Origin of the sequence: Microbacterium sp. (assembly GCF_003248605.1) — a bacterium.
In the GTDB taxonomy this organism is placed as follows: Bacteria; Actinomycetota; Actinomycetes; order Actinomycetales; family Microbacteriaceae; genus Microbacterium.
In genome coordinates, this window is the sequence record NZ_QFPF01000048.1 from 1 (window position 1) to 45393 (window position 45393).

At 71.5% G+C, this 45393-nt stretch carries 44 protein-coding genes and 1 pseudogene; 11 read left to right on the forward strand and 34 right to left on the reverse strand.

Annotated features, from left to right (window positions below):
* Positions 1 to 403 (reverse strand): MerR family transcriptional regulator (locus DI573_RS08065; protein ID WP_292812649.1); only part of this gene is annotated, 403 nt, incomplete at its 3' end.
* A complete protein-coding gene (locus DI573_RS08070) occupies positions 403 to 894 on the reverse strand; it encodes an FHA domain-containing protein (protein ID WP_292812651.1) in 492 nt (163 codons plus the stop codon). The genes DI573_RS08065 and DI573_RS08070, both read right to left, overlap by 1 nt.
* Before the next feature lie 172 nt (positions 895 to 1066).
* Here DI573_RS08070 and DI573_RS08075 point away from each other — a divergent pair, with 172 nt between their 5' ends.
* Positions 1067 to 1417 carry a hypothetical protein gene (locus DI573_RS08075; protein ID WP_292812653.1) on the forward strand — a complete coding sequence of 117 codons (351 nt, stop codon included), beginning with the start codon at positions 1067 to 1069 and terminating at the stop codon, positions 1415 to 1417.
* Between the two features lie 41 nt (positions 1418 to 1458).
* On the opposite strand, the gene DI573_RS08080 is transcribed toward DI573_RS08075, so the two are convergent.
* On the reverse strand, positions 1459 to 1875 hold the full coding sequence (locus DI573_RS08080; protein WP_292812655.1) for a hypothetical protein: 417 nt from the start codon (positions 1873 to 1875) through the stop codon (positions 1459 to 1461).
* A 103-nt stretch (positions 1876 to 1978) separates the two neighbouring features.
* Here DI573_RS08080 and DI573_RS08085 point away from each other — a divergent pair, with 103 nt between their 5' ends.
* Complete coding sequence (locus tag DI573_RS08085; protein WP_292812658.1) at positions 1979 to 2551, forward strand: copper resistance CopC family protein; 573 nt, start codon at positions 1979 to 1981, stop codon at positions 2549 to 2551.
* Positions 2552 to 2613: 62 nt separating this feature from the next.
* Entirely contained in the window at positions 2614 to 4011 is a 1398-nt protein-coding gene (gene lpdA, locus DI573_RS08090) for a dihydrolipoyl dehydrogenase (protein ID WP_292812660.1), read from the forward strand.
* A gap of 38 nt (positions 4012 to 4049) precedes the next feature.
* Here the strand turns inward: lpdA and DI573_RS08095 are convergent, their stop codons facing one another.
* Positions 4050 to 4670 carry a CYTH domain-containing protein gene (locus DI573_RS08095; protein WP_292812746.1) on the reverse strand — a complete coding sequence of 207 codons (621 nt, stop codon included), beginning with the start codon at positions 4668 to 4670 and terminating at the stop codon, positions 4050 to 4052.
* A 13-nt stretch (positions 4671 to 4683) separates the two neighbouring features.
* Positions 4684 to 4899: a response regulator gene (locus DI573_RS08100; protein WP_292812662.1), complete on the reverse strand. Its 216-nt coding sequence runs from the start codon at positions 4897 to 4899 to the stop codon at positions 4684 to 4686.
* A gap of 95 nt (positions 4900 to 4994) precedes the next feature.
* On the opposite strand from DI573_RS08100, the gene glgP reads away from it, so the two are divergent.
* Together glgP and DI573_RS08110 are read left to right on the forward strand one after the other, a co-directional pair.
* Positions 4995 to 7514 carry an alpha-glucan family phosphorylase gene (glgP, locus tag DI573_RS08105; protein ID WP_292812664.1) on the forward strand — a complete coding sequence of 840 codons (2520 nt, stop codon included), beginning with the start codon at positions 4995 to 4997 and terminating at the stop codon, positions 7512 to 7514.
* Between the two features lie 9 nt (positions 7515 to 7523).
* On the forward strand, positions 7524 to 8255 hold the full coding sequence (locus DI573_RS08110) for a glutamine amidotransferase (protein WP_292812667.1): 732 nt from the start codon (positions 7524 to 7526) through the stop codon (positions 8253 to 8255).
* Positions 8256 to 8271: 16 nt separating this feature from the next.
* On the opposite strand, the gene DI573_RS08115 is transcribed toward DI573_RS08110, so the two are convergent.
* Positions 8272 to 9009, reverse strand: coding sequence for an NAD(P)H-hydrate epimerase (locus DI573_RS08115; protein ID WP_292812669.1), 738 nt, complete (start codon positions 9007 to 9009; stop codon positions 8272 to 8274).
* Positions 9009 to 10052 carry a YhjD/YihY/BrkB family envelope integrity protein gene (locus tag DI573_RS08120; protein WP_292812672.1) on the reverse strand — a complete coding sequence of 348 codons (1044 nt, stop codon included), beginning with the start codon at positions 10050 to 10052 and terminating at the stop codon, positions 9009 to 9011. Before DI573_RS08120 ends, DI573_RS08115 begins: the two co-directional genes overlap by 1 nt.
* Positions 10053 to 10152: 100 nt before the next feature.
* On the opposite strand from DI573_RS08120, the gene DI573_RS08125 reads away from it, so the two are divergent.
* A complete protein-coding gene (locus DI573_RS08125) occupies positions 10153 to 11820 on the forward strand; it encodes an ATPase, T2SS/T4P/T4SS family (protein ID WP_292812674.1) in 1668 nt (555 codons plus the stop codon).
* Positions 11821 to 12035: 215 nt separating this feature from the next.
* Here DI573_RS08125 and DI573_RS08130 read toward each other — a convergent pair whose 3' ends face one another.
* From DI573_RS08130 to DI573_RS08235, 22 genes and pseudogenes are all read right to left on the reverse strand, one after another.
* Positions 12036 to 13268 (reverse strand): type II secretion system F family protein, encoded by a 1233-nt coding sequence (locus DI573_RS08130; RefSeq protein ID WP_292812676.1) that lies wholly within the window; start codon positions 13266 to 13268, stop codon positions 12036 to 12038.
* Positions 13268 to 14404, reverse strand: a complete 1137-nt coding sequence (locus DI573_RS08135; RefSeq protein ID WP_292812678.1) for a type IV pilus twitching motility protein PilT — start codon at positions 14402 to 14404, stop codon at positions 13268 to 13270. The genes DI573_RS08130 and DI573_RS08135 overlap by 1 nt, the downstream gene beginning before the upstream one ends.
* Before the next feature lie 10 nt (positions 14405 to 14414).
* Positions 14415 to 15104 carry a hypothetical protein gene (locus tag DI573_RS08140; RefSeq protein WP_292812680.1) on the reverse strand — a complete coding sequence of 230 codons (690 nt, stop codon included), beginning with the start codon at positions 15102 to 15104 and terminating at the stop codon, positions 14415 to 14417.
* Complete coding sequence (locus DI573_RS08145) at positions 15104 to 15820, reverse strand: hypothetical protein (RefSeq protein ID WP_292812682.1); 717 nt, start codon at positions 15818 to 15820, stop codon at positions 15104 to 15106. The genes DI573_RS08140 and DI573_RS08145 overlap by 1 nt, the downstream gene beginning before the upstream one ends.
* On the reverse strand, positions 15805 to 16899 hold the full coding sequence (gene pilM / locus DI573_RS08150; protein WP_292812684.1) for a pilus assembly protein PilM: 1095 nt from the start codon (positions 16897 to 16899) through the stop codon (positions 15805 to 15807). The genes DI573_RS08145 and pilM (DI573_RS08150) overlap by 16 nt, the downstream gene beginning before the upstream one ends.
* A gap of 25 nt (positions 16900 to 16924) precedes the next feature.
* Complete coding sequence (locus tag DI573_RS08155; protein WP_363331351.1) at positions 16925 to 17635, reverse strand: A24 family peptidase; 711 nt, start codon at positions 17633 to 17635, stop codon at positions 16925 to 16927.
* Positions 17636 to 17704: 69 nt separating this feature from the next.
* Positions 17705 to 19231: a hypothetical protein gene (locus tag DI573_RS08160; RefSeq protein ID WP_292812687.1), complete on the reverse strand. Its 1527-nt coding sequence runs from the start codon at positions 19229 to 19231 to the stop codon at positions 17705 to 17707.
* Positions 19231 to 19794 carry a hypothetical protein gene (locus DI573_RS08165; protein WP_292812689.1) on the reverse strand — a complete coding sequence of 188 codons (564 nt, stop codon included), beginning with the start codon at positions 19792 to 19794 and terminating at the stop codon, positions 19231 to 19233. Before DI573_RS08165 ends, DI573_RS08160 begins: the two co-directional genes overlap by 1 nt.
* Before the next feature lie 10 nt (positions 19795 to 19804).
* The gene (locus DI573_RS08170) at positions 19805 to 20317 is read right to left on the reverse strand and encodes a type II secretion system protein (RefSeq protein ID WP_292812691.1); all 513 of its coding nucleotides are present in this window, start codon (positions 20315 to 20317) and stop codon (positions 19805 to 19807) included.
* Positions 20318 to 20398: 81 nt separating this feature from the next.
* Positions 20399 to 20800 carry a prepilin-type N-terminal cleavage/methylation domain-containing protein gene (locus DI573_RS08175; protein WP_292812693.1) on the reverse strand — a complete coding sequence of 134 codons (402 nt, stop codon included), beginning with the start codon at positions 20798 to 20800 and terminating at the stop codon, positions 20399 to 20401.
* A gap of 671 nt (positions 20801 to 21471) precedes the next feature.
* Positions 21472 to 22710 carry a type II secretion system F family protein gene (locus DI573_RS08180; protein ID WP_292812696.1) on the reverse strand — a complete coding sequence of 413 codons (1239 nt, stop codon included), beginning with the start codon at positions 22708 to 22710 and terminating at the stop codon, positions 21472 to 21474.
* Positions 22707 to 23855 (reverse strand): type IV pilus twitching motility protein PilT, encoded by a 1149-nt coding sequence (locus DI573_RS08185; RefSeq protein ID WP_292812698.1) that lies wholly within the window; start codon positions 23853 to 23855, stop codon positions 22707 to 22709. The genes DI573_RS08180 and DI573_RS08185 overlap by 4 nt, the downstream gene beginning before the upstream one ends.
* 8 nt (positions 23856 to 23863) lie before the next feature.
* Positions 23864 to 24568 carry a hypothetical protein gene (locus tag DI573_RS08190; RefSeq protein WP_292812700.1) on the reverse strand — a complete coding sequence of 235 codons (705 nt, stop codon included), beginning with the start codon at positions 24566 to 24568 and terminating at the stop codon, positions 23864 to 23866.
* Positions 24568 to 25254, reverse strand: a complete 687-nt coding sequence (locus DI573_RS08195) for a hypothetical protein (RefSeq protein WP_292812703.1) — start codon at positions 25252 to 25254, stop codon at positions 24568 to 24570. The genes DI573_RS08190 and DI573_RS08195 overlap by 1 nt, the downstream gene beginning before the upstream one ends.
* Positions 25254 to 26204 carry a pilus assembly protein PilM gene (gene pilM / locus DI573_RS08200; RefSeq protein ID WP_292812705.1) on the reverse strand — a complete coding sequence of 317 codons (951 nt, stop codon included), beginning with the start codon at positions 26202 to 26204 and terminating at the stop codon, positions 25254 to 25256. The genes DI573_RS08195 and pilM (DI573_RS08200) overlap by 1 nt, the downstream gene beginning before the upstream one ends.
* Before the next feature lie 89 nt (positions 26205 to 26293).
* The gene (locus DI573_RS08205; RefSeq protein WP_292812749.1) at positions 26294 to 26785 is read right to left on the reverse strand and encodes an A24 family peptidase; all 492 of its coding nucleotides are present in this window, start codon (positions 26783 to 26785) and stop codon (positions 26294 to 26296) included.
* A gap of 60 nt (positions 26786 to 26845) precedes the next feature.
* Positions 26846 to 26989: pseudogene (locus DI573_RS08210) on the reverse strand (prepilin peptidase); the annotation flags it as partial.
* Positions 26990 to 27032: 43 nt separating this feature from the next.
* The gene (locus DI573_RS08215) at positions 27033 to 28577 is read right to left on the reverse strand and encodes a hypothetical protein (RefSeq protein ID WP_292812707.1); all 1545 of its coding nucleotides are present in this window, start codon (positions 28575 to 28577) and stop codon (positions 27033 to 27035) included.
* Positions 28568 to 29179, reverse strand: coding sequence for a hypothetical protein (locus DI573_RS08220; protein ID WP_292812710.1), 612 nt, complete (start codon positions 29177 to 29179; stop codon positions 28568 to 28570). Before DI573_RS08220 ends, DI573_RS08215 begins: the two co-directional genes overlap by 10 nt.
* A complete protein-coding gene (locus DI573_RS08225; protein ID WP_292812713.1) occupies positions 29176 to 29610 on the reverse strand; it encodes a prepilin-type N-terminal cleavage/methylation domain-containing protein in 435 nt (144 codons plus the stop codon). Before DI573_RS08225 ends, DI573_RS08220 begins: the two co-directional genes overlap by 4 nt.
* 151 nt (positions 29611 to 29761) lie before the next feature.
* Positions 29762 to 30148 carry a prepilin-type N-terminal cleavage/methylation domain-containing protein gene (locus DI573_RS08230; RefSeq protein WP_292812715.1) on the reverse strand — a complete coding sequence of 129 codons (387 nt, stop codon included), beginning with the start codon at positions 30146 to 30148 and terminating at the stop codon, positions 29762 to 29764.
* A 331-nt stretch (positions 30149 to 30479) separates the two neighbouring features.
* Complete coding sequence (locus tag DI573_RS08235; protein ID WP_292812717.1) at positions 30480 to 30779, reverse strand: DUF1905 domain-containing protein; 300 nt, start codon at positions 30777 to 30779, stop codon at positions 30480 to 30482.
* A 183-nt stretch (positions 30780 to 30962) separates the two neighbouring features.
* Here DI573_RS08235 and DI573_RS08240 point away from each other — a divergent pair, with 183 nt between their 5' ends.
* Positions 30963 to 31376: a DUF4383 domain-containing protein gene (locus tag DI573_RS08240; protein WP_292812720.1), complete on the forward strand. Its 414-nt coding sequence runs from the start codon at positions 30963 to 30965 to the stop codon at positions 31374 to 31376.
* Positions 31377 to 31384: 8 nt separating this feature from the next.
* Positions 31385 to 31987 carry a hypothetical protein gene (locus DI573_RS08245; RefSeq protein WP_292812722.1) on the forward strand — a complete coding sequence of 201 codons (603 nt, stop codon included), beginning with the start codon at positions 31385 to 31387 and terminating at the stop codon, positions 31985 to 31987.
* Positions 31988 to 32477: 490 nt separating this feature from the next.
* On the opposite strand, the gene DI573_RS08250 is transcribed toward DI573_RS08245, so the two are convergent.
* The 5 genes from DI573_RS08250 to DI573_RS08270 all read right to left on the reverse strand — a co-directional run bounded on the left by DI573_RS08250 (position 32478) and on the right by DI573_RS08270 (position 39385).
* A complete protein-coding gene (locus DI573_RS08250; RefSeq protein WP_292812725.1) occupies positions 32478 to 33470 on the reverse strand; it encodes an aldo/keto reductase in 993 nt (330 codons plus the stop codon).
* Positions 33471 to 33727: 257 nt separating this feature from the next.
* On the reverse strand, positions 33728 to 34477 hold the full coding sequence (locus tag DI573_RS08255; protein ID WP_292812727.1) for a hypothetical protein: 750 nt from the start codon (positions 34475 to 34477) through the stop codon (positions 33728 to 33730).
* A 203-nt stretch (positions 34478 to 34680) separates the two neighbouring features.
* On the reverse strand, positions 34681 to 35346 hold the full coding sequence (locus tag DI573_RS08260; protein WP_292812730.1) for a response regulator transcription factor: 666 nt from the start codon (positions 35344 to 35346) through the stop codon (positions 34681 to 34683).
* Between the two features lie 11 nt (positions 35347 to 35357).
* Positions 35358 to 37478, reverse strand: coding sequence for an ATP-binding protein (locus DI573_RS08265; RefSeq protein WP_292812732.1), 2121 nt, complete (start codon positions 37476 to 37478; stop codon positions 35358 to 35360).
* Positions 37475 to 39385 (reverse strand): histidine kinase, encoded by a 1911-nt coding sequence (locus DI573_RS08270; protein WP_292812735.1) that lies wholly within the window; start codon positions 39383 to 39385, stop codon positions 37475 to 37477. Before DI573_RS08270 ends, DI573_RS08265 begins: the two co-directional genes overlap by 4 nt.
* A gap of 160 nt (positions 39386 to 39545) precedes the next feature.
* Here DI573_RS08270 and DI573_RS08275 point away from each other — a divergent pair, with 160 nt between their 5' ends.
* Genes DI573_RS08275 through DI573_RS08285 form a run of 3 tightly spaced genes read left to right on the forward strand, consistent with a single transcriptional unit; the run spans position 39546 to position 45366 of the window.
* The gene (locus DI573_RS08275; protein WP_292812737.1) at positions 39546 to 40397 is read left to right on the forward strand and encodes a hypothetical protein; all 852 of its coding nucleotides are present in this window, start codon (positions 39546 to 39548) and stop codon (positions 40395 to 40397) included.
* Complete coding sequence (locus tag DI573_RS08280; protein WP_292812740.1) at positions 40397 to 41962, forward strand: DNA polymerase Y family protein; 1566 nt, start codon at positions 40397 to 40399, stop codon at positions 41960 to 41962. Before DI573_RS08275 ends, DI573_RS08280 begins: the two co-directional genes overlap by 1 nt.
* A complete protein-coding gene (locus DI573_RS08285) occupies positions 41962 to 45366 on the forward strand; it encodes an error-prone DNA polymerase (protein ID WP_292812743.1) in 3405 nt (1134 codons plus the stop codon). The genes DI573_RS08280 and DI573_RS08285 overlap by 1 nt, the downstream gene beginning before the upstream one ends.
* The last annotated feature ends 27 nt before the right edge of the window (positions 45367 to 45393 follow it).

A 45393-nucleotide genomic window follows, 5' to 3' on the forward strand; every position in this document is an offset into this window, starting at 1 on the left:
CGATGGCCTCGTTGAGCAGCTGGGGGGCCGCGCCCGCCGCGCTCAGCAGCTCGTCTCGGCGATACCGTCGCCCCTGCGGGTGAATGGTCGGCGGCGGCTGCTGCCCCGGTGCGAGCGGATTGCGGCCGGCGTCGATCTCTTCGAGATAGTCGCGGATGACGCCGAGCGGCAGATAGTGGTCGCGCTGCAGCTGCAGGGCCAGACGCAGACGGTCGACGTCGGCGGAGGAGAACTTGCGGTAGCCGGACTCGGTGCGGGTGGGGGTCACGATGCCCTGCACCTCGAGGAAGCGCAGCTTCGACGATGTCAGCGTCGGGAACTCGGGAGTGAGTCGGGAGAGCACCTGACCTATGCCGAGGAGACCCGCGGCGGGGGCACTCCCGCGGGCGGACGCCGCGGGCATCAGTCGTTCGCCGCCTGAGGCAGATCGACGGGCGAGATGAAGAACGTCAGACGGAACTTGCCGATGCGCACCTCGGCGCCGTTGACGAGCACGGCGCGGTCGACGCGCTCGCCGTTGACGTACGTGCCGTTCAGCGAGCGCTGATCGACGATCTCGAACTCGGCGGCGTGACGGGTGATCTCGGCGTGACGGCGCGACACCGTCACGTCGTCGAAGAAGATGTCGGCTTCGGGATGCCGCCCCACGGTCGACACGTCCGTGTCGAGCAGGTAGCGGGCACCGGCCGTGGGGCCCGACCGCACGAGCAGCAGCGCTGCGCGCGCGGGGAGCGCCTGGATGGCATCGAGTTCGGCCTGCGAGAGCTCGGCGCCGAACGGGACGAAGGAGAGGTCCGAGTCGTGCCCGAACGTCTGCGTCGTGTCGGTCGGCGAGTGGCCGGCGTCCGCCTCGCGGCGAAGGCCGTCGACGGGCCGGTATTGCGGGTCTGACACGCTGTCCTCCTTGGCCTTCCAGCGTAGCCGATGATCCTCCCGCCGACCGAGGCGGATCCCGGGCCGACCTCGGATGCCCGTCATGTTTCGTCGTGTGAAGCGCGGCATGCCGGGCGGGTCGGGTCGCCCGTAGCCTCTATCCATCGAAGCTCGTCGTCGAAAGGAAACCGCCGTGTCGTACCAGGACCGTCCCGCGTCGCCCCTCCAGGTGCGTGAGCGTGCGGTCTGCATGTGCGAGATCGGCGCGTGCTGCACGAGCTACGAGCCCGGCCACGCCGTGCATCTCATCCAGCGACGCCTCGTCGCGGCCACACCCGGTGAGTGGGTGGACGCGATCGTCGAGTCGGTCGACACGGCGGCCGGCGTCGTGCGGGTGCGCGATGTGTTCGATCAGGCGCCGCGCACGCTCTTCAGCGCCGCGGGAGCCGCGGGAGCCGTACGCGTCGGCGAGCCGGTGGCGGTGCACCCGCGCTACCACGTGCTGGCGCGGGGCGCGCAGCGCTTCAACGTGCGCGCCGACTGACGCGCAGCATCCACTCTTCTCGGCCGGACCCGGCCGACGGATCAGGCCATCGCAGCCATCGACTGCTTGAGCGCCATGCAGGCGTCCATGCACGCCCTGCAGGAGTCGGCGCACATCTTGCAGACGGCGCTGGCCTCGGCGTGGGTCATGCACTCGTCCATGCACACCTGGCACATGGCGATGCAGGCGTCGAGCATCGCCATCATCGAGGTGCGGTCCATGCCCGACATGCGCATCATCGACCGCATCATGGTGTTGCACATGTCGGCGCAGTTCATGCACATGGGTGCGCACGACATCATCTGGCCGTCCATCGTCTGCACCGAGCAGACCGTGCATGCCTGCTCGCAGGCCGAGCAGGCATCCATACAGGCCTGCATGAGGTCCATGTCGATGCCCGCCATCGTGTCCATCGACATCATGTCCTTGGACATCTGGTCCATCATCATCGCGTCCATCCCGCGCCACCCTTCGGTCGACCGTCGCGGGCAGGTACCGCCCGCCACGCGCCATGCTACGTCGATGGATGCCGGGGCGACAGCCCCCGGTTAGGGTCGATGAGTGCCCTTCTCCTTCACCCGCACCCGCTCCTCCCGTCGTGTCGGCATGGCCGCCGCCATCGCCGCGGTCGCGGCCGTCCTGATGCTCGCACCGTCGCCCGCGAGCGCCCACGACGACCTGCTCGGCAGCGACCCCGAGGACGGCGTCGTGCTCGAGACCGCGCCCGCGCAGGTCGAGCTGCGCTACTCCGCCGAACCCCTCGATGAGCCCGGCGGCACCATCGTGCGCGTCGTCGACCCCGAGGGCGCCGAGGTGCAGGAGGGCGAGCCCGAGGTCGTCGACAACGCCGTGATCCAGGCGATCGCGGCCGATGCGGCCGTCGTCGGGACCTACACCGTGACGTGGCGCGTCGTGTCGAGCGACGGTCACGCGATCTCGGGCGAGCTGCTGTTCTCGGTCGGCGAGGAGTCCGAACCGGCCGACGCACCGAGCGAGGGTCCGATCCCCGAGGACGGCGTGCCCACCGCGGTCGTCGCGCTCTGGATCGTAGGCGGCGTCGTCGCGATCGGCGTGATGGGGGCCGTCGTGGCCGTGCTCGTGGCGATCTCGCGACGCCGCGGCAGCGAGGACTGAGCACCCTCCCCCCGCCCCCGGCCCGCCCGGATGCACCCGCGCGCGGGACTAGGCTGGGAGTCATGCCTCACTACGATGTCGTCATCCTCGGAGCCGGCCCCGGCGGGTATGTCGCGGCCGTGCGCAGCGCCCAGCTCGGCCTGTCCACCGCCATCATCGAAGAGAAGTACTGGGGTGGTGTCTGCCTCAACGTCGGCTGCATCCCCTCCAAGGCGCTTCTGAAGAACGCCGAGCTCGCGCACATCTTCGCGCACAAGGCGAAGCTGTTCGGCATCCAGGGGGACGTCACCTTCGACTACCGCGCCGCGTGGGACCGCAGCCGCGACGTCGCCGACGGCCGCGTCAAGGGCATCCACTACCTGATGAAAAAGAACAAGGTCACCGAGTACGACGGCCGAGGCACCTTCACCGACAAGAACACGATCCAGGTCGCGAAGGCCGACGGCGGCAGCGAGACCGTCACGTTCGACAACGCGATCATCGCGACCGGCTCGACCGTGCGCCTGCTGCCCGGGGTGACCCTCAGCGAGAACGTCGTCACCTACGAGGAGCAGATCCTCGCGCCCGAGCTGCCCGGATCGATCGTCATCGTCGGCGCGGGTGCGATCGGCATGGAGTTCGCCTACGTCCTGTCGAACTACGGCGTGAAGGTCACGATCATCGAGTTCCTCGACCGGGCGCTTCCCAACGAAGACGCCGACGTGTCGAAAGAGATCCAGAAGCAGTACCGCAATTACAAGATCGACATCCTCACCTCGACCAAGGTCGAGAAGATCGACGACCAGGGCGACAAGGTCGTCGTCAGCTACACGGGCAAGGACGGCGCGGCCGGATCGATCGAGGCCGACAAGGTCATGATGTCGATCGGCTTCGCGCCGCGGGTCGAGGGCTTCGGTCTCGAGTCGACCGAGGTGCAGCTCACCGAGCGCGGTGCCATCGCGATCGATGACCACATGCGCACCAACGTGCCGCACATCTACGCCATCGGCGATGTGACCGCCAAGCTGCAGCTGGCCCACGTGGCCGAGGCACAGGGCGTGGTCGCCGCCGAGACCATCGGCAAGGCCGAGACCATGATGCTGGGCGACTACCGCATGATGCCGCGAGCGACGTTCTGCTCACCGCAGGTCGCGTCGTTCGGTCTGACCGAGCAGCAGGCCAAGGACGAGGGCCACGAGATCAAGGTCGCGACCTTCCCGTTCATGGCCAACGGCAAGGCGCACGGCCTGGGTGAGCCCGTCGGGTTCGTCAAGCTGATCGCGGACGCCGAGCACCTCGAGCTGCTGGGCGCGCACATGATCGGCCCCGACGTGTCGGAGCTGCTGCCCGAGCTGACGCTGGCCCAGAAGTGGGACCTCACGGCGCTCGAGCTCGCCCGCAACGTGCACACGCACCCGACGCTGTCCGAGGCCCTGCAGGAGGGCTTCCACGGACTCGCGGGTCACATGATCAACTTCTGACGCGGTCAGCCCCCGGGGGGGTGAGCAGGCGCGGCGGGTCAGCGGCCGAGGGCGCGCTGGAGCTTCGAGCCGGATGCTGCCTGCCGGCCGCCGACCGCCGTCACGGCATCGTCGACCGCGGTGAAGAACCGCTCGCGCCAGGCCGGATCCGCGGGTGCGGCGGGGCCGAGCTCGACCTCCCACTCGCGCCATGCGGTCGAGGTGCCGCCGCGCAGGTCGGACGCGGTCACGTGATCATCGACGAATTCGGCCACGAGCGCGCCGTCGGCATCGACGAGCGCGGTGGCGTGGCGCTCGTTCTGCACACGCGCGAGCGGGCTCAGGTCGTCGTCGGCGCACCACACCGCCACGGCCGCACGCACAGCCGGCGGCACGACGAGTGACCCGAGGTCGTCGGGCAGCGGGTCGGCGCCGAGCGGCCAGCCGTATTCGTGCCGCCCGTCGGGCCCGCTGGTCTTGACGTGCCAGCCCTCGTCGGGACCGCCGGACCGGCGCCGCAGCGCCACCGCGGCCGTCGCCAGGGCAAGCCCCCGCGTGTCGAGGTAGACGGCGTCGAGCAGCCGGACCTCGCGGTCGCCGACGGCGACGACGCCCGGCATCCCGCTCAGGTCGGGCACCCGGGTCGAGGCATCGACGTCGTATTTGCGCTCGACCTCGATCGAGCGGGTCGGCTCAGTCGTCGGTCGGCCCGATCTCTTGCGTGGACTCGACGAAGACGAACCGGGCCTGCGTGGGCCCGTCGTGCGCGCCGGTGTGCTCGGGCGCTCCCTCGCGCTGGTAGACGATCTGACCGTCGCTGTAGGCGACGATGAGCGAATCCTGCTGAGGGTCCTCGAGGGGCACCACCTGACCGTCCAGGGGCCCGCCGGAAAGACGTGCGATAGCCATGTTTCCTCCTGCCCCGAGCCTAGACCCGAGCGCCGACGCGGCGTCGGTCGACCCGCGGTGCGGCGCCGTCACTCCGGGGCCCTATGATTCGTCGCATGAAGGCCATCCGCACGTTCACGGTCCGCCCGGTGCTCGCCGACAGCATCCGCCCGCTCGACACGCTCGCCGCCAACTGGCGCTGGTCGTGGAGCCGGGCCACGCACGCGCTCTTCGCGTCGATGGATCCGGGGCTGTGGGACTCGGTCGGCGAGAACCCGGCGCGGATGCTGGGGGCCCTCGGCCAGGAGCGACTCGATGCCCTCGCCGCCGATGACGCGTTCGTCGAGCGCGTGCGCGAGGAGGCGGAGCGACTCGACGCCTACCTCACGGGAGACCGCTGGTATCAGCGCGTGACGGGCGAGAAGCCCGCGCACATCGCCTACTTCTCGCCGGAGTTCGGGGTCGACGGGTCGCTTCCGCAGTACTCGGGCGGTCTCGGCATCTTGGCAGGCGATCACCTCAAGAGCGCCTCCGACCTCGGCGTGCCGCTCACGGGAGTGGGGCTGTTCTACCGCGCCGGCTACTTCCGTCAGTCGATCGGCGACGACGGATGGCAGCGCGAGAGCTATCCCCTGCTCGACCCGTACGGGCTCGGCCTGACCCTGCTGCGCGAGGCCGACGGCGCGCCGGTCGAGATCGTCCTCGAGGTGCCCGGCGGGCGCGTGCTGCACGCACGCGTCTGGGTCGCGGACATCGGTCGGGTGCCGCTGCTGCTGCTGGACTCGGAAACACCCTCCAACACCGAGGACCTCGCCCGGGTCACCGACCGCCTCTACGGCGGCGGCGGCGAACACCGCCTCCTGCAGGAGCTGCTGCTGGGCGTCGGCGGCGTGCGCGCGGTGCGCGCGTGGTGCCGTATCTCGGGGCGCCCGACGCCGGATGTGTACCACACCAATGAGGGTCACGCCGGGTTCCAGGGCATCGAGCGGATGTCGGAGCTGATCACCCACGACGGTCTGACGTTCGAGGCCGCACTGGCGCAGGTGCGGGCATCGACGGTGTTCACCACGCACACCCCCGTGCCCGCGGGCATCGACCGCTTTCCGAAGGACCTCATCGCCAGCTACCTCGCGAGCGGCCTGCTCACCGGCGTCGACCCGCAGCGGGCGCTGGCCCTGGGGCTCGAGGACTGGCCGGGCGGCGACCCCGGCGTGTTCAACATGGCGGTGCTCGGGCTGCATCTCGGCCAACACGCCAACGGCGTCTCGCTGCTGCACGGCTCGGTCAGCCGCGGCATGTTCGGTCAGCTGTGGCCCGGTGTCGACACCGACGAGGTGCCGATCACCTCGATCACCAACGGCGTGCACCCCCCGACGTGGCTGCATCCGGCGCTCAAGGCCGTCAGCGAGCGGGTCTTCGGCGACGCGCACGTCGAGACGCACGACTGGACCGACACCGCGCTCGTCTCGGACCGCGAGCTGTGGGATGTCAAGCAGACGATGAAGGGCGAGCTCGTCGAGCACGCGCGGCGCATGCTCGGCCAGGACACGATCCTCGATCCCGAGGTTCTCACGATCGGGTTCGCCCGCCGGGTACCCACCTACAAGCGCCTCACGCTCATGCTGCGCGACCCGGAGCGCCTCACGAAGCTGCTGACCGACCCCGAGCGTCCGGTGCAGATCGTCGTGGCGGGCAAATCGCACCCCGCGGACGACTCCGGCAAGATCCTCATCCAGCAGCTCGTGCGCTTCAGCCGCGACCCGAAGGTGCGCGGGCGCATCGTCTTCCTGCCGGACTACGACATCACCCTGGCCAAGACCCTCTACCCGGGCTGCGACGTGTGGCTGAACAACCCGCTGCGACCGCTCGAGGCGTGCGGCACATCGGGCATGAAGGCCGCACTGAACGGAGCACTGAACCTGTCGATCCTCGACGGGTGGTGGGACGAGTGGTTCGACGGCCGCAACGGCTGGGCGATCCCGACGGCCGACACCTCGGCGTCGGACGAGGAGCGCGACGACATCGAGGCCGCCGCGATGTACGACCTGATCGAGCACCAGCTCGTGCCCGCGTTCTATGAGCGCGAGGACGGCATGCCCCCGCGCTGGCTGTCGATGGTGCGCCACACCATCACGGAGCTGGGCACCAAGGCGACGAGCGACCGGATGGTGCGCGACTACGTCACGACGCTCTACGCCCCCGCCGCGGCGCACGACGCGGCGCTGCGGGCCGATGATTTCGCCCTCGCGCGCGAGGTCGCCGGGTTCACGACGCGGGTGCGGGCCGCGTGGGGAGCGGTGCACATCGCGAACGTCGACAGCACCGGCATCCCGCAGCAGGCCCAGGCGGGCGACGAGCTCGAGGTGCGCGCGGCGGTCGCCCTCGACGGCCTCTCCGTCGACGACGTCGCCGTGCAGCTCGTCTACGGGAACACCGACACCGACGACGCGATCTGCGCCCCGCACCAGGTGATCCGCCTCGAGCCGCAGGGCGCCGCGGTCGACGGGCTGACGACGTTCACGGGAACGCTGCCGCTCGCCGTCACCGGCACCTTCGGCTATACCGTGCGCGCCGTGCCGACCCACCCGCAGCTGGTCAGCGACGTCGAGCTGGGCCTTGTCACGTATGCGTCGTAGGCGCGCGCGGTGAAGCCCTTCGTCCTGCTCGCGACCCGCGCCGAAGACCTGCCCGCCGACGAGGAGTACCGCCTCTTCCTGCGCTTCACGGGCCTTCAGGAGCGGGACCTGCACCGGATCCGCCTCGAGGCGGGTCCCATGCCGGAGCTCGACCTCGACGAGCTGTCCGGCATCTTCGTCGGCGGCGGACCCTTCAACGCCTCCGACCCCGCGGACGCGAAGTCGGCCGTGCAGCGCCGCGTCGAGGCCGAGATGCACACCCTTCTCGACCAGGTCGTCGCCCGGGACTTCCCTTTCCTCGGCGCGTGTTACGGCATCGGTACGCTCGGCACGCACCAGGGCGCGACGATCGACCGCACGTACTCCGAGCCGATCAGCGTCACCCGCGTCGAGCTGACGGATGCCGGAGCCGCCGATCCGCTGTTCGCGCACATGCCGCGCGGGTTCGCCGCCTTCGTCGGCCACAAAGAGGCGGCGCACACGCTGCCGCCGCACGCGGTACGGCTGGCCTCGTCGGAGGCCTGCCCCGTACAGGCCTTCCGGGTGGGGCGCAACGTGTACGCGACGCAGTTCCACCCCGAGCTCGATGTCGAAGGCATCACGACGCGCATCCGCGCGTACGCCGGGTTCGGGTACTTCGCGGCCGACGAACTCGACCTCACACTCGCGGCCGTGCGGGCCGAGCCCGTCGTGCATCCCGGCCGGCTGCTGGCCACCTTCGCAGCGCGCTACGCGCGCTGACCCGGGATGCCGGGGCTCAGCGCCCGGTCACCGTCAGCTCGACCGGCACCTCGAGCGCCGGCTGCAGACGGGCGAGCGCCGGGGCCAGGCCGAGGTCGACGAGGCGGATGCGCCCCGCGAGTTCGGGACCGCGCCCGGTGACGAGCCCCGCCTTGAGCGCACCCATCGTGACGGTGACGTCCGCGGCGAGCACGGTGTCGTCGGCGGTGCCGATGTCGGGGTGCAGGCCGCTCGGCAGGTCGACGGCGAGCACCCGCGGCCCGTCCTCGGCGGACGTCGCGGGCAGCAGAGCGGCGATTGCCGCGCGTGCGATCCCGCGCAGCGCGGGGTTCGCCGAGGTGCCGATGCCGAGGATTCCGTCGATCACGAGCCGGTACTCCGATGCGCCCGCCTTGACCGCATCGAACCCGCGACACGTCACTCCCGCACGACGCGCGGCCCCGAGAGCCTCGCTGTGCGCCCCGTCCGAGGTCAGCAGCAGGTCGACGTCGCGCCCCTCGGCGGCGAGCTGCGCCGCCGCATACAGCGCGTCGCCCCCGTTGTTTCCGCGACCCGCCAGCACGAGCACGGGGCCGGGCCGCTCCCCCAGCAGCTCCCGCGCCGCGTCGGCGACCGCCTCGGCGGCCCGCTCCATGAGCGGCTCACCGGCGGCGAGCAGGGGCTCTTCGGCGGCACGCACGGCCGCGGCCGTATACGCGGGCATGCGACGGGTCTGGGTCTGAGGCACCTGCCGGGTGCCGGCATCCACTGTCATCAGCTCGTCTCCTTCGACGATGCGAGTGCGCTCTCACGCTCCTTCTGCTCATCATGCCTCGCCCGGTCGAGTTCGTCAGCAGCCAATCTGACGGCGCGCTCGGCGCGGCGGACGCGCCGCTGCAGGAACGTGGAGGCACCGTGGCGGGCGCGCACCCGATCCTGCTCCTCTTCGACGCCCACGAGCACATAGGACGCGGCGATGAGCACCACCTGGCTGGAGAGGTTGAACCACAGCAGCAACGCGATGAGCGCCGCGAACGAGGCGAGCAGTGGATTGGATCGGGCGCCGCCGACGAACAGCCCCGACAGCTGCTGCAGCACGACCAGGCCGGCGGCGCCGATGAGCGCGCCCGGGATCAGCGCGCGCGGCGAGGCCGTGACCCCCGACAGCACCACGAACAGCACCGCGACGACGACGGCGTCGAGCACGAAGACGACCACCGTCGAGACCAGCCAGGTCGCCCACGAGGCGAAGGGATGGTCGGAGGAAAGCCCGAACCACGACGCGACGACGTCGACCAGCGCCGTGCCGAGGAACGTCGCCGCGGCCGCGGCGCCCAGGGCCACCGCGACGCCGACGGCGACGCCCAGGTTCCGCAGCAGCGCCCACACGACGAAGATGTCGGTGTTGGGCTGATCGGCCAGCGCGCGCAGCGCGGCGCGCGCCTGCCCGACCGATCCGATCGCCGCGCCGAGAAGACCGATCGACGAGATCACACCCGCGATCGACAGGCCCGCCGGGGCCTGGATGTCGTTCGTGTCGACCAGGCCGTCCTCGCCGACGAGGCCCGGGATCACCTGATTGACGGCGTCGATGAGCGCCTGCCATGCGACCTGGTTGCCGGAGAGCCACAGGGCCGCGATCGAGAAGCCCAGCAGCACGGCTGCGAACACGGCGAAGAGCATGCGGTAGGTGATGCTGTCGGCGAGCATCGGACCGCGGTGCTCGCTGTAGAGCAGGAAGGCGCGCACGGGCTTGAGCGTGAGCGCCCATGCGATGGCGCGGGTGATCGGGGTGCCGGATGCCGAGGACTCTGCCATCGCCCCAGGCTAGGCCGTTGCGTCCCCGCCCCGCCGGGGGTTGACACTCGGCGCCACCTCGCGTGGATAGGATGACCGCGGGAGAGAGGGAGGGCTGCGCGTGCGCGGAATCGCTCAAACGCTGGTGCTGACGGGTGCGGTGCGGGCGGCCGACATGTCGGAGGCGCTCGCGCAGTTCGGCGAAACGTCGGCGCTCGAGCGTCACCTCGTCGAGCGGCGCCTGGTCACCGAGCTGCAGCTGGCCGAGGCCATCGCACTGCACACGGGGCACCGACTGGTCGACCTGCAGGATGCGACCCTCGACCCGGAGATCGTCGCGCTCGTGCCGAGCGCCCTGTGCCGCAGGTACCGGCTGATTCCGCTCGAGCGCATCTCGGGCCGCCTCACCGTGGCCATGCTCGATCCGACCGACATCATCGCCACCGACGACGTCACGAGCCTGACCGATCTGAGCGTCGAACCGGTCGTCGTCGCCGCCGACGCGCTGCAGCAGGCCTTCGACCGCTACCTGCGCTCCGATGAGGAGCTCAGCGACCTCTCCGAGCAGATCGGCGAGACCAGCGCCTCCGAGGGCGCGGTGTTCACCGAGTCCCTCGACGAGCAGGATGCCGATGCCCCGATCGTCCGCTTCGTCAATCTGCTGATCGCCCAGGCCATCAACGACCGGGCCAGCGACATCCACGTCGAGCCGGGCGAGCACGAGCTGACGGTCCGCTTTCGGATCGACGGCGTGCTGCACGAGATGCAGCGGGCGGACCGCGGCATCCAGGACGGCATCATCTCGCGCCTGAAGATCATGTCGGCCATCGACATCGCCGAGCGCCGCCGGCCGCAGGACGGCCGCCTCTCGGTGCATCACGAGGGCCGCCAGATCGACCTGCGCGTGGCGACCCTGCCGACGGTGTGGGGCGAGAAGATCGTCATGCGCATCCTCGACAACTCCGCCCAGCGCATGTCGCTCGACGACCTGCGCATGTCGGCCGACAACCTCGGGCGCTTTCGCGGCGCCATCACCCGGCCGCACGGCATGGTGCTGGTGACGGGGCCGACGGGATCGGGCAAGTCCACGACGCTGTACACCGCGCTGCAGGAGGTCGCCGACCCCCGGGTCAATGTGATCACCGTCGAGGATCCCGTCGAGTACCGCATGGCCGGGGTCAACCAGGTGCAGGTCAACAACCGCGCGGGTCTCACCTTCGGCTCGGCGCTGCGGTCGATCCTGCGCAGCGACCCCGACGTGGTGCTCGTCGGCGAGATCCGCGACCACGAGACCGCCGTCATCTCGATCGAGGCCTCGCTGACCGGCCACCTCGTGCTCTCGACGCTGCACACCAACGACGCCCCGAGCGCCGTGACCCGCATGATCGAGATCGGGTGCGAACCCTTCCTCGTCGCCACCGCCCTCTCGGCCGTCGTCGCGCAGCGCCTCGCGCGCCGCCTCTGCGATCGGTGCCGTCAGCCGGCGAACGAGCCCGTCGAGGTGCTCGACTCCCTCGGGTTCCCGTACGACCCCCAGCATCCGCCCCAGATCTTCCGCGCGGTGGGGTGCGTCGTGTGCTCGCACACCGGCTACCGCGGCCGGATCGCGCTGCACGAGGTCATGACGCTGTCGGAGCGCATCGAGCAGCTCGTCGTGACCCGCGCCACGGGCACCGAGATCCGCGCGCAGGCGCTGGAGGAGGGCATGGTGTCGCTGCGCAACGACGGCTTCGCCAAGGTAGCGCAGGGACTCACGACGATCGACGAGGTGCTGCGCGTCGCCGCCTGACGCCCGGGCATCGCTGGAGTCGGTTCACGGGCGCACTCGGCCCGCGTGTCCCACTTTCTGTCGCTGTGGGGTGCGCCCAGCTCGTGTGTGTCCCACTTTGTGTCGCCATGGGGCCCCCTCAGCGACAGAAAGTGGGACACCCCACCCCACCCCACCCCACCCCACCCCACCCCACCGGAAGACGGGCGTTGCGCGCAGATCATGGATGCCGGGGCTCAGCCGCCCATCTCGCCGTAGATGCTGAAGATCGGCATGTAGAGCGAGACGACCATGCCGCCGATGATGATGCCGATGCCGACGATCAGCACCGGTTCGATCGTGGACGCCAGCTGGTCGGTCGCGGTGTCGACCTCGTTCTCGTACACGTCGGCGATGCTCGCGAGCATGTCGGCGAGGGTTCCCGACTCCTCCCCCACCGACACCATCTGCGCCACCATCGGGGGAAAGACACCCGCTTTGGCGAGCGGGCCCGAGAACGAGCGGCCCTGTCGGATCGACTCCTGGATGTCCTGCACCGCCCTCTCGACAGCCCAGTTGTTGGAGGCCTCGCCGACGATGGCGAGCGCCTGGATGAGTGGCACACCGGCGTGGAGCATCATCGACAGGCTGCGCGCGAACCGCGCGACGGCGATCTTGGTCATCAGGGTGCCGAACACCGGCATCCGGAGCTTGAGCGGATCGACGACGCGGCGCACCCGCTCGGTCGTGCGATTGCGCCGCCACCACACCCAGCCGCCGGCGGCGCCGATGACGAGCAGCGGGATGATCCACATCATGTTCTTCGACAGCGTGACGAGGATCTGCGTGGGCAGCGGCAGCTCCGAGCCCATGCCGACGAACATGCCCTCGAAGATCGGCACGATGAAGGTCACCATCGCGAGCACGCCGAGCATCGCGACCGAGAGCACGACCATCGGGTACGTCGTCGCGGTCTTGATCTTGTTCTGCAGCTCGGCCTCGCCGGCGTAGGTCTTGGCGATCGAGGCGAGCGACTGGCCGAGGAACCCGCCGCTCTCGCCGACCTTGACGATGCTCACCAGCAGGGGCGGGAACACCTTGGGGTGCTTCGACAGCGCCGAGGAGAACGACGACCCCGTCTCGACGTCGGCGTGCACGGCGACGAGGGCGCTCTGCAGCGCCTTGTCGCTGGTCTGCTCCGTGAGGATGGAGAGCGTGCGCATGAGCGGCAGACCCGCGTTGGTCAGCCCGGCCATCTGCTTGGCGAACGTCGCCAGCTCCGCGACCTTGACGCGCTTCTCGAACCCCGGGATGCGCAGTTCGGCGTTCAGTCCGGTCGTCGCGACCGCGGCGACCTCGAGGGGGGTGAGACCCTGCGCCCGCAGCTTCGAGGTGACGGCGCCCTCACCCGCGGCCTCCATCGTGCCCTTGACGACCGCGCCGCCCGAGAGGTCGACGGCCCGGTAGGTGTACTCCTGGATGACGGCCATCAGCTGCCCCAGCCCGAGAGCTGCCGCTCGCCCGCGTGCATCGACCAGGCCTCGGCGTCGAGATCGGCAGGGCGCACGCGCACGTCGTCGAGGCTCTTGGGGTCGGCGGCGTACGTCTTGGCGACGGCCTGCGAGACGGTGCCGGCCTCGACGAGGCGCTTGAGGTCCTGGTCGAGGGTGTGCATGCCGAGCGCCGACCCGGCCTGCATGGCCGAGTAGAGCTGCCCGATCTGCGCCTCGCGGATGAGGTTCGCCACAGCGGGGGTGTTCACGAGCACCTCGGTCGCGATCGTGCGCCCCTTGCGCTGGGCCAGTGGGAGCAGGCTCTGGCTGATGATGCCCTGCAGCGTGTCGCCGAGCTGCGTGCGAATCTGATCCTGCTGATGCGAGGGAAAGACATCCACGATGCGGTTGATGCTCTTCGCCGCGCCCTGCGTGTGCAGCGTCGAGAGCACCAGGTGACCCGTCTCGGCGGCCGAGAGGGCGGTATGGATCGACTCCTGATCGCGCAGCTCGCCGATGAGGATCACGTCGGGGTCCTGACGCAGGATGCGGCGCAGTGCCTCGGCGAACGAGGCCGTGTCGCTGCCGATCTCGCGCTGGTGGATGAGCGAGCGCTTGCTCTGATGCTGGAACTCGATCGGGTCCTCGACCGTGATGATGTGGGCGGGCAGGGTCGTGTTGATGATGTCGACCATGGCCGTCAGGGTCGTGGACTTTCCCGAGCCCGTCGGTCCCGTCACGAGCACGAGCCCGCGGGGTTTGAGGGCGAGGTCGCGACAGACGGCGGGGGCACCGAGCTTCTCGAGCGTCGAGACGGTCGTCGAGATGAAGCGCAGCGCGACCGCCATCTGCCCGACCTGACGGAATACGTTGACGCGAAAGCGGCCGAGACCCGGCGAGGTATAGGAGAGGTCGACCTCGCCGGCGGCGGCGAAGTCCTCGCGCTGACCCGGGGAGAGGATGCGGTCGATCGCGGCCTCGAGCCACGCGGCCGGAAGGGGCTCGGCGAAACCCGGCACGGGGGCGAGATCGCCGTCGACGCGCATCTGCGCGGCGGCGCCCGCGGTGAGGTGCACGTCGGAGGCGCGTCCCTCCGCCGCGGCGTTCAGGATGGGGTCGAGCGTGGGGGTCATCGTTCTCTCCTCAGCTGTCGGCGCGCACGAAGGTCAGGGCGCTGACGGTCACGTCGTAGGCGTCGTCGGTGGCGGTCAGGCCGGAGTGGACGATCGCGATCAGTCGGGGCCCGCGCCCCAGGGCGTCGACGAACGCGACGGCCTGCGCCGGGTCGGCCGCCTCGACGGCGATCGAGAACGACACCTGGGTGCGCGGGCTCGCGGCGGTCGCCTCCGGCGCCTGTGCGGCGGGGTCGGCGGCGTCGGCGGAGGGTGCGGGGGTCTGGGCGGGTGCCGTCGTGGCCGCGGGGTCGGATGCCGGAGCCTGCGCGGGTGCCGTCTCTGCGGCGCCGTCTTCGTCGGTACCGCCCACGCGGGGCGCCCATGCCTCGACCTCGGCGGCGGTGACGCTCACGACCGTCACACCGCTCTCGGCCGCGGCCGCACCGACGATCTCGAACACGTCGTCGGCCCTGGTGTCGGCGGGGATCTGTGCGCGCAGCTCGGCGACGTCGGCTTCGATCTCGTCGAACCGCTCGGCGTCGGCCCGCAGCGCGGCCAGCTGCGCATCGAACACGATGTTGTCGCCCTCGACGCGCTGGGCGTCGGCTGAGACCTTCTCGGCGGCGGAGAACAGCGGCAAGGCGATGAGGAACACCCCGCCCAGGAGCGCCGCGACGACGGCGAGCCCGCCGACGAGATTGATGAGCTGCTTGGCCATCACTGCCCTGCGCTTTCGTCGGGATCGGCGTAGACGCCGGTGTAGAGCGACTGGTCGAGAACGAGGGTGAGCTGATACGTGTACGTGCGCGCATCACCCTCTCCCGTCTCGGCCATCACCTCGCGGGCATCGGCCGACAGGGCGCCGGGGATCGCGCGCAGCGCGCGCACCGCGGGGGCGATGTCGATCGGTGTGGGCGATTCGAGGGTGAGCGCACCCGACAGGCCGGGCGCGGAGGCGCTCTCGGGCGAACCCGCCGCGGGCGCGGCTCCCACGGCGAGATCGAAGCCGGAGAGCGTGACGCCCGGGGGCAGTGTGCGCACGAGGGTGTCGAGCATGTCCTCCCAGCGCAAGTCGGTGGCCATCGCCTCGGCGCGGAAGGCCGTCAGCTCCGTCTCGGTGGCCAGGGCCTGACGCACGTCCTGCAGCGTGGCCAGCTGAGCCAGAAGGTCGGTGGTGCGCGACCCGGCCGCCGCGAGACGCTGTTCGGCCGCGAGGGTGAGCGCGTAGGAGCCGCCGCTCAGTACCAGCACGGCGGCGAGCGCGCCCACCAGCCCCCATCCCCAGCGGCGGATCATCGCCGCCCGCTCGCGTCGCTCCGTCTCGGCGCGGGGAAGAAGATTCACCCGCGGCGACGCGGCCGAGGCCGCGGTCGCCGCACCCCGGGTGAGCGAGAGCCGCGAGGTGCGCGCGCGAAGACTCAGGCGCGGCCCCATCCGGGCACCTCCCCGAGTACGACGCCGATGGTCGGCACCAGGTTGCGGGCGAGGTCGTCGGCGGGTGCGGCATCACCCGCGGACGGGAGCAGGTCGCTCGCCGCGATCGCCCGCACGGGCACATCGAGCGCAGCATCCAGCGCTTCTGTCATGCCGGGTGCGGCGGCGCCGGCACCGCTGACGAGCACGGAGCTCACGGGCCGCTCGGTACCCGGGCGCGCGTCGTAGAAGGCGATCGTGTCGCGCACCCGCGACATCATGTCGGCCACGGCCGGGTCCATCGCGCCGTGCCGCGCCGCCGCGCGGCCGCGGAGGGTGGGCAGCGAGGCGGGTAGGGCGACCGCCTCGTCGGGCACGCCGACGCCAGCGCCCACGAGAGCGAGTTCGCGGACCGGGGCCTCGACGGGTGCCACGGTCGCCTCGACCGGCGCCGCGGTCCTCGCCCGCACGGCCGCGGTGGGAAGCGTCGCCGGGATGATGCGCACGAAACGCGGCACCCCGAACTCGGTGACAACGACGTAGCTCGTGTGATCGCCGAGGTGCAGCATCGCGACGCACTCGCTCGGGGCCAGTCGTTGCGCCGCCCGCGCGAGTCCGAAGGGTGCAAGATCCACCACGTCGACCCGCAGCCGGGCCTTGCCGAGGGTCGAGATGAGCGCCTCGACCGTCTCGGACACGGCGGCCACGAGCAGCCCGTGGATCTTGCCCTCGTGCTCGAGCGTGGGATAGAAGTCGAGCACCGCCTGCGTCACCGGCACCGGCAACAGGTCCTGCACCTGGAACGGCAGCGCCTGGCGCAGCAGCTCCGGCTTCATCGCGGGGGTGACGTATTCACGCACCAGGATGCGACGGCTCGCGATCGCGAGGACAACACGGCGCCCCTTGATCCCGGCGCGGGCCCACAGCTGCTTGATCGCGATCGCGACCGCGTCGGGGTCGAGGATCTCGGAATCTCTCGCCGAGCCCGGGGGCAGCAGCACCTCGCCCGCCGCGACGACGGTGGGCGTCCGGCCCGTCGAGATCTCGACGGCGCGAACGCTCTCCTCGGTGATCTCGAGTGCAACCTGGGTCTTCGCCATCAGCTCTCTCCCCTCTCCCATGCCTTCATGCGCCGATCGCCCATCGCACGTACGCCTGGGCGAGCGGTTCGCCGGCGGCGATGCCCAGCCAGGCACCCGCCAGCATCCACGGCCCGAAGGGGATCGCGTCACGCCTGCCGGCACGTCGCGCGATGATCACCGCGACGCCGTACAACCCGCCGAGTACGAAGGCCGCGAATCCGCCGACGGCCAGCGCGCCCCAGCCGACCCAGCCGAGATACATGCCGAGGACCCCGGCGAGCTTGACGTCGCCGCCGCCCATGCCGTCGGGCCGGATGAGGCGAAGGAGCGCATAGAACCCGTACATCGCGGCGGCCCCGACGGCGGCGCGCACGAGGCCCATGGGGTCGGCGCCGAGAGAGGCGGCGACCCCGAACAGACCGAACGCGACGACGTAGCTCGGCAGCACGATGGCGCTCGGCAGCCGCTGGGTGTCGAGGTCGATGAGCGTCAACGCGACGCTGACGGCAGCCAGCCACAGGTACGCCAGGAGCACCGCGATGCTCGACGCGTCCACGCCCGCGATCGCGACCCTCTCGGTCGCGGCCCACACGACACCCAGGAACGCGAGCGCCGTCGCGACCTCGACCAGCGGGTAGCGTGCCGAGATCGTGGTGCGGCACGTCGCGCAACGACCGCGCAGCAGCATCCACGACACCACCGGCACGTTCTGCCACGGCCGCACCGGAGCATCGCACGCCGGGCAACGGCTCATTGAGGAACGACCCGATGACGAGGCCGAAGACGGCCGCGAGCACGAGCGTGTATACGAGAGCGGCGGGGGTCATCGGAGGTCTCTCTGACTGACGAGCGTGCCGAGCGCCTCGATGGTCTCGGCGCCGACGGATGTCGCGCTCTCGGGCATGTTCGGCAGCAGGATCTGGTCGCCGTAGAACGACAGGCCTCCGCCATAGTCGAACGACCCGCCGTAGAAGGCCCCGCTCCACTCGTCGTGCCCCATGCCCGCGACGTCGATGATGCACGGCGTGTAAGCCATGGCGGTGACCCCCGTCGCCATGATCGTGCCGTTGATCAGGATGTCGCTGCCGCGCACACACGTCGGCTTGCCGTCGGCGAGCGTGTCTTCGACGACGACCCACACACTCGGGGAGGCCCCGCCCGCCGCGCGGACGGTCAGCATCGTGAGGTCGAAATCGTCCGCCAGCAGCACAAGATCGGTGTTCAGGAACACCTCGGGGTGCGATCCGTTGTTCGAGCTCAGTTCGCTGCACGCGCGTGCGTCGACGATCGTCGGAGTGGTGAGAGTGCCGAGACTCCCCCATCCGGTGCCCGGGCTGGCGTTGAAGTACCCGCAGGTTCCGACCGCGGTGCTGCCTCTGACATCTGTCAGGGTCACCACGTCGAAGCCCTGCCAGTCGGACTGCTGGTAGCGGTAGTCGAACCACGGATCGAAGGTCGGCGCGGCCGCCGGGGTCGTCACGGACTCCGGTTCGTTGATGCCCCCCGCCACCGAGCCGCTCTCCATCTGCAGCGTGGCGCTCAGCGGCAGGGTCAGCGACCCGAGCAGGCGCTGGCTGCCGAGGTACGCGCTGCCGGCCGTGACGACATCGCCCCCCACGGTCTTGGCGTTCCAGCCGAAGTCGACGGTACCGCCCGCGAGCAGGTCGCCGCCGATCGTGCCCTGGATGTTGTTGCTGCCCGAGCCCGAGACCGAGACCGTGCCGCGGATGGTGTCGCCGCCGTTCGACATGTCGAGCGTGCCGCCGGCCACGACCGATCCCTGCACGTCGCAGCCGCCCTTCGTGGCGAAGCTTCCGCTCAGCACGATGTTGGCCGGGATCACGGACTGGCAGGTGAAGTCTCCCGTCGGGATCACGATCGAGAGCAGCTCGTCATCGAGCGTGTGGGCCAGCACCTCGTCGGTGAACGTCGTCTTTCCGAAGAAGACCATGTCGCCCTCGCCGCCGATGTTCTCCACGCTGTAGTCGTAGACCGCGGAGAGCGTGACCGCTCCGCCGCTCACGCCGTAGCCGGTGGAGACGAACGTTGCGCGACCGCCCTCGCACGTCGAGGCGACGTCGTAGCGGGGGGCGGTGGCGTTGGTGAGGCTGAGGTTGCAGACGACGTCGGTGCGGCGGACGTGGGCGACAGCATCCGCCAATCCCGCATCGGCGGCGGCGCGCGCCTCGGCGTTCGAGCGACTGCCGACGAGGGATGCTGTCGTGTTGGTCACGACCGTGGCGGCGGTGAGGCCGCCGAGGCTCAGCACCAGCATGATGATGAGGACGACGACGAGAGTGGATCCGCGCTCGTCGGACGGAGGCGCGGGGGTGCGGCGGGGGCGGGACATCACCAGCACCCCAATGCCTGCGTATCGGTGAGCGCCTGTGCCGTGACGCCGGACGTGACCGCGACGCTCTCGTCGCCGACGGCGACCGAGAGTCCGACCGTGAGCAGCAGGCCGTCTGCCGTGAACGGCACCCCGCCGGGTTCGGTGCCCGTGACGCCCGTCGCGAGGACCGCCCAGGCCGCGGGATCGGTGCCGATCGCGCTGGTCGACGTGGTGTACATGAGGGCCCCGTCGGGGGTCAACGCCCACGCGCGGCATTCCCAGTCGCTGGCACCGGTCGCGACGCGGGCCCGCAGTACGGCCCCGTCGATGGTGAAGAGGTCGGCATTGCGCACCGATGCCTGGATCGACTCCGTGATGACCTGCGCCTGCCCGGTGGCGGAGTCGCGCTCGCGGGTCGAGGCCTCGGTGCGCATGCCGGTGATGAAGATCGAGACCATCAGACCGAGGAACAGGGCCGCGAGTGCCGCCCCGATGATGAGTTCGACCATCGTGATGCCGGCATCGTCCGCTCGGCTCCCGCCCGCGCCGCGCGCTGGCTGCGGGTGCGGGTGGGGCTTCATGGCTTTCCGATCAGGGGGATGAGACGACGATGCGGGTGGGGACGGTGGCGAGCACCGCCGTGGGATCTGCGCTTTCGTAGACGCGCGCGGTGACGGTGACCGTGCCCGGCAGGTCGGCGGGGCACTCGGAGACGAGGATGTCGGCCGAGAGTCCGCTGCGTGCCGGGTCCGGTATGCCGGTGGCCCGGTGCGCCTGGACGGCGGTGCAGGTGGTGGTGAGGATGTCGCTCGGGAACTGGTCGCGGAAGAATGCGAGCCGCTCCCCGGCGAACGTGGTCGCGGCGACCAGCGAGGTGTTGGATGCGCTGGCGCGAGTACCCTGCACCAGCAGGGGCAGCACCGCCATGGCGAGGATCGCGACGAGGAACATCGCGATCACGAGTTCGACGATGCTGAACCCGTCATCGGTGTGGATGCTGCGGCTTGCGTGGTGCGCGTCTCGGGGGTGCGTGGCTCGGGGGTGCGTGCTTCGGGGGTGCGTGCTTCGGGGGGAATCGTCCGCGGCGGTGATTCTGCGAGTCATCGCGAACCTCCCGAGGGGAACGAATCGGGGTGTGCGAGCCATCCTCCCCCGAGGGCGCCGCACACCCCGACGATTGTGGGGTTACGGAGTGCAGCCCGGTCCGGCGATGCCCTGCCCGTCTCCGGTCGGGGCTTCGGCAGTAGCGCCACGAGTCGCCACGACACAGATGTCATCGATTTCAGTCGCCGCAGTTCCGCCTTCCCAACCGACGGTCACGTCGCCCTCAGCGAGGTTGCTGAAGTCAACTGCTTCGCCCTGCGCGATGGCCGCCGCTGCCTGACTGGCACCGTTCGCGGCGATGGCGTCGAGGGAGTTCTGCTCAGCGTCCGCCTGAATGCCGAAGAAGATTGGAATGGCGACGGCGGCGAGGACGCCGAGGATGACGACGACGACGATCAACTCGATGAGCGAGAAGCCCTTGTCGCCGTTCTCTTCGCGGCGGGCCTTCTCGGCCTGGATGTAGCTGCGGACGAATGCGCGCATGGTGGTCTCCCGTGTGTGGTGCCGAATGTGTGAGACCCCGTCGCCGGGGCCGGAGTTGGCGCCCTTCCTGCGCTTCCCTCCGGTGAGAATCATTAGATACTTCTCATCTTCGTGTCAACCCAGGAGAGGCAAGTTCGTCAATTCAACACGCCGCCGTAACATGATCACTGAGGCATATCTTGAGCAAACCTTGAGGAGAATCGCGGATTCCCGCGGCAAAAGCGGTGGCACCTGACGTACCGCGCCCACACCGACATCCACCGAGAGCCCCGTGGCGCAGCATCCCACCGACAAAAACATGAGAGAAAAGATGAGAGCCATCTCACCCAACAATGAGAGCCCTCTCATATATCGGTATCCCACTCCGCCCTCCTGCATGTCCCGAAAACTGTCGCCTAACGGCCCTCAGACCGACAGAAAGTGGGACACCGTGCCGGCGCACGGCGCCCGAGCGGCGCATTCTCGCTTGGATGTCCCAGAATCTGTCGGCTGGCGACGCCCATGCCGACAGAAAGTGGGACACCATCCCACGAAGAGCGAGCCGGCAAGCGGGCGGGCGCGCAAAGCCACGCAAAGAAGAACCGCCCCCGGCCGCGCAGAGCGCTGGCCGAGGGCGGGTATCCGGACGCCCCCGTGGAAGGGGGAGGGGGTGGGGCGCCGGATCCTGTGTCTCAGCCGGTCTGGCTGAGCTGTCCGTAGATGCCGAAGATCGGCATGTAGAGGGCGACGACCATGCCGCCGATGAGGATGCCGATCACGACGATGAGGATCGGCTCGATCGTCGAGGTCAGCTGCTCGGTCGCGGTCTCGACCTCGCCCTCATAGAGGTCGGCGATGCTCGCGAGCATCTCCGCGAGGGTCCCCGACTCCTCGCCGACCGACACCATCTGCGCCACCATCGGCGGGAACACTCCGGATGCGGCCAGCGGCGCGGCGAACGAGCGCCCCTGTCGCACGGAGTCCTGGATGTCGCGCACGGCGCGGGCGACGACGCTGTTGTGCGCAGCCTCCCCCACCACCGACAGGGCCTGCAGCAGCGGAACACCGGCGTCGAGCATCATCGCGAGGCTCCGGGCGAAGCGGGCGACGGCGATCTTGGTCGCCAGAGGACCGAACACCGGCATCCGCAGCTTCAGCGGATCGACCACCGCGCGCACCCGGTCGCTGTCCTTGGCGCGCAGCCACCAGATGCCGACACCCACGACGAGCAGGGCGAGCAGCGGCAGGATCCAGATCATGTTGTCGCTGATCACCACCAGGATGAGCGTCGGCAGCGGCAGATCTCCGCCCATGCCCGAGAACATGCCCTCGAAGATCGGCACGACGAAGGTCACCATCGCCAGCAGCGCGACGACCGCGATCACGAGCACGATGACGGGGTACGTCGTCGCCGCGCGGATCTTGTCGCGCAGCTGCGCCTCACCCGCGTAGGTCTTGGCAACCGAGGTGAGCGAGCGACCGAGGAAACCGCCGCTCTCGCCGACCCGGATGAGGTTCACCATCAGCGGCGGGAACGCCAGCGGCTGCCGGGCGAACGCGCTCGAGAGCGACGACCCCGACTGCACATCGGCCTGCGCCAGCACGAGTGCCGCCTGCAGCGCCTTGTCGTCGGTCTGCTCGACCATGATCGACAGGGCGCGCATGAGCGGGAGCCCCGCGTTGATCAGGCCCGCGAGCTGCTTGGCGAACACGGCGAGCGCCTTGACGCCCACGCGCTTCTGCCGCCCGGGCAGGGTGATCTCGCGCTGCAGTCCCGTCTTGCGCACGGGCGACACGTCGAGAGTCGTCAGGCCCTGCGCGCGCAGCTTGGCCGCGACGGCGCTCTCGCTCGCCGCCTCGATGCTGCCCTTGACGACGGCGCTGCCGTCGGCGTCGATCGCTCGGTAGCTGTACTCCTGCACGATGCTCATCGCCGTGCTCCCCACTGCTCGAGCTGGCGATCGCCGGCGTTGAGCGTCCAGGCCTCGGCGTCGAGATCCGCGGGGCGCACCCGCACGTCGTCGAGGGTCTGCGGATCGGCGGCCATCGCGCGCGCGACGTGCGCGGCGACGGTGCCGTTCTCAACCAGGCGCTTGAGGTCCTGATCGAGGGTGTGCATGCCGAGGCCCGCGCCCGCCTGCATGGCGGAGGAGAGCTGCGCCACCTGACCCTCGCGGATCATGTTCGCCACGGCGGGGGTGTTCACGAGCACCTCGGTCGCGATCGTGCGACCGGCATCCTGCGCCACCGGCAGCAGCGTCTGGCTGATGATGCCCTGCAGCGTGTCGCCGAGCTGCGTGCGGATCTGATCCTGCTGATGCGAGGGAAAGACGTCCACGATGCGGTTGATGCTCTTCGCCGCGCCCTGCGTGTGCAGCGTCGAGAGCACCAGGTGCCCGGTCTCGGCCGCCGAGAGCGCCGTCGCGATCGACTCGCGGTCGCGCAGCTCGCCGATGAGGATCACGTCGGGGTCCTGACGCAGCACCCGACGCAGCGCCTCGGCGAACGACGCCGTGTCGGAGCCGATCTCGCGCTGGTGCACGAGCGCGCGCCGACTGCGGTGGGTGAACTCGATCGGGTCCTCGATCGTGACGATGTGGGCCGGCAGCGTGCGGTTGATGATGTCGACCATCGCCGTCAGCGTCGTCGACTTGCCCGACCCCGTCGGCCCCGTCACGAGCACGAGACCCCGGGGCTTGAGCGCCAGGTCGCGGGCGATCGCCGGCGCGCCGAGCTCCTCGAGCGAGAACACGCGGTTGGGGATCAGTCGCAGCGCCGCCGCGACCTCGCCCGCCTGGCGGAACACGTTCACGCGCAGGCGCCCGACCTCGGGCACGGCGTACGAGAGATCGACCTCGCCCGCGGCGTAGAACTGGTCGCTCTGGTCGGGGCTCATGAACCCCAGCACCGCCGATTCGACCCACACGGCCGAGGTCGGCTCCGCGTGCGCGGGCACGGCGACGAGGTCACCGTCGACCCGCATGAGGGGCACCTGGCCGGCGGTGAGATGGATGTCGGAGGCCCCGGCGAGCGCGGCGGTCTCGATCAGACGATCGAGTGCGGTTGTCTGCGTCATGATCGCTCTCACTCCCCCGCCGCGGATGCGGCGCCCGGCTGCACGAAGGTCAGCGCGTTGACGGTCAGTCGCGGCGACTCGGCGTCGTCGACGAGCGACGACTGCACGACGGCGATGAGACGCGGGCCCTGCGCGAGCGCGTCGAGGAACCGCGCCGCCGCATCGGGGTCGGCGGCTTCCACGATGATCGTGAAGGGCACCTGCACTCGACCCGAATCGGTGGATGCTGCACCCCCCGCGGTCTCGGACGTCTCGCTGCCGGTGGCGGCAGCATCCGTCGTCGTGCCGTCGGAGGGCGCCTGCCCGTCGGCGGGGGCGGCCGGCGCGACCGCGGCGTCGGCCGAGACCGCCGCGGTGCGGGCGGTCCAGGGCTCGGACGTCGACGCCGTGGCGCTGACGACGGTGACCCCGGCCTGCTGGGCGGCGGTCGCGACGAGCTCGAACACGTCGTCGAGGTCGCTCGCGGCAGGGATCTCGGCGCGCAGCTCGGCGAGGTCGCTCTCGATCTCGTCGAGCCGCTCGCTCTCGGCCTCGAGCGTTGCGACCCGCACGGCGTAGGCGGCGTTGGAGGCCGCGACGCTCTGCGAGCTCTCACCCGTCTGCGAGGCGTTGACGAACAGCGGCACGGCCAGCAGCAGGATGCCGGCGACGATCACCGCGATCACGAGGATCGCGCCGATCAGGTTGATGAACTGCTTCGGGAACTGGGCCATCACTCCGTCTCCCCCGCGGCGTAGCGGCCGCTGTAGATGGACTGGTCGAGATCGAGCTCGAGCAGGTAGGTGTAGGCGGTCGCGCCGTCGGTGTCGGTGGAGGTGACGTCGCGGCCATCGACCGCCTTTACGCCCGCGACGTCGCGCAGGCTGCGGATCGTGCCGGCCATGTCGAGCGGCGTTGCGCTGGTGAGCGTGAGCGTGCCGGTGAGCCCGCTCGCGGCGGCGCTCGCGACGGCCGTGTCGGCCGCCACGTCGCTGTCGGTGTCGGCCGCCACGACGGGTGCCGCGCCGACGACGACGTCGAAGCCCGTGATCGAGACGCCCGCCGGCAGCGCGCCGGCAAGGCCCGAGACGGTGTCGCGCCAGAGGATGTCGGTGCCCATCGCGTCGGCGCGGAAGGCGCCGAGCTCGCCCACCGAGGTCAGCGCCGAGCTGACCTCGGTGAGTGCGGCGAGCTCGGTCAGCAGCTCGGCGGTGCGCGCCTGCTCGAGCGCCAGCCGCTGGTCGGCGGCGAGCTTGACCACGAACGCGGCGCCCGCGGTGACAGCGACCGCCGCGAGGGCCGCGACGAGCACCCACGCCCACGTGCGCACGAGGACCGCGCGGCGACGGCGCTCGATCTCGGCGCGCGGCATGAGGTTGACCCGCGGCGCGCGCGGGGTGGCGAGGATCGGAGCGCGCATCAGGCGGCCTCCCCCAGCGCGACGCCGACGGTGCTGACGAGGTTCAGCGCGCTCTCGCTCGGCACCTGCGCCTGCTCCAGGGCGACGAGGTCGCCGAGCGTGGCCTCGTGCACCGTGATGTCGAGCCCGCCGACGAGCGCCGAGCGCAGGCCCGGCAGGGCCGCGCCCGCACCGCTCAGGTGGATGCCGGAGATCGATGTGCCGTCGGGGCGATCGCCGTAGAACGCGATCGTCGAGCGCACCCGGTGGGCGAGGTCGGCGACGACGGGATCGAGGGCGGCCGGGGCGTCGGTGCGCTCGGCCGCGGCGCGCAGGGCGGTCGCTGCCGTGGGCACGTCGATCGGGATCACGCGCACGAAGCGCGGCACCCCGTCGACGGCGATCACGACGTGCGTGGTGTGGTCGCCCACGTGCACCATCGCCACGCTCTCACCGGGCGAGAGCCGACCGGCCAGGCGCGCGAGCCCGAAGGGCACGAGGTCGACGAGGTCGGTACGAAGTCCCGCCTTGGCGAGCGTCGCCACCAGCTGCTCGACGGTCTCGGCGACGGCCGCGACGAGCAGGCCCGTGACCTGGCCGTCGTGCTCCGACACCGGGAAGAAGTCCAGCACCGCCTGGTGCGCCGGCACCGGCAGCAGATCCTGCACCTGGAACGGCAGCGCCTGGCGCAGCAGCTCCGGGCGCATCGCCTGCGTCGTGTACTCGCGCACGAGCACGCGCCGGCTGCCGATGCCGAGCACGACCCGGCGCCCCTTGATGCCCGCGCGGCTCCACAGCTGCCGGATCGCGACGGCGACGGCATCCACATCGAGCACTTCGGAGTCCTTCGCGGCTCCGGGCGGCAATGCGACCTCGCCGCTGGCGACGAGCTTGGGCATGCGCCCGGTCGTGATCTCGACCGCGCGCACGCTCTCTTCGGTGATCTCCAGTCCCACGAGCGTTCTCGCCATGGTGTCCCCTCCCTTGATTCCCCAGTGCGGCCCCCGCCGCCTCGACTCGCACGCGCCCCGCTTCCACCCGGTGCGCGCACGCTGTTGCATCACGTCGTGAAGACCGTGCCCGTGTACCACCCCGCCAGCCACTCGCCCGCGGCGATGCCGCCGAGGGCGCCCAGCAGCATCCAGGGGCCGAACGGGATCGCCGTGCGGCGCCCCGCCCGCTGCAGCCCCATGAGCGCGAGGCCGAAGACCCCGCCCAGCACGAAGGCCGCGAACGCTCCGACCGCGAGCGCGCCCCAGCCGAGCCACCCGAGGTACAGACCGATGACGCCGGCGAGCTTGACGTCGCCGCCGCCCATGCCGTCGGGCCGGACGAGGCGCAGCACGGCGTAGAACCCGTACAGCACCGCGGCGCCGATCCCGGCGCGCCCAAGCGCCGACCAGTCGGCCCCGAGCAGGCACGCGAGCGCGAACAGCGATCCCGCCACGAGATAGCTCGGCAGCACGATCGCGTTGGGCAGGCGGTGCGTGTCGAGATCGATCAGCGTCAGCGCGATCGCGATCGACACGAAGTAGAGGTAGGCGACGAGCACTGCGGCGGTCGCGGCGACCGGCAGGGACGTGGTCGCGAGGGTCGCGGCGGTGACGCCCGCGAACGCGACGCCCGTCGCGAGCTCGACCAGCGGGTAGCGGGCCGAGATCGCGGTGCGGCACGTCGCGCAACGACCGCGCAGCAGCATCCACGACACCACCGGCACGTTCTGCCACGGCCGCACCGGAGCATCGCACGCCGGGCAACGGCTCCTGCGAGGGCGGCGATCGTGGCGGAAGCGAGCGCGGTCACGAGATGTCCCGCTGCGAGAGGAGGGCGCCGAGTGTCGTGGTGCCGCCGCCGGTGGCGCCCGAGCCGCCGGGACCCGCGCCCCACTGTCCGGGCAGCGCCATCGAGTGCGCGTAGATGTTGATGCTGCCGCCGTCGTCGAGCGTGCCGGCGTACATCGAGCCGGTCCAGGTGCCGCCGTTGCCGACCCGCAGCGTGCAGGGGGTGTAGGCCATGGCCTTCACCCGGATGTCGATGTAGGCGTCCGTCTCGATCGTGCGACCGGGCACGCACGTGGGCTGCTTGTCGGCGACCGCATCGGGCACGACGAACCACGCCTGCGGGTCGGTGCCCGACTTGGGGGTCAGCGTGAACTTGCCGAACGAGAAGCTGTTGGCCACGAGCACGAGGTTGACGCCCAGCTGCGCCTTGGCATCGGCCCCGAATGCCGTGTCGATGCCGTTCGTGCACGCCGTCGTGTCGACGACCGTGTTCTTTGCCAGACCCGTGACGAAGGTGTTCCAGAACGTCGTGGTCTTGCCGTTGATGGTGCTGCAGCTGTACGGCGCCGACATCGGGGTGATGGTGACGATGTCGAAGCCCGGCCAGTCCGCGGCCTTGTAGGCGTAGTCGAACCACGGGTCGAAGGTGGGCGCGGTCACGCTCGGCTGCCAGCGGATGCCGTTCGCGGCTCCGTTCGCGACCTTCGCGTGGCTCGTCGGCTTGGCGGCGGTGACATCGGCCCACTGGATCTGCAGCTTGGCGCTCTGCGGCAGCGTCAGCGTGCCGCCGACCTTCGAGATGCTGCCGCCGATCGCCGTGCTGCCGCCCGAGGTGACACTGCCCTGCACGACATCGCTGTTGTTGAGATACACCGACCAGGCACCGAACGGATTGCTCCCGCCCGCGTGCAGGCTGCCGGTGATGGTGCAGCCCGACTGTCCCTGGAACGAGCCCTTGATGCGCACATCGCCCGGGATCACGGTCTTGCATTCGAAGCCGCCGCCCGCCGGGAACTCGACGGCGGTCAGGCCCGTCGACTTGGGCATGACGTGGTTGGTGAAGTAGACGCTCTCCCCCGCCGGATTGAAGAACACCAGCTCGGCGGCGCCGCCGAACGAGGGCGCCGTCTCATACGCGTACACGGCCCGGGTGACGGTCGTTCCGCCGTCGGTGCCGCGCCCGGTCGAGGTGAAGGTCACGCGGTCGGTCGTGCATGTGCTCGTGACGGAATACGAGGGGGTGGATGCTGTCAGCGACAGCGCGCAGAAGTCCGAGGTGCGGCGTGCCTGGGCCAACGCGGCCGAGATTCCGGCGTCGGCCGCGGCCTTGGCCTGCACCCCGCCGCGCGTCTGCACGATCGAGGAGGCGGTGCCGGTGACGACGGCCGCCGCGGTCATCGCGACGAGGCTCAGCACGAGCATGATCACGACGACAGAGACGAGGGCCGAGCCCTGGTCGTCGGCGCGGGCCGTGCGGGTGGTGTGCGCGGTGCGGGCGGTGTGGCGGTCGTGCGCGCGGGTGCGCGCGGTGTGGGCGCGGGTGCGCAGGCGGTTCACCAGCATGAGGCGGTCGTTCCTTCCTGCGTGGCCTGGGCGAGCGTGCCGCCCGAGATCGGAATCGTGGACTCGCCGGTCGTGACCGCGAGGGTGAGGGTCAGGCTCTTACCCGACGTCGTGAAGGCGGCGCCGCCCGGGCCGGTGCCCTCGACGCCGGTCGAGAGCTGCGTCCAGCCGGAGTAGCCCGCGGCCGGCAGCGCGATCGCGGTCGCCGCCGTGCGGTGCATGAGCGAGCCGGCGGGCGTGAGGGCCCATGCCTCGCAGCGCGCCGACGTCGTGCCGGTGGCGACCCGGGCCCGCAGCACGAGCCCGTCGACGCGGAAGTCGGTGGAATTGCGGATGCTGGTCTGCACCGAGTTCGCGATCACCTGCGCTTTGCCGGTGGCCTGATCGCGTTCGGTGGCCGCCGCCCCCGATGACAGCCCGGTCGTGAAGAGCACCGCCAGGATGCCGAGCAGCAGTGCCGTGAGCGCGCCGTACATGATCAGCTCGATCAGCGTCGCCCCGCCCTCGCCCGTCGAGGCGGCGGTCGTGGCGCCCGCGGATCGGCGGTGCGCGGCGGTCGATCGGCGGTGCGCGGCGGTCGATCGGCGCGATGCGGCGGTCACGAGGTGCTCACCAGGATCTTGGTGGGCACCGACGTGAGCACCGGCGAACCGGGCTCCTCGCGGACGGTGACCGTGACGGTCACGGTGCCCGGGTATTGCGCCGGGCAGGCGCCGAACCCGTAGGCGGTGGTGAGCCCCGTGCTCGCATCGACTCCCCCAGCCGATGCGAGCACGGAGCCGCAGCTCGTCGTCGTGGACGAGTCCGGGAACCGGGCACGGATCTCTGCGATCTCGGCGTTCGCCAAAGCGTTCGCCGTGGCCAGATCGCGGTTGTCCGCACTCGATGCCGTCGCGGTGATCAGCAGCGGTACGACCGCCAGCGAGATCACCATCAGCAGCAACATCGCGACGACGACCTCGACGAGGCTGAAACCCCCGTCGGCGGTGCGCCGTGCGCCTCCCCCGTGCTGCCGCTTCTGCGACGTTCCCATGTCGCCCACCCTCCCCAGGTGCGAGCTGTTGTCCCCGAAGGGACTTCCCCAAGTTGCACCCCCGAGCGGTCTTCCCCAGTCCGCTCAGGGGCTCTGGCCGGAGCCGGCGGCGGCTGTGTCGCCGCGCGGCCCCGTCAGTTCGTGTGGCTGCTTAGCAGCCGGGTCCGGCCTTCTGCGCGGTGACACCGGTCTTGGTGGCCTCGACACAGATCGTGTCGATGTTGCCCGCGGTCAGCTTGGTGACCTTGGCCGTCACGCCATCCTTCGACAGGTTCGCCAGAGTGTCGCCGACAGCGAGGGTGCTGCCACCCTGCGCCACGGACGATGCCACCTGCGACGCGCCGTTCGCGGCGACAGTCTTCAGCGAGTTGACCTCGGCCGAGGCCTGGATGTTCGCGAAGATCGGGATGGCCACGGCGGCCAGAACGCCGAGGATGACGACGACGACGATGAGCTCGATGAGCGAGAATCCGCCCTCACCGGTCTCTTCGCGGCGCTTCTTGGCGGCGGTGATGTAATTGCGAATCGATGCACGCATGTGCGTATCTCCCCAGTGGAATAAATGAACAGGTCAGCACTGACGCGCTCGGATATCCCTTGTTTCCCCAGATATCCCAGCCTTCCAGAGCTGGGTCCTTGGGAATCCCACTCGTGAGATCCCCTCCCCGAGATGATCATGAGACGTCTCTCATCTAGATGTCAACTGTCTCTCATTCGCTGTGGAAAGTCCTTCACCGCCCGGAACTCGCCGTAATGCCTGGTCGTAGGCACATTCGGTGTCCATGAGCGCGCATGGATCACAGCATCCACTGCGGTGATCTTGAGGTCAGCCTGAGGAACCCGCGCGTGAGAATGAGAGGCCGACGGCCTCAGGCGTCGATGATCTCGAGCCGCACGCGGGCGACGTCGCCGAGCGAGAGGCCCTCGGCATCCCGCACCGCCCTTTTGAGCGGAAGCACGTACGTGCCCTCCTGCGCAGACGGAAAGATCGACGTCGACCACGTCGACCCGCCGATCGTTGCCCGCACGCGCACCGAGCCGAAGCCGCGCGCGGGGCGCGGGATCTCGCGGATGTCGGCGCTCAACTCTGGCGGCACCGAGACGAAGAACCACGACGAGTCCTCACGGGCATCCCACTGCCAGACCTCGGCGTCGAACTCGATGATCATGCGCCCAGGGTAGCGCCGTGCCGCGCCCGGGGGTGCCTCGGCAGGCTTCGGAGAATGCCTGATCATCGCCAATACCGCGCGCGCCAGTGCCGACGCAACCCCCGGGCCGTCCAATCCGATGGCGGCTAACCTCCGAAACACCTGGGAGCCCGGAGACACCGGGCTCGAGATTGGAGGCGCGTCATGCGCACGTCACCCAACCGCATCGTCGCGACGATCTTCGGTGCCGTCTACATCCTCGTGGGGCTGCTCGGCTTCGCGGTCACCGGCGGCGTCGGCTTCATCGCCACCGAGGGCGGCCTGCTGCTCGGCATCTTCGAGGTCAACCCGCTGCACAACATCGCTCATCTGCTGATCGGTGCCGCGCTGCTGATCGCCGGCCTCTCGTCGGTCTCGGCCGCCAAGGGCGTCAACGTCACGATCGGCGCCGTGTACCTGCTGCTGGGCATCGTCGGATTCTTCATCGCCGAGAGCGCGCTGAACATCCTCGCCCTCAACACCGCCGACCACTTCCTGCACCTGGCCAGCGCCCTCGTGCTGCTCGGTGTCGGCCTCGGCGCCGAGCGCGGCGTGCGCACACGCCACGCGACGGCCTGATCCGCGCGATGTCTCTGCGCATGTGGCCCGCTCTCGCCTCGTGGGGGGCGGGCCTCATTCATCTCGCGGTCGCGGCTGCGGCGCCGCCTGCCATGCTCGCACTGTTCGTCCTCATCGGGGCGGTCGAGATCGTCTGGGGTGTGCTCGTGCTGCGCGCGGGCGGCCTCGTCGTGCCACGCATCGCGCTCGGCGCCGCCGTGGCGATCGTCGCGGCCTCTGTCGCCGCGGCACTTGCGGGCGTGATGGCCTGGCTGCCGCTGGCGAGCTCGACGGTGTTCGTCGTGTTCATCGCGGGTGCATGCGCCCTCGCGGTGCGGCGCGGGGTCCGGGGTGGTGCGCGGGCGGTTGATGCCGGTGGCGGTGCCGGTCCGGTCGGTGGTGCCGTTGCCGATGCCGGGGGCGGTGCTGCCGGTGCCGGTCCGGTTGGCGCCGGCGGGCTCGCGGAATCGGCCGCTCCCGAGCGCCGCGAACCCCGACCCGGCCGCACCATCACGGGACTGCTGGCGGGTGCCGCGATCGTCGCCGCGCTGACCACCCCGGCCCTCGCGGCCACGGACGCCGGCGACCACGCCGTGCCCCACGGCGAGATGCCCGGCCACAGCGCTCACTGAGCGCCCGCGCGGTCGCGGGACGGCAGCATCCCGCCGCCATCCCGCGACCGCGCGGCCGCCCGGCCGGCGCCACCCCGGCCGGCGCCGCCCCGGCCGCGCGCCGCCCCGGCCCGCGCCGCCCCGGCCCGCCCATCGGCAGCACGGCCGGCGCCGCAAACGCCCGAACCCACACTTTTGCAGCGAAACATCACGCGTCGTATGGGGTTTCGTTGCAAATATGTGGGTTCGGCGGCGGGATCCCTGCGAAACCGACGGATACCGCCCCCGGTAGACCCCCCTACCCCCGCCCGGAGTCCATCCCGCCCCCGACGGCCCGGCCTGCGCCACAAACGCCCGAACCCACACTTTTGCAGCGAGCCACCACACGACGAATGGGGTTTCGCTGCAAATATGTGGGTTCGGCGGCGGGATCCCTGCGAAACCGACCGAAACCGACGAACACCGACGCGCGCGACACCCGGACATCGGCCCGCCCGCGCCCGACGCGCCGCTACCAGAGCGGGTGGATGCCGGCCCTCAGCCGATCGTCGTAGACCCGGTGCACGGCGGAATCGAACGCCGCGATATCGAATCCGTCATCGAGCAGGGCGGCGGCATCCGCGTTCGATGCTGCCTGCGCGGGGGTGCGCGCCCCCGGGATGACGGAGGAGACGCCGGGGCGGGACGCGATCCACGCGAGGGTCGCCGCCGGCAGCGTCACCCCGACGGGAAGCGCCGCCGCGAGTTCCCCCGCCGCCTCGAGGCCGGTCTCGAAGTCGACACCCGAGAATGTCTCGCCGCGGTCGAACGCCTCGCCGCCGCGGTTGTACGTGCGGTGGTCGTTGTCGGCGAACGTCGTCGCGCGCGTGTATCTGCCCGAGAGCAGACCGGATGCGAGCGGCACCCGAGCGAGGATCCCCACGCCCGCCGCCTCGGCCGCGGGCAGGACCTCATCGAGAGGCTTGAGCCGGAAGGGGTTCAGGATGATCTGCACGCTCGCGACCCCGGGGCGGGCGATCGCGGTGAGCGCCTGCGAGCAGGTCTCGACAGACACGCCGTAGGCCGCGATGGTCTCGTCTGCCACGAGCGCGTCGAGGGCGTCGTAGACGGCGTCGTCTTCGATGACGGATGCCGGAGGGCAGTGCAGCTGCACGAGGTCGAGCGTGTCGACGCCGAGGTTGCGGCGCGAGCGGTCGGTCCAGGCGCGGAAATTCGCCGCCGAGTAGTTGGCCGGCTCCTGCGGCAGCCGCCGGCCCATCTTGGTCGCGACGGTGAGCTCAGCGCCGGGATTGGCGGCGACGAAGCGGCCGATCAGCGTCTCGGACCGGCCATCGCCGTAGACGTCGGCCGTGTCGAACAGCGTGATGCCCCGTTCGAGGGCGGTCTCGAGCACGGCGAACGCGTCGTCTTCGCCGACGTCGCCCCAGTCGGCGCCGAGCTGCCAGGTACCGAGACCGATCGCCGAGACGTCGCGTCCGGTGCGTCCGAAAGTGCGCTGCTGCATGGTTCTCCTCGCGTAAGCGGTCAACATTCCGGAGACGTTGCCGCGATCGTGTCGCGCGGGCCCGGAATCCCGGGCCCCGGCGTTGCCGGCGCCCGCGCCGGTCCGGAATGTTGACCGCTCCAGCATCGCACGCGCGAAGGCGGCGTGCAGGTCCCCACCTGCACGCCGCCTGTCCGGACGGATCGTCCCCCGTCGATCTGGCCCCCCGGCTCGTCCGGATACCGACGCGACGCACCCGAAGCTCCGCGGCGGACTTGTCAGCCGCGCATCGGCGGCTCGGGTTCGGTGATGCGGCTGCGGCCCACGGCGAGCCAGATTCCCGCGATCGCCAGCCAGATCGGCGTCAGCGTTCCCGGCAGACCCGGCACGCCCGTGGCGACCGTCAGCACGAGCAGGAACAGCGCCACGACCAGCCCCACCGAGGCCATCACCCGTGAGATCGAGCGCTCGACCCACGCCATCCATCCCATCCCCAGCACCGCGACGAGTGCTCCGAACCACGGCAAGTAGGCGCCGAAGTCGGTCAGCATGTAGTAGACGAACAGCCCCTCCGAGTCGTAGAGGCCCGCCTCCGGACCGAGGTAGTTCGCCAGCGCCCCGCGCCAGCCGTACCCCAGCAGCGACGCCCCGGCCGTCGCGATCAGGCCCGCGGTGACCACGCCCGCCGCGCTCGAGCGCACGAACCGCGCCTCGACGTGTCGCCGCCATGCACCGACGAAGACGAGCATGCCGAGGATCCCGAGCAGCCCCGCGGTGAAGCCGATCCGCCCGATCAGCGGGTCCAAACCCATCACGTCGGCCGAGGTGACGATGTAATCGGTGCCGTTCTCCCACGCCTCGGTTTCGGCGGCGGGCCGCAGGTCGGTGCCGACCGTGCCGATCGCGCCGCCGATGCCGGCGAGGGTGAGCCAGAGCGGCCAGGCCGCGAAGCGGAAGCCGCGGGACGGAGTGCGGCGCGCCGGCCGCGGCGCCGCGGTCGTTCGGGCGCCGGATGAAGAGGTGGTCATGGTTTCGCTTTCGTCGAAGGTGCGCGGCCCCCGCCGCGCTGCCGCACCGCGGCACACCCCGAGACTCCCGCGCCCGACGGCCCGGGCCCCAGGTGCCGATGTCCCGAATCGCCCGGGACATCGCTCCGGGACGCACCACCACCCCGACCGACCGCGCCGACCGACCGCGGCGACCGCCCGCGTCGACCCGCCCGCACGGGCGCTCAGCGCCGGACGGACCCGAAGCCGGCGTCACGCGCCATGACGATCAGCGCGCTGCGATCGGACGCGCCGAGCTTGGTGAGGATCCCGTACACGTAGTTGCGCACGGTCTTGTTGGTCAAGAACAGGGTGCGCGCGATCGAGCCGTTGTCGAGCCCGCGCGCCACGAGCTCGAGCACCTCGCTCTCGCGCTCGGTGAGCTCGGGAAACGGCCGGGCGGAGGCATCCCCCGCGCTCCCGCTGAGGTAGGCCATCGCGCGCGCGGCGACGTCTGCGCCGAAGAGCAGCTCGCCCTCGGCGACCGCGTGGATCGCCCGCTCGACCTCGCGCGGTGTGGCGACCTTGAGCAGATAACCCCGGGCCCCGGCGCGCATCGCGGCGAAGAGCGACTGGTCGTCTCCGAGCATCGTCAGCACCAGAACGGCGGTGCGTGGATGCTGTCGCATGATCGTGCGCGTCGCGTCGATGCCCGACTCCCCTGCCAGGTCCAGGTCCATCAGCACGACATCCGGCGTACGTTCCGCGACGAGCGCGACCGCGGCGTCGACGGTCTCGGCGTCGCCCACCACCTCCACCCCGTCGAGGGTCTCGAGCAGCGAGGTGATGCCGCGGCGGAAGAGGGGATGATCGTCGACCACGGCGACCGTGATCGCCCGTTCCCGCGTCATGTCGGTCCCCCTCACCTCGCACCTCCGCGCACGGCCGGCCCCGCAGCCTCCACAGGTGTCCCGGCCTCGCCCGGCTCCTCGCGCGCCGCACGCGTCCCCACGAGCGCCAGCGTCGTGCCATCCTGCCCGGTCGAGATCTCGAGCCTCGCCCCCAGCTCCGCGGCCCGCTCGCGCATCGACCGCATGCCCACGCCCCATGGGGCGTCGGCGGCGATGCCGCGTCCGTCGTCGCTGATGCGCAGCATCCATGGATCACCGTCGACCCCGCGCTCCAGCCGTACCTCGATCCGCGTGGCCCGCGCATGCCGGACGGCGTTCGCCAGCGCTTCGGACGCGATCAGGTAGAGCCCGTCGCGCACGGGTGGGGGCAGGTGATCGTCGGCGCCGGCATCGACGCGCACCGCCACGGCGAGCGCCGGGGAGTCGAAGCGTCCGCCGATCTCGCGCAGCGCGCGGCCCAGGGTCGCGCCCTCGAGCGGCGAGGGCGTCACCTCCCCGGCCAGCTCCCGCACCGCACGGGCGCGGCGGGTGAGGTCGTCGCCGAGCTCGGCCAGCAGCGCGCGGGCGCGCTCGGGGTGATCCCTCAGCAGGTTCTGCGTCGCCGCGAGGCCGAAGCCGATGCCCGCCAGGGCGGGCCCGAGCCCGTCGTGCAGCTCGCGACGCACGGCGCGACGTTCGGCGGCGCGGCGCGCGAGCAGATCCGCGCGGGCCTGCTCGAGCGCGACACCGGCCTCGACCAGCTGCAGTGCGGCCGCGACGAGGCCGACGATGTCATCGAGCAGCGCGCGCGTGCGGCGATCCAGGCGCTGCCCCTCGCGCGCGGCGACGATGAGGTCGCCGATGCGGCGCGCGCCCACCATGAGCGGCCGCACGAGCTGTCCGCCTCCGCGCGCGTCGACCGGCGCCCGTCCCGACGCCGCGACGAGCTCCGACGAGCCCGCCGCACGTACTTCGACGAACCCCAGCCGCAGCACGCGCCGGATCGCATCGCACAGTCGCTGGAGCCCCGCCGCTCCCGGCTCGAGATCGCCGATCCGATCGCCGAGGCGGGCCAGCATCGACACGGGGTCCGCGCCCTCGCCGTACACGAGGGCGTCGATCCGCCGCTGCAGCCACACGCGCAGCGGCTGCACCGCCAGAGCGATCACGATCGGCGTGACGACCCAGAGTCCGCCGACCCCCGGCAGCACGAGGGCCGTGCCCGCCACGATCGCGAAGGACACCGCGACACCACCGATTGTGAGCGATGCCCACAGGATCACGCGGCTGATGACCATCTCGACGCCCCAGAGCCGTTGCCCCAGCACGAACACGAGGATCGCGGCGGGGTAGAGCACCTGCCCGACGACGGGGGCGATCATCCCGAGATCGACCACCCACCGCGGCGCCGCGAGCTCAGCGGGAAGCACCAGCAGAATGTAGGAGAAGGTCAGGAAGAGGTGACCGAGCGTGAGCCACGCCACCCCCGTACGTTCGCGCCCCCGCGCTCGTGTCCACCGACCGATCAGCACGCCGCACGAGAGCACCGAGATCGTCACCGCCGCGAACGAGAGCGCGGTGTAGGCGGGCGCAAGCACCGCCTGATACCCCGGTAGGTCGATCGCGAGCGGGTTGACGGGGGCGGCGACGCTCTGCTGGGTCAGGCTCGCCACGAACGCGAGCACGGCCACGGCGAGGCCGGTGACGATCACGCCGCGCTGCCACGCGGGCACCGCGTCGCGACGCACGAGCAACGGCAGCGCGGCGGTCATGAAGGTGCCCGGGACGAACCCCCACCCGGCCGCGAACGCGATCAGCCCCCACAGCGGCAGACCGGGGATCTCGGCGCCCAGCAGCCCGTACTGCACCCCGAACGCGGCGATGCCCGACCCGACGGCGTGCACCGCGAGGATCACCCCCACCGGGTGGGGTCGCCGCGCGAGGATCATGGCGCTGACCGGGCCGTAGATCAGCGCGACGGTCACCCCGATCTCGTCGAAGCGCGCCTGCATCTCGGCCGGTGCCGGTGAGAGGAACACCCCCGGCAGCGCGGTCTGCGGCAGCTGCCACACCGCCTGCAGAGTCAGGGACGCCAGCGCGAGCGCCCACGAGATCCCCCAGACCGCGCCCGCGACGATCCGCCGCCCCGTCATCGGGGCATCACCGCCTCGACACCGCGCCGCCCGGGAGTGACGCGCACGCGGGCGCCGACGTCGCGGGCGCGCCGGGCGACGTCGTCGGCGAGCGCGGGCAGGACGGCGGGGTCGACACGGTCGCCCGTCACGAGAAGGGTGACGGATGCCGAGGCCACCTCGACCGCCACCCCGATGACCGCGACCCCGGCCGTGCGCCGCATGCCCACGACGGCCTCGGTCGCCGCGAGGTAGCAGGCCACCTGCAGGTCGGCATCCAGCACATCCGCCCCCGCGGCGCGCACGTCGATGCGCACCCCGTCGACGGCAAAACGACGGGCGAGCTCCTGCAGCGCGCCCTCGAGATCGCCCTCGTCGAGGGCGGCGGGCAGCAGCGAGCGGGCGAGCCGTCGCACGTCCTCGGCGCGCCGGGCCACGTCGTCGCGCACATCGGCGAGCGCTGTCCCCGCGCGGGGCGAGCCGGACTCGATGAGCCGACCCGCCGCCGCCATGCCGAACCCGATGCCCGCGAGCGAGGGAGCGAGCTCGTCGTGCAGCTCGCGGTGCAGCATCCGCCGCTCTTCGCGCCTGACCTCCAGCATCCGCTCGCGTGTCTCGGCGACCTCGATGTTGAGGTCGGCCAGGACGACGGCCACGGCGATGAGCCCGGCGATCTCGGTCACGACGGGAGCGATCTCCGTGCGCAGGTACGCCGGGTCGGCGGAGGTGAGCACGAGGCGACCGACGCGCACGCCACCCGCCGTGAGCTCGATCTCGACGGCCGCGGCGCCGGCCGATCCCTCGCGGGCGGGCGGGGCCCCCGAATCCGGCACGAGCTCGACCGACTGCAGACCCCAGGCGGAGCGCAGCGCGGCGGCGAGCGGGGTGAGTCCGCCGCCGCCGGCGAGGTGCGCGCCGATGCGACGCAGCACCGCGCGCGCATCGTCGCGCGACTGGCCGTAGAGCTCCGCGGTGCGGCGGCGCAGGGAGCGCATGAGGGGCACCCAGCAGAGCGCGAGCGCGCCCGCCGCGATCGCCCCCGCGACCGCGGTCGATGCGCCGAGGAGCCCCGCAAGGTGCGAGATGAGCAGGTAGGCGGCGATCGACACGGCCACGGCCTGCACCCGGAGCGCCCCCGCGGCGAGATGGCGGTGCTCGCCGATGCGCCGCCCGCGCAGGGCGACCGCGAGCACCGCGGCGGGAAGCGCGGCCTGCGCCAGGACGAACGCGGCGTCGCTGAGCACGGTGGCGGTGGGTCCGAGCGGTATCGCGATGCGCAGGTATCCGGCGACCAGCAGCGCGGCGCCGACGGCGAGCCAGGTCAGGGCGGCACGCTCGCGCGGCCCGCCGGCACGACCCTCGCCGACGAGCATCGCGGTACCCACGACGAAGAGCCCGATCGAGGCGTAGAACACCACGAGCAGGACGCCCAGGGGCAACGGCTCGACGAGGCGCGAGTACAGCGAGAGCGTCGCGTCGAGGGCGACCACGACGATGCCCGCCGCGATGCCCGCGCGCCAGAGTCGATCGCGGCGGCGCGCGAGCAGCAGCGGAAGCAGGCAGAGCGCCGCGACTTCGGCCAGGCGCGGAAAGAGCAGCACGGCGTCGGCGAGGGCTGCGGGCACGGTGCCCGGCTCGGTCAGGGGGAGCACGGCGACCGCGAGCGCGAGCCACCCGCACTGCACGGCGAGCGCGCCGACGACGAGGGCGATCGCGGGGCGTCCGCGCACGATGACCACCGCCGCGACGGGCGCGTACACGAGGGCCGTGACGATCACCCGCAGCGTGTTCGACCACGGGCCGCCGGTGCCGAGCACGACGAGCGCCGCCGCGAGCGCCGGCAGCCATGCCGCCGCGATGAGCGCCAGCGCGGCACCGAACGCGGGCGCACGGCGGGGCTCGCGCGCGGGGCGTGCGGGCCGGTCCATGCGCTCAGTATCGCGGGAGGCGCCCGTGCCGCGGCAGGGGCGGATGTCCCGGATGTCGGAGGGGCGGGGCAGACTCGGGATGCTGCGACGACATGCCCTTCGGATCTTTGTCCCCTCCCTCCCGTGGTCAATGTCGAAGCTCTGTTCTACCATTGTCGACATGGCGATCGCACGGCAGCAGCAGGCGTCCCCGGGCACCGCCCGGGTCGACGAGCTGAGCCGCCTGCGCTCGCAGATCGATCGGGTGCGGGGGCGACGGGTCGAGGTGCCGCTGCTGCCCGTGCACCCCGCGATCGGCGGGCTGCTGCCCGAGCGGGGTCTGCGGCCGGGTTCGGTCTACGCGATCGACTCCTCGTCGCCGAGCCTCATGCTCGGGCTCATGGCGCAAGCCTCGCGGGCGGGGTCGTGGTGCGGCATCGTCGGGGTGTCGACGCTGGGGGCCGAGGCCGCCGAGGAGTACGGCCTCGATCTCGAGCGCCTGGTACTGGTTCCCGAGCCCGGTGCGCGGTGGTTCACGGTCGCCTCGGCGCTCGCCGAGGTGCTGCCGATCGTCGCGGTCAATCCGGCGGGGCGCCCGGGCGAGGGCGATGTCGCGCGCCTCGCCGCGCGCCTGCGCGATCGCGGCACGACGCTGATCACGCTCGGCGCATGGCCCGGGGCCGATGCGCTGCTGAGCGTGAGCGACCCCCGCTGGCGCGGTCTCGGCGAGGGACACGGCTATCTCGCCGGGCGCGAGGTCACCGTCACCGCGTCCAGCAGACGCTTTCCCGTTCCCCGCAGCACCCGCATGCTGCTGCCCGATGCCGCCGGCACCGCGGCCGGTGCGGGTGTCGGCGCGGGCGGCGCGGGTGTCGGTGCGGGCACGGGCGTCGGCGCGGGCGGCGCGGGTGTCGGCGCGGGCACGGGCGTCGGCGCGGGCGGCGCGGGTGTCGGTGCGAGCCCCGCCGGGCATCCGCGCACGGATGTGCCCGACAGCATCCCCATGCCCACCCCGATCCGGGCGGTGGGCTGATGCACCAGACCCCCGTGCGCACCCTGCTGGTCTGGGTGCCCGACTGGCCGATCGCCGCCCTCGCCCGCGAGCGCGGCTCGACGCTCGATGCCGGTGCGCCGATCGCGATCGAGCGGGCGGGCGGCATCGTCGCCTGCTCGGCCGCCGCCCGCGCGAGTGGCGTGCGCCGCGGGCAGCGCCGCCGCGATGCGCAGGCCCGCTGCCCGGGGCTGCGCCTGGTCTCCTCCGACGAGGGGCGCGACAACCGCGGGTTCCTGCCCGTGGTCGACCGCATCGAACGGCTCGCGCCGGGCGTGCAGATCGTGCGGGCGGGCATCGGCGCCCTGCGTGCCCGCGGCCCCTCGCGGTACTACGGCGGCGAGAGCGAGGCCGCGCGGGTGCTGCTCGACGAATTGGCGGCCATCGATCTCACCGACGCGCGCGTCGGCATCGCCGACGGCCCCTTCACCGCCGAGCATGCGGCCCGGCGCACCCGCCCCGGGCCGGGTGCAGAGCCCGCAACGCGGGTGCACGCCGTCGAGCCCGGTGCCGCGGCCTCCTTCCTCGCGCCCCTGTCGATCCGCACGATCGACGACGCCGAGCTGGTGGGGCTGCTCGCGCGCCTGGGCGTGCAGACGCTCGGCGATTTCGCCGCGCTCGCCGAAGACAGGGTGCGCGAGCGCTTCTCCGAGCACGGCGTGCGCCTGCACCGCCTCGCCCGCGGGCTCGACGCGCGGCCCGTCACCGCGCGGGTGCCCCCGCCTGAGCACGAGCGCGAGGCCCAGTTCGAGCCCCCGCTCGAACTGGTCGATCAGGTCGGCTTCGCGGTGCGCATCACCGCCGACGACTTCGTCGACGCGCTCGCCGCCCGGGGCCTGGTGTGCACCGAGCTGCGCGTCGAGCTGCGCGATGACCGCGGCGGGCGGTCCGAGCGGGTGTGGCTGCACCCCACCACCTTCGATGCCGCCGCCGTCGTCGACCGGGTGCGTTGGCAGCTCGAGGCGGCCGTCGACGCCGAGCTGCGCAGCGGCATCACCCTCGTCCGCCTCGAGCCCGAGGCGGTGGATGCGGCATCCCACCACGAACCGGGACTGTTCGGCCAGGGCCCGGGCGAGCGCGTGCACCACGCCCTCTCGCGCGTGCAGGCCCTGCTCGGGCATCGCGGCGTCGTCACCCCCGCCATCGGGGGTGGCCGCTGGCTCGCCGAGCGCCAGGTGCTCGTGCCGTGGGGCGACCGGGCCGCGCCGGCGCGCGAGCGCTCGCAGCCCTGGCCCGGCAGCCTTCCGGCCCCGCATCCCACCACCGTCTTCTTCCCGCAGCCCGAGATGCGGGTGACCTCCGCCGACGGCGCCGCCGTGACCGTCGACGAGCGAGGGCGCCTGAGCGCGGCGCCCGCCGCGATCGCGGGCACCGGCATCCATCGTGCCGTCGCGGGGTGGGCAGGCCCGTGGGGTGTGCGCGAGCGGGAGTGGGATCCCGAGCGGCGACGCGAGGCGCACCGGGTGCAGATCGTCGACGACACCCAGGTCGCCTGGCTGCTCGTGCTCGAGGGCGACACCTGGCGCGCCGAGGGGCGGTACGACTGATGGGTTTTCGCAATCCTCCGATCCCGTGGTCCGAGCTCGAGCGCATCCTCGGCACGACCCGGCCCGACAAGGTGCCGGCAGGCGCCGACGGCGGCGACAGTCCCGCCTGGTCGCGCAAACGCGGGGCCTACGTCACACCGGCCATCGAACGCCCCGAGAGTGCGGTGCCCTACGCCGAGCTGCACGCGCACTCGTCGTACTCCTTCCTCGACGGGGCCTCTTCGCCCGAGGCCCTGATCGAAGAGGCCGAGCGTCTGGGGCTCTCGGGCCTCGCCCTCACCGACCACGACGGCTTCTACGGCCTCGCCCGCTTCGCCGAGGCCGCCGAATCGTTCCACGTCACGACGGTGTTCGGCGCCGAGCTGTCGCTCGGCCTGCCGAAGCCGCAGAGGGGCGAGGCCGACCCCGTCGGACGGCACCTGCTCGTGCTCGCCCGGGGACAGGAGGGCTATCACCGCCTCGCCGCCGCGATCACGGCCGCCCAGCTGCGCGGGGGTGAGAAGGGGCGCCCCGTGTACGACCCGGGCGAACTCGCCGACCGGGCGGGAGGGCCGGGCGATCCGCACTGGGCGGTGCTGACCGGATGCCGCAAGGGAGCCGTGCGGCAGGCCCTCGCCGCCGAGGGGCCCGAGGGTGCTGCCCGCGAACTCGATGCACTCGTCGATCTCTTCGGAGCGACATCGGTCTTCGTCGAGCTCACCGACCACGGCGATCCGCTGGATTCGAGGCGCAACGACCTGCTCGCATCTCTCGCCCGAGAGCGCAGCCTGCCCACCCTCGCGACGAACAACGTGCACTACGCCACCCCCGCCAAGGCCCGGCTCGCCGCGGCGATCGCGGCCGTGCGCGCGGGCCGCAGCATGGACGAACTCGACGGATGGCTGCCCTCACACGGCGCGGGGCATCTGCGCTCGGGCGCCGAGATGGCCGAGCGCTTCGCCCGCTACCCGGGTGCCGTCGCCCGCACCGCGACCCTCGCCGACGAGCTCGGCTTCCCCCTGCGCCGCGCCAAACCCGCGCTGCCCACGCAGGAGGTGCCCGAGGGGCACACCCCGATGTCGTGGCTGCGGCACCTGGTGTGGCAGGCGGTGCCGCAGCTGTACCCGCGCCTGGCCGACGACGACCGCCGGCGCATCGAGAACGAGCTGAACGTCATCGAGAAGAAGGACTTTCCGGGCTACTTCCTCATCGTGCACGACATCGTCGCCGAGGCCCGGCGCCGCGGCATCCTGTGCCAGGGGCGGGGATCGGCGGCCAACAGCGCCGTCTGCTACCTGCTGCACATCACCGCCGTCGACCCGATCCTCTACCGGCTGCCGTTCGAGCGGTTCCTGTCGTCGCTGCGCGAAGAAGAGCCCGACATCGACGTCGACTTCGACTCCGACCGGCGCGAAGAGATCATCCAGTGGGTCTACGCCCGCTACGGCCGTGAGCGTTCGGCGCAGGTGGCGAACGTCATCCAGTACCGGCCCAAGAACGCCGTCCGCGACATGGCCCGCGCCCTCGGGTACTCCCCCGGCCAGCAGGATGCCTGGTCCAAACAGGTCGAGCGCTGGGGCGCCGAGCTGTCGTCGATGCCGGATCACGACATCCCGGATCTTGTCGTCGACTACGCGGGCGAACTGCTGAAGGCCCCCCGGCACCTGGGCATCCACTCGGGCGGCATGGTGCTCACCGAGCGCCCCGTCGGCGAGGTCGTGCCGATCGAGCACGCGCGCATGGAGAACCGCACGGTGATCCAGTGGGACAAAGACGACGCGGCCTGGATGGGACTGGTCAAATTCGACCTGCTGGGCCTCGGGATCCTCGCCGCGCTGCAGCACTCGTTCGACATGATCCGTGGCGCCACCGGCGAGGAGTGGACCCTGGCGACCCTGCCCAAGGAGGAGCCCGCGGTCTACGACATGCTGTGCCGGGCCGACTCGATCGGGGTGTTCCAGGTCGAATCGCGCGCACAGATGGGCCTGCTGCCGCGCCTGCAGCCGCGTCGGTTCTACGACCTCGTGGTCGAGATCGCCCTCATCCGCCCGGGCCCGATCCAGGGACGGGCCGTGCACCCGTTCGTGCGCCGCAAGATGGGGGTAGAGAAGGTCGAGTACGCCCACCCCAAGCTCGAGCCGGTGCTCGAGCGCACGCTCGGCATCCCGGTCTTCCAAGAGCAGCTGATGCAGATCGCGATGGCGGTGGGCAACTGCTCGGGCGAGCAGGCCGACCTGCTGCGGCGGGCGATGGGTTCCAAACGGGGGCAGGAGAAGATCGAGTCGCTGCGCGAGCAGCTCTACACCGGCATGGCCGAGAACGGGCTCGTCGGCGCCGCGGCCGACGACATCTACGCCAAGATCCAGGCGTTCGCCGACTTCGGGTTTGCCGAGTCGCATTCGCTGTCGTTCGCGCTGCTGGTCTACGCCAGCTCGTGGCTCAAGCTGCACTATCCCGCGGCCTTCCTCGCGGGGCTTCTGCGATCGCAGCCGATGGGGTTCTACTCGCCCGCGACGCTCGTCGCCGACGCCCGACGGCACGGGGTCGAGGTGCGCCGCCCCGACCTGCACCGCTCGGGGGCGACCGAGATCCTCGAGCCGGTCGAGGACGTCGACGTTTCGTCAGGCCTCGACTCCTGCCTCGACACCGACCAGCCCCCCGCGGGCGAGTTCGACATCGACGCCCCCGACGTGTCGGCATCCCACCGCCGCGACGGCGCCTTCGCCGTGCGCATGGGGCTCGCCGGGGTCACCGGCATCGGCGCCAAGGTCGCCGAGCGCATCGTCGCCGATCGGGATGCCGCCGGCCCCTACCGCGACATGCACGATCTCGTGCGCCGCACCGACCTCACCGCCGCGCAGCTCGAGGCGCTCGCCACCGCCGGGGCGTTCGAATGCCTGGGTCTGTCCCGCCGCGAGGCGATCTGGCAGGCGGGATCGGCCGCGCAGGACCGCGCGCAGTTTCTGCCCGGCACCGTCTTCGCCGTGCAGCCGCCCCTGTTCGCCGACCTCACGAGCCACGACCGGCTCGCGGCCGACCTGTGGGCCACGGGCGTCTCCCCCGACGATCACCCGATGACGCACTATCGGGGCGATCTCGCCGCGCGGGGCGTGCTGCCCTCGGCCGCCCTGCGCTCGCACGAGACCGGGCGACGCGTCGAGGTCGCGGGGCTCGTGACGCACCGGCAGCGCCCGGCGACAGCATCCGGAATCACGTTCCTCAACCTCGAGGACGAACACGGCCTCGTCAACGTCATCTGCTCGGTCGGGGTCTGGACCCGCTACCGGCGGATCGTGCGCGACTCACCGGCGCTGATCGTGCGCGGGATGCTGGAGCGATCACCCGAGGGTGTGACGAATCTCGTGGCGGACGGCTTCGAAGACCTGCGCGTCGGGGTGCGCCACAACTCCCGGGACTTCCGTTGACCGGCAAACGCGCTCGTCACTGCCCGC

Excerpts from the sequence above, each read along its gene's own strand:
- DI573_RS08140 (WP_292812680.1), bottom strand. The coding sequence starts at position 15,104 with ATGGCCAAGCAGCTCATCAATCTCGTCGGCGGGCTCGCCGTCGTCGCG.
- DI573_RS08170 (WP_292812691.1), bottom strand. The coding sequence starts at position 20,317 with ATGACTCGCAGAATCACCGCCGCGGACGATTCCCCCCGAAGCACGCAC.
- DI573_RS08195 (WP_292812703.1), bottom strand. The coding sequence starts at position 25,254 with ATGCGCGCTCCGATCCTCGCCACCCCGCGCGCGCCGCGGGTCAACCTC.
- DI573_RS08235 (WP_292812717.1), bottom strand. The coding sequence starts at position 30,779 with ATGATCATCGAGTTCGACGCCGAGGTCTGGCAGTGGGATGCCCGTGAG.
- DI573_RS08215 (WP_292812707.1), bottom strand. The coding sequence starts at position 28,577 with ATGCTGGTGAACCGCCTGCGCACCCGCGCCCACACCGCGCGCACCCGC.
- DI573_RS08180 (WP_292812696.1), bottom strand. The coding sequence starts at position 22,710 with ATGAGCATCGTGCAGGAGTACAGCTACCGAGCGATCGACGCCGACGGC.
- DI573_RS08260 (WP_292812730.1), bottom strand. The coding sequence starts at position 35,346 with ATGACGCGGGAACGGGCGATCACGGTCGCCGTGGTCGACGATCATCCC.
- DI573_RS08135 (WP_292812678.1), bottom strand. The coding sequence starts at position 14,404 with ATGACCCCCACGCTCGACCCCATCCTGAACGCCGCGGCGGAGGGACGC.
- DI573_RS08270 (WP_292812735.1), bottom strand. The coding sequence starts at position 39,385 with ATGGACCGGCCCGCACGCCCCGCGCGCGAGCCCCGCCGTGCGCCCGCG.
- DI573_RS08100 (WP_292812662.1), bottom strand. The coding sequence starts at position 4,899 with ATGGCTATCGCACGTCTTTCCGGCGGGCCCCTGGACGGTCAGGTGGTG.
- DI573_RS08175 (WP_292812693.1), bottom strand. The coding sequence starts at position 20,800 with ATGCGCGCATTCGTCCGCAGCTACATCCAGGCCGAGAAGGCCCGCCGC.
- DI573_RS08185 (WP_292812698.1), bottom strand. The coding sequence starts at position 23,855 with ATGACGCAGACAACCGCACTCGATCGTCTGATCGAGACCGCCGCGCTC.
- DI573_RS08275 (WP_292812737.1), top strand. The coding sequence starts at position 39,546 with ATGGCGATCGCACGGCAGCAGCAGGCGTCCCCGGGCACCGCCCGGGTC.
- DI573_RS08155 (WP_363331351.1), bottom strand. The coding sequence starts at position 17,635 with ATGAGCCGTTGCCCGGCGTGCGATGCTCCGGTGCGGCCGTGGCAGAAC.
- pilM (WP_292812705.1), bottom strand. The coding sequence starts at position 26,204 with ATGGCGAGAACGCTCGTGGGACTGGAGATCACCGAAGAGAGCGTGCGC.
- DI573_RS08285 (WP_292812743.1), top strand. The coding sequence starts at position 41,962 with ATGGGTTTTCGCAATCCTCCGATCCCGTGGTCCGAGCTCGAGCGCATC.
- DI573_RS08250 (WP_292812725.1), bottom strand. The coding sequence starts at position 33,470 with ATGCAGCAGCGCACTTTCGGACGCACCGGACGCGACGTCTCGGCGATC.
- DI573_RS08115 (WP_292812669.1), bottom strand. The coding sequence starts at position 9,009 with ATGACAGTGGATGCCGGCACCCGGCAGGTGCCTCAGACCCAGACCCGT.
- DI573_RS08080 (WP_292812655.1), bottom strand. The coding sequence starts at position 1,875 with ATGGACGCGATGATGATGGACCAGATGTCCAAGGACATGATGTCGATG.
- DI573_RS08225 (WP_292812713.1), bottom strand. The coding sequence starts at position 29,610 with ATGGGAACGTCGCAGAAGCGGCAGCACGGGGGAGGCGCACGGCGCACC.
- DI573_RS08160 (WP_292812687.1), bottom strand. The coding sequence starts at position 19,231 with ATGTCCCGCCCCCGCCGCACCCCCGCGCCTCCGTCCGACGAGCGCGGA.
- DI573_RS08255 (WP_292812727.1), bottom strand. The coding sequence starts at position 34,477 with ATGACCACCTCTTCATCCGGCGCCCGAACGACCGCGGCGCCGCGGCCG.
- DI573_RS08265 (WP_292812732.1), bottom strand. The coding sequence starts at position 37,478 with ATGACGGGGCGGCGGATCGTCGCGGGCGCGGTCTGGGGGATCTCGTGG.
- DI573_RS08190 (WP_292812700.1), bottom strand. The coding sequence starts at position 24,568 with ATGGCCCAGTTCCCGAAGCAGTTCATCAACCTGATCGGCGCGATCCTC.
- DI573_RS08130 (WP_292812676.1), bottom strand. The coding sequence starts at position 13,268 with ATGGCCGTCATCCAGGAGTACACCTACCGGGCCGTCGACCTCTCGGGC.
- lpdA (WP_292812660.1), top strand. The coding sequence starts at position 2,614 with ATGCCTCACTACGATGTCGTCATCCTCGGAGCCGGCCCCGGCGGGTAT.
- DI573_RS08280 (WP_292812740.1), top strand. The coding sequence starts at position 40,397 with ATGCACCAGACCCCCGTGCGCACCCTGCTGGTCTGGGTGCCCGACTGG.
- pilM (WP_292812684.1), bottom strand. The coding sequence starts at position 16,899 with ATGGCGAAGACCCAGGTTGCACTCGAGATCACCGAGGAGAGCGTTCGC.
- DI573_RS08230 (WP_292812715.1), bottom strand. The coding sequence starts at position 30,148 with ATGCGTGCATCGATTCGCAATTACATCACCGCCGCCAAGAAGCGCCGC.
- DI573_RS08145 (WP_292812682.1), bottom strand. The coding sequence starts at position 15,820 with ATGGGGCCGCGCCTGAGTCTTCGCGCGCGCACCTCGCGGCTCTCGCTC.
- DI573_RS08245 (WP_292812722.1), top strand. The coding sequence starts at position 31,385 with ATGTCTCTGCGCATGTGGCCCGCTCTCGCCTCGTGGGGGGCGGGCCTC.
- DI573_RS08240 (WP_292812720.1), top strand. The coding sequence starts at position 30,963 with ATGCGCACGTCACCCAACCGCATCGTCGCGACGATCTTCGGTGCCGTC.
- DI573_RS08165 (WP_292812689.1), bottom strand. The coding sequence starts at position 19,794 with ATGAAGCCCCACCCGCACCCGCAGCCAGCGCGCGGCGCGGGCGGGAGC.
- glgP (WP_292812664.1), top strand. The coding sequence starts at position 4,995 with ATGAAGGCCATCCGCACGTTCACGGTCCGCCCGGTGCTCGCCGACAGC.
- DI573_RS08120 (WP_292812672.1), bottom strand. The coding sequence starts at position 10,052 with ATGGCAGAGTCCTCGGCATCCGGCACCCCGATCACCCGCGCCATCGCA.